Genomic DNA, 55,866 nt, shown 5'->3' on the forward strand with positions numbered 1-55,866 from the left:
ACTCTCCGGGCTTTCCTCCGGGCTTCTTCCCTTCGGTCTTGCGTTTCCGACTCTATCAGACTCTTTTCAGTGTCCGATCCCCGGCCGAAGCGGGGCCGCTTTCCAGTTCCACGCTTTCGCGTTTCCCTTTCCGGCGATTCCAACCCTACCAGATTCTTTTTCCGTCCCGTTTCCGGTTCGGAATTCAATTCCGGTCGACCGTTGGAGTGGCCTTTGCCTTTCGGCGCGTCCGCTACGTTAACCGATTTCTCGATCGACTCATAATCGAGTCGATCATCCCGAATTGCGGCATGTCGAACTCCCACCTTGAAGGTGTGAGTCGTAGGTAGTGGTTTGCCGTTTCAGGATGTTTCGTTGCGACTGGATGGACCGCGTCGACAACAGCACCTCTTCAAACGGCTCGGATCACATTAGGTCGTTCGCCCGGGTGAGTCAAGTTTCACTCGGCGGCGCGGTGCATGCGCCCGGTAGGGGCTCACCGTGGGGTCGCCGTCGATCCAGAAGCGCCAGGGGTGGGCGGCTCCGTCGCCGCCGACTCCGGTACGCGGACCGTTGCGTACCCGGTCACGGGGTGGTGGGGTGCCGTGCAGCACGGACAACGCGGCCCCGGGGTGGGAAATGACGTCGGCGCCGTTCAGTGCGCGGTCGATGTCCAGCGCTGTGGCCAGCCGGGCCGGCCCCTTGGCCAGTTCCTTGTCATGACGGGCCGCGCCCCGGCGTCCGCGGGTGAGCTCGGCCCCCACCCGGACCTCGCCCGCACGGAGCAGAACACCACTGGCCATGTCCTCCGGTCCGCACACCAGGTTGAGGCAGTGCCACACGCCGTAGGTGAAGTAGACGTACGCGTGGCCGGGAGGTCCGTACATGACCTTGTTGCGCGAGGTGCGGCCCCGGAACGCGTGCGATCCCGGATCGATCTCCCCTGCGTACGCCTCCACCTCCGTGAGCCGGACTTCGATGGGGCCGTCGGGCGTGGCGCGTACGAGGGTGCGGCCCAGGAGGTCGGGGGCCACATCCAGCACGGGGCGGTCGAAGAAGTCGCGCGTCAGCGGTGTACGTTCCAGGCCCTCGGTCATGGGGTTCGAGGGTACCGGGAACCGCTTGCTGTCCCGGCGCGTATCTAGGGGTCAGGATCAAGGAGGAGTGAACATGGGCTTCAAGCGGCTGCTCGCGAGTCTGGGTGCCGGTGGTGCTTCGGTGGAGACCGAGCTGACCGAACTCGACGTCGTACCGGGCGGGGTCGTCCAGGGCGAGGTGCGGGTCCAGGGCGGGAGCGTGGATCAGCAGATCGAGGGGCTCTCCGTGGGGCTGCAGGCCCGGGTCGAGGTCGAGGGACAGGACACGGAGACCAAGCAGGACATCGAGTTCACCAAGCTCCGTCTCGGCGGCGCGTTCGAGGTGCGGGCCGGTGCCGTGCATGTCGTGCCGTTCGGGCTCGAAATCCCCTGGGAGACGCCGATCACGGTGTTCGCCGGCCAGCATCTGCATGGCATGAACATCGGTGTGACCACGGAGTTGGAGATCGCACGGGCGGTGGACTCGGGCGATCTGGACCCGATCAACGTGCACCCGTTGCCGGCGCAGGAAGCGATTCTGAACGCCTTCGGACAGCTCGGTTTCCGGTTCCGCAGCGCGGACATGGAACGCGGTCATATCCGTGGCACGCGCCAGCGGCTTCCCTTCTACCAGGAGATCGAGTTCTACCCGCCGGAGCAGTACCGCGGACTGAACCAGGTGGAGGTGTCGTTCGTCGCGGACGATCGCGAGATGGACGTCGTCCTGGAGATGGACAAGAAGCCGGGTCTCTTCAGCGAGGGCAGCGACACGTACCGCTCCTTCGAGGTCGGGCTGAACGACTTCCACGGAACCGACTGGGCGGCGTACCTCCATCAGTGGCTCGCCGAGGTCGGCGGCCGGCGCAACTGGTTCTAGGGCCGTGACCGGCAATGTCGGCCCGCAAGGAGCGGCAGACATTGCCGGGAGCAGCACTGAGGGCTGTCCCGTCATCCGCGGTGGATCGGCGCGCGGCGTCGGATGTGGTGCATCGCAAGGCGGAGGGGCGCCCGCATACGGGACGTATACGGGCATGCCGACAACACGGCGAGGAGCCCCATCCGTCGTCGCGCGCCCGCCGGGGAGGACGGGACAGCCCTTAGGGTCGGAGCAGACCTGCTGACAGCAGGCGATCGATCAGGAGAGGTGCTGACGTGACCGAGCCGAACAGGGCGCCGCTGCCGCACGACTTCCACCCCGAGGTGCCGTCGTTCACCGTGGCGAGCGACGATCTCGCCCCCGGGGCCGTGCTGGCGGACGCGCAGGTGTTCGCGGCCGGGAACACTTCGCCGCAGTTGCGGTGGGAGGGATTCCCGGCGGGGACCAAGAGTTTTGCCGTTACCTGCTTCGATCCGGATGCCCCCACGGGCAGCGGGTTCTGGCACTGGGTGCTCTTCGACATCCCGGCGTCGGTCACGGAGCTGCCGTCCGGTGCGGGCAGTGGCACCTTCGGGGGACTGCCCGTCGGTGCCGTACACGTCCGCAACGACTACGGGTCGAAGGACTTCGGAGGCGCCGCGCCGCCGGCCGGGGAGAACCACCGCTACGTCTTCACCGTGTACGCGGTCGACACCGAGAAGCTGGGTGTCGACAGCGATGCCTCGCCCGCGGTCGTCGGATTCAATCTGCGCTTCCACACGCTGGGCCGTGCCCAGCTGATCGGTGAGTACGCGGCCCCCGCCGAGTAGCCGCCGGAACCTGACGTTCCCCTGCTGTTCGCCCTGTCCTGGTCCTGAGGAGACCGGGGCAGGGCAGTTTTTATTGCGTTGTCCCCCGCAGCCCGCACGTCCAGAGTTGATCCGGGCCTGCCAGGGGGCGGGCGGCACACGGGAGGTGGGCGAGATGCGGGACACGCTGGTGCTGAACGCGAGCTTCGAGCCGCTGTCGACGGTGACGCTGAACCGTGCGGTGGTGCTGGTACTCCAGGACAAGGCCGTCGTCGAGCAGTCGCATCCCGATCTCCGCATGCGCGGCGCCGCCGTGGACATTCCGGTGCCGAGGGTGATCAGGCTCTGCCGCTACGTACGGGTGCCGTTCCGAAGACAGGCCCCGTGGTCCAGAAGGGGGGTGCTGGTGCGGGACCAGCACCGGTGCGCGTACTGCGGGCGGCGGGCGAGCACCGTCGACCACGTGGTGCCGCGCGCCCAGGGCGGCCAGGACACCTGGCTCAACACGGTCGCCTCCTGCGCGGAGGACAACCACCGCAAGGCGGCCCGGACGCCGGAACAGGCGGAGATGCCGCTGCTGCGGCAACCGTTCGTGCCGTCCCCGGCGGAGGCGATGCTGCTGGCGATGGGGGCCGGTGAGCGGTCGGCGCTCCCCGAGTGGCTGGATCGCACCGCGGCGTAGCCCGCCCAAGCGTTTCGTCGGACCGGAGGCCCCTCTCCCCGCGGAGACGGGCCTCCGGTCGTCAGCGGAGCAACAGTTGGACGATGGCGACCGTGCCGACCGCGACGATGAGCGCACGCAGCACGGCGGGGCTGAGGCGGCGGCCGACCCTGGCGCCGATCTGGCCGCCCAGTGCCGAGCCGACCGCGATCAGCACGACGGCCGTCCAGTTGAAGTCCGCGACGAAGAGGAAGAAGAGCGCGGCGATGCTGTTGACCACCGCGGCCAGGACGTTCTTGACTGCGTTGAGCCGCTGCATGGTGTCGTCGAGCAGCATGCCCATCAGGGAGAGGTAGATGATCCCCTGAGCGGCGGTGAAGTAGCCGCCGTAGACGCTGGCGAGCATCAGCCCCACGAAGAGGAGCGGGCCGCCGTCGGCGCGGGCGGGCCGGCCGTCGCGGTCGCGCCGCCGCTGGACGGCGTGGCTGATGCGTGGCTGCAGGATGACCAGGACGAGGGCCAGGGTCACCAGGATCGGGACGATCGTCTCGAAGGCCGTGGACGGCAGGGCCAGCAGCAGGGTGGCCCCGGTGAGACCGCCGATCAGAGCGCCGACGGCGAGCTTGAGGACCCGGCGGCCCTGCCCCGCGAGTTCCGCGCGGTACCCGATGGCGCCGCTGATCGATCCGGGGATCAGACCGAGCGCGTTGGAGACGGTGGCGGTGACCGGGGGCAGGCCGGTGGCGAGCAGTACGGGGAAGGTGATCAGCGTTCCGGAGCCGACGATCGTGTTGATCGTTCCGGCGCTGATGCCCGCCGTGAAGACGGCGAGCATCTCCCAGATGGTCATGGCGACTCCCCCGTGCATGGTCGATGCGTGGTGCACTGATCATGCACGAGGGCATGTACGCATCATTCGACCGGGGGCTGCTCCCTGCGCTCCTTGCCGGTGTCGAAACCGGGGGCGCCGTTGCCGAGGTTGCCGAAGGCGCCGCTGAGGCCCTTGAGGGCGTCCCCGATCTCGCTGGGCACGATCCAGAGCTTGTTGGCATCGCCCTCGGCGATCTTCGGGAGCATCTGGAGGTACTGGTACGAGAGGAGCTTCTGGTCCGGGTCACCGGCGTGGATGGACTCGAAGACCGTACGGATGGCCTGGGCCTCGCCCTCCGCGCGCAACGCCGACGCCTTGGCCTCACCTTCGGCGCGCAGGATCGCGGACTGCTTCTCGCCCTCGGCGGTGAGGATGGCGGACTGCCTGGTTCCTTCGGCCTGGAGGATCGCGGCGCGCTTGTCCCGGTCGGCGCGCATCTGCTTCTCCATCGAGTCCTGGATGGAGGTGGGCGGTTCGATCGCCTTGAGCTCGACGCGGTTGACGCGGATGCCCCACTTGCCGGTCGCCTCGTCGAGGACTCCGCGCAGGGCGGCGTTGATCTCCTCGCGGGAGGTCAGCGTCCGCTCCAGGTCCATGCCACCGATGATGTTGCGAAGGGTGGTGACGGTGAGCTGCTCGATCGCCTGGATGTAGCTGGCGACCTCGTACGTCGCGGCCCGGGCGTCGGTCACCTGGTAGTAGATGACCGTGTCGATGTTCACCACCAGGTTGTCCTGGGTGATCACCGGCTGGGGCGGGAACGGGACGACCTGTTCACGCAGGTCGATGCGGTTCCTGATGGTGTCGATGAACGGAACCACGATGTTCAGGCCCGCGTTGAGCGTGCGGGTGTAACGGCCGAAGCGCTCCACGATGGCGGCGCTGGCCTGCGGGATGACCTGGATCGTCTTGATCAGGGCGATGAAGACGAGCACCACCAGAATGATCAGGACGATGATGATCGGTTGCATCGTGTTCCCTCATTGCCCTTCGGTTGCCTACGGATCGTGGTGATCGAGGTCGGGATCGCGGGTGTGTGAGTGGATGCGGAGCCCGATCTCATGATGATCGACTTCGAGTCTGACAGAACGTGCGCTGTGGTGTGGGCAGTTCGGTCACATGACGACCGCCGTGGCTCCGTCGATGTCGACGACGTCGACCTGTTGGCCCGGGTCGAAACTCTGGTCCCCGTCGAGTGCGCGGGCCGACCAGATCTCCCCGGCGAGCTTGATCCGGCCGCCATTGCTGTCGACCCGTTCCAGGACGACGGCCTGACGGCCCTTCAGTCCATCGATGCCGGTGGCCAGTTGGGGCCGGTCGGCACGGTGCCTGGTGGCGATCGGGCGGACCACGGCGATCAGCGCCACGGAGATCACGACGAAGACCAGCACCTGGGCCACGAGCCCGCCGCCGAGCGCCGCGACGACCGCGGCGGCGATCGCTCCGACGGCGAACATGCCGAATTCGGGCATCGCGGTCAGGACGAGCGGGATGCCCAGTCCCGCCGCACCGATCAGCCACCACACCCACGCGTCGATGTCCACGTGGTCATGGTAGGACCGTGACCGCCCTCACGGACAGTCCGCAAGCGGACAGCCGTCGTGCACACCTCGCGGCCGGGTCGGCTGGTGCGGTCGGATCGGCTGGTGCGAGGACACGGCCCGGCCCCGGTTCCGGACCGTGTCCTCGCACCGGCTCCGCCCGGCCGGAGACCGGGCCGTGCCGCGTCCGGTGCGTGCGATCGCACGGCGGAGGAGCGTCCTTCGTACCGGATGCCGGAGGAGCCTTCTCGTACCGCGTGCACGAGGACGGCTCCGACGACGCGGCGGGCCATGGGGACTCGCCTGTTCGAGCGAGGCCGGGAGCGTGGGGAGGCGGACGGCGTGGGGAAACTGCCGACGTCGGACGCCCGCCGGGGATTGCGGGACGGCCCTCAGGCGAGCGGGAGTCCGTGGGCCGTGTAGCGGTCGCCGGTGCGCTCGACGACGAGCGGCAGGCCGAAGCAGAGGGAGAGGTTGCGGGAGCTGAGCTCGGTCTCCATGGGGCCCGCGGCCAGCAGCTTGCCCTGGCGGATCATCAGGACGTGGGTGAAGCCGGGCGGGATCTCCTCGACATGGTGGGTGACCATGATCATGGAGGGGGCGTAGGGGTCGCGGGCCAGCCGGCCGAGGCGACGGACCAGATCCTCGCGGCCCCCGAGGTCGAGTCCGGCGGCGGGCTCGTCGAGGAGCAGCAGTTCGGGGTCGGTCATCATGGCGCGGGCGATCAGCGTCCGCTTGCGTTCGCCCTCCGACAGGGTGCCGAACCTGCGGTCGAGGTACTCGTTCATGCCGAGGCGGTCGAGGAAGGCACGGGCGCGCTCCTCGTCGACGGCCTCGTAGTTCTCGTGCCAGGTGGCGGTCATGCCGTAGGCGGCGGTGAGCACGGTCTGCAGAACGGTCTGACGCCTGGGCAGCTTCTCGGCCATGGCGACGCCCGCCATACCGATGCGCGGGCGGAGTTCGAAGACGTCGGTGCCGACACCGCCGAGTTGCTCGCCGAGGACTCTGACGGTGCCGGTGCTCGGGAAGAGGTAGCTGGACGCGATGTTGAGGAGGGTGGTCTTGCCCGCGCCGTTCGGGCCGAGGATGACCCAGCGCTCCCCCTCCTTGACCTGCCAGGAGATGTCGTCCACCAGGGCGCGTCCGTCGCGGACCACGGATACGTCCACCAGCTCCAGTACATCGCTCATGGCGCGTTGTCTCCCCATGCAGTGTCGAGATCGTCGCGTGCCTGTGGGCACAGCTCCCAGGAAAATCTACGCCACCACGGGTGTGTGCCCGGCGCTGGGCCCGAATGCCGACGGGCCGGCGGCCGGTTCCCTAGGCTGTCCCCATGCTTTCGGAACCACGCTCAGGGCTGCTGGCCGCTTGGGGAAACGCGCTTCTCGCGGGACTGGTGTCCCCGGACGACGCCGTACTCGCCATTGTCGGGGAGGACTCGGTGCACCGGGTGGCGGGGCTGCCGGGCGAAGCGGGGCCGGTGGGGCTCACGCTGGCGCTCGGGCGGCTGCGGGGGTTGGGCGTGACCGGATTCCGGGTCGCGTTGCCGGCTTCCGGGCATCCGCTGGGGCTGAGCGGTCCGCCGGAGTTCAACGCGCGGGCCCTGGAGGCCGAGGAGGCGGTGGTGGCCTTCGGTGCGCCGTACGGGCTGGTTCCCGAGGTGACCGAGCGGGGGCCGGCCGGGGATCTGCACGTCGAGGTGGAGTGGCACTGTCTTCCGGTACGGGAGGCTCCGCCCGCCGACGTGCCGTCGCTGGGCGAGGCCGAACGGGAACTCGCGGAGGCGATGCGGGACGCCACGGCGGTGCTCTCGCGGCTGGACGTGGCCGGTTCCGGTCCGGTGGCGGAGGCGGCGGTGGATGCGTACCGGGCACGGACGGAACGGGGCCGCGAGGTGCTGGCCCCCGGGTATCCGCCGCGGGCGGTCCGGGTGCTGGAGCTGGCGCAGCGGGTCGGGCTGCTGATCTCGGTGGCGCACGGGAACGGGCACGGCGGGGCGGTGAGCGCGTCGGAGATCGCGGCACGGGCGGAGGCGCTGCGGCCGGTGGAACGGGTGGCCCGGCGGGCGCAGGTCGCCGCGTACAACGCGTATGTGGAGGAGCGCGAGCGGGAGCGGTAGGGGTGGCACGGCCGGAACCTGCGGGGTCCGGCCGCAGCCGTGGTGGTGCTCGACGCGGGGACCCGCCAGGGCCGCACGGCGTCGGCCTCGGCCGACGGCTCCGGCGAATCCCGCGGCTCCGGCGGTTCCGGGCGCTTCCGCAGCTCCGGCGGTTCCCGCGGGGTTGCCATCGGCGATCACGGTGCCGACGGCGGCGGCTCCCTTCGGGTTCTTCGCCGCGGCGCCCTTCCGATGTGGCTGCGGCGAGCCACATCGGCACCGCCGGGGAACCGCCCCGGGGTGGGCCGGTCAGCCGGCCGCCCCGTGCCGTACGGCCCACAGGGCGGCCTGGGTCCGGTCCGAGAGGTCCAGCTTCATCAATATGTTCGACACGTGCGTCTTGACCGTCTTCTCGGAGAGGACGAGGGCCCGCGCGATCTCGCGGTTGGAGCGGCCGTCGGCGATCAGGCCCAGCACCTCCCGTTCCCGTTCGGTGAGGGTGCTTCCCCGGCCCGTGCCGCCGCTCGTGTCGTCCTGGGCGAGCAGTGCTCCCGCCACCTCCGGCTGGAGCAGCACGTGGCCCGCGTGCACCGAGCGGATGGCCCCGGCCAGGGCGTCCGGGTCGACGTCCTTGTACACGTAGCCGGAGGCGCCGGCCCGTAGCGCGGGCACCACGGTGCGCTGCTCGGTGAAGCTGGTGACGATGAGGACCCTGGCCGGGTTCTCCAGCTCGCGGAGCCTGCGCAGGGCCTCGATCCCGTCGGTGCCGGGCATCTTGATGTCCATCAGGACGACATCGGGGCGGAGCTCCTCGGTCCTGGCGACCCCCTCGGCGCCGTCGGATGCCTCACCGACCACTTCTATGTCGTCCTGGACCTCCAGGAACGTGCGCAGACCCCGGCGGACCACCTGGTGGTCGTCGACCAGCAACACCCTGATGTTCTTGTCAGCCACCGGGCACCTCCATCTCGATCGTGGTGCCCCTGCCGGGCGCCGAATCAACGGTGAGTCGTCCGCCGACCCCGCTCGCGCGGTCCCGCATCGACACCAGGCCGAGGTGGCGGCCCGCCTCCCGGGTCGCCACGGGTTCGAAGCCGCAGCCGTCGTCCGCGATGCGCAGCAGCGCGCCGCTGCCGTGCCGGGTCAGCGTCACGTCGACGTGTTCGGCACCGGAGTGGCGCAGCGCGTTGTGCAGGGACTCCTGGGAGACCCGGAGCAGCGCTTCCTCCTGGGCTGCGGGAAGCGCGCGGATGCCCTGGCTCTCGAAGGTGACCCGGGCCGTGTGGGCGCGGTCCAGGACCTGAATCTGGGTGCGCAGCGTGGCGACGAGGCCGTCCTCGTCGAGTGCGGCCGGGCGGAGTTCGACGACGGCGGCGCGCAGTTCGTCCACGGCTTCCGCGGCGAGCGCGGCGACCTGGTGGAGCTCGCCCTTGGCACGGACCGGATCGCGGTCGATCAGGGTGGTGGCGGCCTGGGCCGTCAGCCGCAGCGAGAACAGCTTCTGGCTCACCGCGTCGTGCAGCTCGTGGGCGAGCCTGGAGCGCTCCTCGGCGATGGTCAGCTCCCGGCTGCGTTCGTAGAGCCGGGCGTTGGTGAGGGCGATCGCCGCGTGCTGGGCGAGGATCGACAGCAGTTCCTCGTCCTGGGCGGTGAAGCCGCAGCTGCCCTCGGGCTTCGAGCAGCGTTTGTTGGCGAGGAAGAGCGCGCCGATGATCTCGGCGCCGTCCCGGATGGGCAGGCCGAGGAAGTCGGACATGTCGGGGTGGGCGGCGGGCCAGCCCCCGAAGCGGGGGTCCTTGCGGACATCGGCGAGACGTTCGTGCTTCGCCTCGTGCAGCATCGCGGCGAGGATGCCGTGCTGCCGGGGCAGCGGGCCGATGGCCTTCCACTGCTCGTCGCTGACGCCGTCGACGACGAACTGGGCGAAGCCGCCGTGGTCGTCGGGGACGCCCAGAGCGGCGTACTCGGCGTCCAGCAGTTCGCGCGCGGAGGCGACGATCGTCTTCAGGACGTCGCGCACTTCGAGATGCCTGCTCATGGCGAGCAGTGCGGCACTCACCGCTGCGAGGCCCGACGGGGGGCGATGGCTCATGGCCTCACCGTACAAGTGGGGCACGGTCGCCGTATCCGCCCGTGGACGGCTGTGGCCCGGGACTCCGGGACTAGGTCGCACCGCCGTCCGCCGTCCGGTTCCCGGGCGGCGGACTCTCGGGCGGGTGCGGGGCGGTCTCGGTGGGGGATCGTCGCGGGGCCGGGTCGCACATCGCCTCACACTCCGAGTTGCTTGAGCAACGATTCGTGAGTTCGTGGTCCGGTCGGTGTGAGGCCGGGCATAGGACGCACATCACTTACGAAGTCCGCTAGTGGGCACATAAGTGCCAGATCAGTGGGCATAAGCGCGGATCGCCACGGCCGGGCGGGGCCGGGTGCCACTACCCGGGGTCGTACGTCACACCTTTGCCACCCGATTTTGCCGTCGCTAAGAATTGCTCTCGTCCCCGACGGAGATGCGAACCCGCTCCCGTCTTCGTCCTCCGTGAGGACCCCCGCGATTCGAAGAGGTATGCCTGCATGTCCGTGTCCAGCATCCCCGGCCGTCGTAGTCGTCTGAACAAGAACCAGAAGCTCTCGATCGCGGGTATCGCCGCCGTCGCCGCCGCTTCCCTCTCGCTCTCGCTCGTCCCCGCCAACGCGGAGTCCAAGTCCGGGGCCGAGGCCGACGCCACCGTGTCCGCCGCCCCCGTGGCGTTCACGTCGACCGTCGGCACGCCGCAGGCCAAGGCACTGCAGGCCAGCTTCATCGAGAAGCACTCCACTGCCGAGAAGCTGGTGAAGGCCGCCGACCTGGCCCGGGCCAAGCAGGCCGCCGCGAAGACGAAGGCCGACGAGGCCAAGAAGGCCCGGAGCGAGGCCGTCGCCGAGCGGAACACCCAGACGCGGGCCGCCAGCCGCTCCGAGACCCGCGCCCCGGTCTACGCGAACAACCTGAACGGCTGGATCCGGCAGTCCCTGGACATCATGAAGTCGCGCGGCATCCCCGGCTCGTACGACGGTCTGCACCGCAACATTCTGCGGGAGTCCTCCGGCAACCCGAGCGCGGTCAACGGCTGGGACATCAACGCCAAGAACGGCACCCCGTCCCGCGGGCTGCTCCAGGTCATCCAGCCGACGTTCAACGCGTACCACGTCCCTGGCACCTCGTGGAACATCCACGACCCGGTCGCCAACATCACGGCCGCGGCCAACTACGCGGCCGACCGCTACGGCTCGATCGACAACGTCAACAGCGCCTACTGACCGGATCCGGACGTTTCCGGACCTCATGCGCGACGCCGGAGGGCGGCGCCCCGAATCGGGGCGCCGCCCTCCGGCGTCGCATACGGCGCGGTCGTTACTTGCGCATGACCTCCGGCTCGTGGCGGCGCAGCAGTCGCGCGACGGCGAAGCCGCAGATGATGCCGAGGACCAGCAGCACCGAGATGTCGATTCCCCACTGGGCCGCCGAGTGCTCCCAGAGCGGGTCCAGATCGGTCGGGTTCTTCGGGTCCCACGGCGCCATCAGGTGCGAGAGGTCGAGCGTCGTGGCCGCGCCGGCGATGGCCCAGCGGGACGGCATCAGCCAGGCGAACTGCTCCAGGCCCGGCGACCCGTACACCTGGAAGAGGATGCCGGTGAAGACGACCTGGACGATCGCGAACATGACCAGCAGCGGCATGGTCTTCTCGGAGGTCTTCACCAGCGAGGAGATGACCAGGCCGAACATCATCGAGGTGAAGCCGAGCACGATGATCGTCACGCAGATCTCGACGGCGGGCGGCATGAGGAGGCCCTCGTCCGGCAGCTTGCGGGTGGCGAAGCCGATGCCGCAGATGATGACGCCCTGGAGGGCGGTGATCGCACCGAGAACGATCACCTTGGACATCAGATAGGCCGAGCGGGACAGGCCGGTGGCCCGTTCCCGTTCGTAGATGACGCGCTCCTTGATCAATTCTCGTACGGAGTTGGCCGCGCCCGAGAAGCACATGCCGACCGCGAGGATCAGCATGATCGTTCCGGCGGCGCTGTTGAACCGGGACGGCGGCTCCGGCGGGGCGAGGCCGAACTTGGCCGGGATGACCACGCTGACGACGCCGAGCACGGCGGGCAGGATCACCATCAGGCCCATGAAGCCCTTGTCGGACGCGATCACCGAGAGGTAGCGGCGGATCAGGGTCCACAGCTGCGCCGACCAGCTCTGCGGCTTCGGCGGGCGTATCTGCTGCGGGGACGACATGTGGACCGGCTGGGCGGCGACGGCGTCGATGTCCGCGGCGTACATCTGGTAGTGCTGCGATCCGCGCCAGCGGCCGGCCCAGTCGTAGTCCCGGTAGTTCTCGAACGCGGAGAAGACGTCGGCCCAGGTGGTGTAGCCGAAGAAGTTGAGCGCCTCCTCCGGCGGCCCGAAGTAGGCGACGGCACCGCCCGGCGCCATGACCAGCAGCTTGTCGCAGAGGGCCAGCTCGGCCACGGAGTGCGTGACGACGAGGACCGTGCGGCCGTCGTCGGCGAGTCCGCGCAGCAGCTGCATGACATCGCGGTCCATGCCCGGGTCGAGGCCGGAGGTCGGCTCGTCCAGGAATATCAGCGAGGGCTTGGTGAGCAGCTCCAGCGCGACGGAGACGCGCTTGCGCTGGCCGCCGGAGAGCGAGGTGACCTTCTTGTCCTTGTGGATGTCGAGCTTGAGCTCGGCGAGGACCTCGTGGATACGGGCTTCGCGCTCGGCCTCGGTGGTGTCCGCGGGGAAGCGGAGCTTGGCCGCGTACTTGAGGGCCTTGGTGACGGTAAGTTCCTTGTGCAGGATGTCGTCCTGCGGGACCAGACCGATGCGCTGGCGCAGCTCGGCGAACTGCTTGTACAGGTTCCGGTTGTCGTAGAGGACGTCGCCCTGGTTGGCGGGCCGGTATCCGGTGAGCGCCTTGAGCAGGGTGGACTTGCCGGAGCCGGAGGGGCCGATGACCGCGACGAGCGACTTCTCCGGGACGCCGAAGGAGACGTCCTTGAGGATCTGCTTCCCGCCGTCGACCGTCACCGTGAGGTGGCGGGCGGAGAACGAGACCTCACCGGTGTCGACGAACTCCTCTAGCCGGTCGCCGACCAGCCGGAACGTCGAGTGACCGACGCCGACGATGTCGCTCGGCCCGATGAACGCGGAACCGGACTTGGCGAGCGGCTGACCGTTGACATAGGTGCCGTTGTGGGACCCGAGATCGCGGATCTCGAAGCGGCCGTCGGGCGTCGCGTGGAACTCGGCGTGGTGACGCGAGACCTGGAGGTCGGAGACGACGAGTTCGTTCTCCAGCGCACGACCGATGCGCATGACACGGCCGAGAGCGAACTGGTGGAACGTGGTCGGGCTGCGGTCGCCGTACGCCGACGGCGCCCCCGCGACACCGCCGGCCCCGCCCGCACCGGGGGTGTTCCCCATGCCCTGCTGGTGCGGGACCTGGGGCTGCTGCGGCTGCACGGGCTGCTGCGACGGCTGCCCGCCCTGCGCAGGCTGTTGCCAGCCCTGCTGCGGCTGCTGCGCGGCCGACTGCTGGTCCGGCCAGCCCTGCTGCGGTTGCTGCGCGGGGGGCTGCTGCGCACCCGCGCCCTGCGCGCCGTACGCATCGGCGCCCGCCGCGACGCCGAGGCTCAGCCGCGGTCCGTCCGTGGCGTTGCCCAGGTGCACGGCGGTGCCCGGCCCGATTTCCAGCTGCTGGATCCGTCGGCCCTGTACATAGGTGCCGTTCGTGCTGCCGTGGTCCTCGATGATCCAACCGCGGCCCCCCCAGCTGATCGTGGCGTGCCGCCACGACACCCTGGCGTCGTCGATCGTCAGGTCTCCCTGCGGATCGCGCCCCAGGGTGTACGACCTGGACGGATCGAGCGTCCAGGTTCTGCCATTCAATTCCAGTACGAGTTCCGGCACTCCGCGCCCCACATTGTCGTCCCCCGAGTGACCCCCGTCGCGGGGGGTCTAGGGATGCTGAACATCGTGGGGAACTATTCCAGGAGCAGTCCCGGATACGAAAGTCGGGCGGACCGCAGCCCTCGCCCGGTCCGGGGCGTCGCACCGCCGGACCGGAGGAACCGGGACGAAGGATCACGGAACGCATGTGTCCGCATACGGTCCGTCGCCACGCGCGCGACGGCCGTGACGGGCGGGACGCGACGTTCCGTCCGGTCCTCGGGACGGACCTCCGGCGCCGCGCGACGGACCGATACGGTGGAAGCACCATGAGCGCATCTCAGCCACCTCAGTCCTCCCTGTCTTCTGAGCCCTCTGAGTCTCATCGGGGCATCGACACACCCACCCTTCTCGTGAAGATCTTCGGGAAGGACCGGCCCGGAATCACCGCCGGGCTCTTCGACACCCTCGCCGCCTACTCGGTCGACGTCGTCGACATCGAGCAGGTCGTCACCCGCGGACGCATCGTCCTGTGCGCGCTGATCACCGCCCCCACCGCGGGCGGCACCACCGAGGGCGACCTGCGGGCCACCGTGCACAGCTGGGCGGAATCGCTGAAGCTCCAGGCCGAGATCATCTCCGGCACGGGTGACAACCGTCCGCGCGGCTGCGGCCGCTCCCACGTGACGGTGCTGGGACACCCGCTGACCGCGGAGTCGACCGCCGCCATAGCGGCCACGATCACCTCGACCGGCGGCAACATCGACCGGATCTTCCGTCTCGCGAAATACCCGGTCACGGCCGTCGAGTTCGCGGTCTCCGGTACCGGCACCGAGGAACTGCGGACGGCACTGGCGACGGAGTCCGCCGGAATCGGCGTCGATGTCGCCGTGGTGTCGGCCGGGCTGAGCCGCCGGGCGCAGCGGCTGGTCGTCATGGATGTCGACTCGACGCTGATCCAGGACGAGGTCATCGAGTTGTTCGCCGCCCACGCGGGCTGCGAGGACAGGGTCGCCGAGGTGACCGAGCGGGCGATGCGCGGCGAGCTCGACTTCGAGCAGTCGCTGCACGCGCGGGTCGCGCTGTTGGCGGGGCTCGACGCGTCGGTGGTCGACAAGGTGCGTGCCGAGGTGCGGCTGACGCCGGGGGCCCGCACGCTGATCCGCACGCTGAAACGTCTCGGCTACCAGGTGGGGGTGGTCTCGGGCGGGTTCACCCAGGTCACCGACGATCTGAAGGAACGGCTCGGGCTCGACTTCGCCTCCGCCAACACGCTGGAGGTGGTCGACGGGAAGCTCACCGGGCGGGTCGTCGGCGACATCGTCGACCGGGCCGGCAAGGCCCGTCTGCTGCGGAGCTTCGCCGCGCAGGCCGGGGTGCCGCTGGCGCAGACCGTCGCGATCGGTGACGGTGCCAACGACCTCGACATGCTGAACACCGCCGGTCTCGGGGTGGCCTTCAACGCAAAGCCGGTGGTCCGCGAGGCCGTCCACACAGCGGTGAACGTGCCGTTCCTGGACACCGTGCTGTATCTGCTCGGCATCACTCGCGAGGAGGTCGAGGCCGCCGACGGCGTCGACGGCTGAGGTGCCGCGGACGGCCTCGACTGCTCACGCGCTGCCCCCGACGGCTCGCGCCCGCCGCACGACGGCGGGTCAGTCGTTGGGGGTCCAGTACTCGACAAGCTTGCCCACGCCGTGCTCGGCGCTCTTCCAGGAGCCGGAGAACTCGACGACGGCGAAGGAGGCGGTCGGGAAGCCGCCCCGGTTCATCCGGGCGAGGGTGTCGCCCTCGGCGGATCCCGCGAGGGCGTCCGCGAGGGCGTGCATGCCCGGGTTGTGGCCGACGACGAGAAGGTCGCGCACATCGTCGGGGGTCTCGTCGATCAGTGCGATCAGTTCGCCGAGGGATGCCTCGTACAGCCTCTCCTCGTACACCGTCCGGGGGCGCTGCGGCATCTCGTGCACCGCGAGCTTCCACGTCTCGCGCGTCCTGACGGCGGTGGAACAGAGGGTGAGGTCGGGGACGATCCCGGAGTCGACGAGTTTGCGGCCCGCGACGGGGGCGTCCCTGCGGCCGCGTTCCGCGAGCGGCCGCTCGTGGTCGGAATCCTGCGACCATTCCGCCTTTGCGTGCCTGAGAAGGACGATCCTGCGAGGTGTGTCGACGCTCATGCACCTCAGCTTCGCACGAAACCCGCCGCCGGGCGCAGGGGGTTTGCGGGCTCGTGCACCGGACACGGCGGGCGTCAGCCGGTCAGCAGCTCGACGACGCGGGCGAACAACCGGCCGACCGCGGGATCGGCCGTCGCCGCATGCGCCTCACCGGGACTCACGACCAACAGCAGGAGCACGGCGAACATGATCGAGGGCAGCGCAATGGCCCACCACGGCAGTCGCACCTCGACTCCGTCCGTGGCCTGGTACGTGGACCGGGGCCGTGCAGGGGCCGGCATGTCCGCCTCCGTGAGGGGTCGGTGCGTGGGTTCTGACACCTACGAACCTACGGACGCCGGGGCGCCCGTCCCATCCGGTGATCCACCCACTTCCCCCTGACCCCGCCCCCCTAGGGGATGGTGGCGCCGGCCCCACCATCCCGCCCGGAGAGGACGGGTGGGCGGGCAACCGCTCGCGGGCGGAGCGCGGGATCCGGGCTGCCCCGGACCGGCTCAGGGCGAGGCGATCGAGGCGATCACCGCCACCACCACGCTGACGAGGAGCATTGCGCCCAGCACCAGGAGGAGCTTCTTCTGACCGTTCTGGGGATTCGGGTCGAGCACAGGAGACATGGGCTCAGTCTCGCATCTCAGCACTCGTCCTCGATCGTCCGGTCCCGCCCGGCCAGGAAACCTGCCGCCATCTGCGGCACCATGAGGCCGGCCATCAGCGCGATCGGCAGGCCCCAGCCGCCGCTGTGCTGGTAGAGGACGCCGACGAGCAGCGGACCCGGGATCGAGATGAGATAGCCGGTGGACTGCGCGAACGCGGAGAGCCGGACCACTCCGGCGCCGCTGCGCGACCGCATGCCGATCATGGTCAGGGCGAGCGGGAAGGAGCAGTTCGAGATGCCGAGGAGCAGCGCCCAGGCCCAGGCGCCCCCGGCCGGCGCGAGGTAGAGGCCCGCGTAGCCGATGAGGCCGCAGCTGCCGAGGAAGAGGACGATCGCGCCCTGGTTCCTCATCCGGGAGGCGACTCCCGGTATGACGAAGGCGAGCGGCACACCCATGGCCATGGTGACGGCGAGCAGCACCCCGGCGGTGCCGGCCGAGACTCCCGCGTCGCGGAAGATCTGCGGCATCCATCCCATGGTGATGTAGGCGGCGGTGGCCTGGAGGCCGAAGAAGCAGGCGAGGGCCCAGGCGGTACGGCTGCGGGTGATCCTGAGGCCCGGGGTGTCGCGGTGCGGGACGACGGCCTGCCCCGGGGCGCCGTTCCCGTCCCGTACGGAGGGGATCCAGGGCAGGATCGCGGCGGCGGCGAGCACGGCCCAGACGCCGAGACCCATCCGCCAGCTGCCCCCCAGTGCGTCGGTCACGGGTACGGTCACCGCGGCGGCGAGCGACGTGCCGAGGGCCAGGGCCATCGAGTAGAGCCCGGTCATGGTGCCGACGCGGTCCGGGAACCAGCGCTTGACGATCACCGGCATCAGGACGTTGCTGACCGCGATGCCCATGAGGGCGAGGGCGCTCGCGGCGAGGAACCCGGCCGTACCGCCGACCAGCGGCCGGATCACCAGGCCGCCGGTGATGGCGATCATGCCGACGCAGACGACGGCGGTCGGGCCGAAGCGGCGGGCGAGGCGGGGCGCCGTGATGCCGAAGACCGCGAAGCAGAGCGGCGGCACGGACGTGAGGACTCCTGCGACGCTGCCGCTCATGTGCAGACCGTCCCGGACCTCCTCCAGGAGGGCGCCGAGGCTGGTGATGGCGGGACGGAGGTTGAGCGCGGTGAGGACGAGTCCGACGACGACCAGCCGGAGCAGCCAGGGGGAGGGCGCGACGGCCGGGTCGGGGAGCGGGGCCGGATCGGCCGGGGACGCCGGGGACGCCGGGGGCGCGGTCGGGGCGTCCGTCGCAGCGACGGGGCTCAGGGTCCGGGTTCGGGTCCGGTTCTGCGGGCGGGTCTCGTCGTCGGGCATGAGGACATCATAGAATCATGGGATGATTGATTGTCCAATCGTCTGAGAACGGTCCGGAAACGGCCGGGGCCCGGGAATTCACCACTGTTTCCGGAACGTCTCGCGCCGTGCGTGCGCCCCGTACGCCCCCTCGCCCCGCGCGTCTCACGTGCACGGGGTGGCGGGCGGAGGAACGGCGCCCGTCGCGCACACGTTCCCAGCAGACCGCACCACCCAGCGAGAATCCCCTCCCCCGACCCGAGCAAGGAGCACCATGGCGCTGACGTCTCCGCGGCGTTCGGCACTCGCCGACCAGGTGATTGCCCAGCTGAGGAATCAGATCACTTCGGGCGAGTGGCCCGTGGGTTCGCGCATTCCCACCGAGCCCGAGCTCGTGGAACAACTGGGCGTGGCCCGCAACACGGTCCGCGAGGCCGTACGCGCGCTCGCGCACAACGGCCTGCTGGACATCCGGCAGGGCTCGGGCACCTATGTGGTCGCCACCAGCGAACTGGCCGGGGTCATGCACCGCCGGTTCGCCGCCGCCGATCCGCGGCACATCGCCGAGTTGCGTTCCACCCTGGAGTCGTCCGCCGCGCGCCTGGCGGCGGCCAGGCGCACCGAACGGGACATGAAGCAACTGGACGCGCTCGTGGCGCGCCGGGAGGAGACCTGGGCCGCGGGGGACGCCGAGGCGTTCGTGGCGGCGGACGCGACGCTGCACCTGGCCGTGGTCGCGGCCGCGCACAACGACGTACTGACCGGCCTCTACGCCGATCTGGGCGACCTGCTGCGCGACTACCTCAGGGGCGACGTGGGCCAGGAGCTCCGGCCGGAGGACCACATGGACCACGGCCGGCTGATCGAGGCGATCCGGTCGGGGGACGCCGAGACGGCGGCGGCCGAGGCCGCGAGCCACACGCTGGGCTGTCTCATGGACCGGGTGTGACGACCCGGGGAGCAGGAGGGAGCGGGGACGGCACGGCGCCGAGGGCGTGCGGTGGCACCGGGCCCATCGTCGCCGGGGCGCGCATCGGGGTACGCCTCGGGGATCGGAGACGTCTCAGACGTCGTCGAGACCCCGGTGCGTGACCCACACGGACCCGACCTCCGTCCAGCAGCGGTCGTCGATCCGGACGGTCCGTCCGGGGCCGACGTCGACGGCTGCGGCGTCCGCGTCCACGTCCACCAGCGCCGGCATTCGGTGTGCAGCTGGACGCGGTCGGTGGAGGGGTAGGGGTTGTGGCAGTGGACGACGACGCGCGAGCCCAGGACCGACGTACGGCACTCCGCCCCGGCGGGCTCCGGAGCGGGGGCGACCGGGACGGCCGCCCCGGTCCCCGCCCGCCCGGCCAGGGACACCCCGGCGGATATGCCCGCGGGGGGGGGCGACGAGTCCGGCGACGATCAGGGCGAGGGCCGTCGCGGCCCGGGGCGGATACGTGGGGAGCGCACGGCGACCTCCTTCCCGCGGCCCGGCCGGAAGCCCGGTTCCTCCACATTCTGCGGTGGATCGCCCGCCTTCTCGACCCGGGGGCGCGGACCCGTCGTCCCGCCCGGGAACCCGATGTCTCCTCGCCCGGTGACGCGCCGTCCGCCCGGTCGGGGAGGCCGGAGCCTTCCCGGACCGAGCGGCCGGTGCCGACACGCGACGGCCGCGCATCGCCTGTTCGGAGGCGATACGCGGCCGTCTCGCAGCCCGTTTCGTACGGGTCCCGTCCGGGAGTGCCGTGCGGGGCGACCCGCAGGCGGTTTCGTACGGGGGTCAGGCGCCCATCATGTGCACGCCGCCGTCGACGTGGATGATCTCGCCCGTCGTCTTCGGGAAGAAGTCGGAGAGCAGGGCGACGATGCCGCGGCCGGCCGGCTCCGGGTCCGCCATGTCCCAGGCCAGCGGGGAGCGGGTGTCCCACACCTTCGCCAGATCGGTGAAGCCCGGGATGGACTTCGCCGCCATGGAGCCGAGCGGCCCCGCCGAGACCAGGTTGCAGCGGATGTCGTCCTTGCCCAGGTCGCGGGCGAGGTAGCGGGAGGTGGCCTCCAGCGCCGCCTTGGCCGGACCCATCCAGTCGTACTGCGGCCAGGCGAACTGCGCGTCGAAGGTGAGGCCGACGATCGAGCCGCCCTCGCTCATCAGCGGCTTGCAGGCCATGGCGAGCGACTTCAGCGAGAACGCCGAGACGTGCATCGCGGTGGCGACGGACTCGAACGGGGTGTTCAGGAAGTTGCCGCCGAGCGCGTCCTGCGGCGCGAAGCCGATGGAGTGGACGACGCCGTCGAGCGAACCGAGCTCGTCGCGGACCAGACCCGCGAGCCGGTCCAGGTGCTCGGTGTTGGTCACGTCCAGCTCGATGACCTTGGCCGGCTTCGGCAGCTTCTTGGCGATGCGCTCCGTCAGCGTGGGCCGGGGGAAGGCGGTCAGGATGACTTCGGCGCCCTGCTCCTGCGCCACCTTGGCGGCGTGGAAGGCGATGGACGACTCCATCAGCACACCGGTGACGAGGATGCGCTTGCCGTCGAGAATTCCGCTCATGCTGATCAGTGACCCATGCCCAATCCGCCGTCAACGGGGATGACGGCTCCAGTGATGTACGACGCGTCGTCCGAGGCGAGGAAGCGCACCGCGGAGGCGACCTCCGCGGGCTGCGCGTAGCGGCCGAGCGGCACTTGGGCCACGATGCCCTTGCGCTGCTCGTCGGTGAGCACCTGAGTCATGTCGGTGTCGACGAATCCGGGTGCGACGACGTTGAAGGTGATGTTCCGCGAGCCGAGTTCACGGGCCAGCGACCGGGCGAAGCCGACAAGTCCCGCCTTGGACGCGGCGTAGTTCGCCTGTCCCGCCGAGCCGAGGAGCCCGACGACGGAGGAGATGAGGACGACGCGTCCCTTCTTGGCGCGCAGCATGCCGCGGTTGGCGCGCTTGACGACGCGGAAGGTGCCGGTGAGGTTGGTGTCGAGCACGGACGTGAAGTCGTCCTCCGACATCCGCATCAGCAACTGGTCCTTGGTGATACCGGCGTTGGCGACCAGTACCTCGACGGGGCCGTGCGCGTCCTCGATCTCCTTGTAGGCCTGCTCCACCTGATCGGCGTCCGTGATGTCGCAACGGACGGCGAGGCAGCCCGCCTCGGTGAGTTCCTGCGGGGGCTCGCCGGAGCGGTAGGTGATCGCGACCTTGTCGCCATTGGCGGCGAAAGCACGGGCGATGGCGAGGCCGATGCCCCGGTTTCCTCCGGTGACGAGAACCGAGCGGCTCAACGGATCACCCTTTCGATAGCGGTCTGGTACCTCGGAAACCTATCGGTACCACGCGCCCCGCGAGGAATCGGCCCCTGACAGCGCCGTACCCCGGGCACTGTGGGGTTCCTACATCACGCGTCGAACGGACACCCCAGGTGGCGGCCGGTCCGCCGAACGGCTCCGGGGCGTTCCCGGGGCATCGGCGGGCACGCCGGCGTCCGTCCGTCCCGGTGGTATTCGCGGCGCGACGCCGCTGCGGCCGTGCTTCACTTCCTCGTGCATGATCCGAAGTACGTGATCAGGACTTCCCCGCGCGCGGTCGGGAGTACGTGATCCGGGCCCGCTCCGCGCACGGTCCGGGGGCGTGCGATCCGGAACCCGGCGTGCGCGTGGTCCGAGGGCATGTGACGAAAAGAGGAGGCCGCGCGTGGCCCATGACATCGACCCATCATTTCTCGCCCTGCCGATGCGGGCCCTCGCCGACGCGGCGCTCGCCCGCGCCCGGGCGCTCGGGGCCGTGCACGCCGACTTCCGCCTCGAACGGGTGCGCAGCGCTTCCTGGCGACTGCGGGACGCCCGGCCGGCCGGCAGCTCGGACACCACCGATCTCGGGTATGCGGTGCGCGTGGTGCACGGCGGGGCGTGGGGGTTCGCGTCGGGCGTGGACCTGACGATGGACGCCGCGGCGAAGGTGGCCTCGCAGGCCGTCGCCATGGCGAAACTGTCGGCGAAGGTGATCGCCGCGGCCGGGTCCGACGAGCGGGTGGAGCTGGCGGACGAACCGGTGCACGGCGAGCGGACCTGGGTCTCGGCGTACGAGATCGACCCGTTCTCCGTTCCGGACGAGGAGAAGGCGGCACTGCTCGCCGAGTGGAGCGGGCGGCTGCTGGGCGCGGAGGGGGTCACGCATGTGGACGCCTCGCTGACGACCGTTCACGAGAACAAGTTCTACGCGGACACGGCGGGCACCGTCACCACGCAGCAGCGGGTGCGGCTGCACCCGGAGTTGACCGCGGTCGCCGTGGACGGGACCACCGGTGAGTTCGACTCGATGCGGACGCTCGCCCCGCCGGTGGGCCGCGGCTGGGAGTACCTGACCGGGACCGGCTGGGACTGGGACCGGGAGCTGGCGGAGATCCCCGGGCTGCTTGCCGAGAAGATGCGGGCACCGGGTGTCGGGGCCGGAAGGTACGACCTGGTCGTCGACCCGTCGAACCTGTGGCTGACCATCCACGAGTCGATCGGCCACGCCACCGAGCTGGACCGGGCGCTGGGGTACGAGGCCGCGTACGCGGGGACCTCGTTCGCCACCTTCGACCGGCTGGGGAAGCTGGCGTACGGCTCGCCCGTGATGAACGTGACCGGCGACCGCACCGCCGAGCACGGGCTGGCGACCGTCGGGTACGACGACGAGGGCGTCGAGGCGCAGTCCTGGGACCTGATCAAGGACGGGACTCTGGCCGGCTACCAGCTGGACCGGCGGATGGCGCGGCTGACGGGCCTGGGGCGGTCCAACGGCTGTGCGTACGCGGACTCCCCGGGGCACGTCCCCGTGCAGCGGATGGCGAACGTGTCGCTGCTGCCGGAGCCGGGCGGCCCGTCGACCGAGGACCTGATCGGCGGCGTGGAGCGCGGGATCTACGTGGTCGGCGACCGGTCGTGGTCGATCGACATGCAGCGCTACAACTTCCAGTTCACCGGTCAGCGGTTCTTCCGGATCGAGAACGGCACGTTGGCCGGGCAGCTGCGCGATGTCGCGTACCAGGCGACCACGCCGGAGTTCTGGGGCTCGATGGAGCGGGTCGGCGGTCCGCAGACCTATGTCCTGGGCGGCGCGTTCAATTGCGGCAAGGCCCAGCCGGGCCAGGTCGCGGCCGTCTCGCACGGCTGCCCCTCCGCCCTGTTCCGGGACGTGAACATCCTCAACACGACGCAGGAGGCCGGGCGATGAGCCGCGTCAGCAAGCCGCACGAGATCGTCGAGCGGGCTCTCGACCTGTCCACCGCCGATGGTTGTGTGGTCATCGCCGACGAGGAGTCGTCGGCGAACCTGCGCTGGGCCGGGAACGCGCTCACCACGAACGGGGTGACGCGCGGGCGGACCCTGACCGTGATCGCGACCGTCGACGGGGCGCAGGGCACCGCGTCCGGCGTGGTGTCGCGGTCCGCGGTCACCGCCGACGACCTGGAGCCGCTGGTGCGGGCCGCCGAGGCCGCCGCGCGCGGGGCCGGTCCGGCGGAGGACGCCCGGCCGCTGGTCGAGGGGGTGCCGGTCTCGCCCGACTTCACGGACGCGCCGGCCGAGACCGGGTCGGACGTCTTCGCCGAGTTCGCGCCGGCGCTGGGCGATGCGTTCGCCCGTGCCCGGTCGGGCGGCCGTGAGCTGTACGGCTTCGCCCACCACCAGCTGACCTCGACGTATCTGGGCACGTCGACGGGGCTGCGGCTGCGTCACGACCAGCCGAACGGCACCCTGGAGCTCAACGCCAAGTCCCCCGACCGCTCCCGTTCCACCTGGGCGGGCCTCTCCACCCGTGACTTCGGGGACGTCGACCCGATCGAGCTCGACACGGAGCTGGCACGGCGGCTGCGCTGGGCCGAGCGCCGCATCGAGCTGCCGGCCGGACGGTACGAGACGCTGCTGCCGCCGACCGCCGTCGCCGATCTGCTGGTCTACCAGCTGTGGTCGTCGGCGGGCCGGGACGCGGTGGAGGGGCGCACGGCGTTCTCCCGGCCGGGCGGCGGGACCCGGCTCGGCGAGACGCTGTCCGCGTTGCCGCTGACGCTGCGCAGCGACCCGCACGCGCCGGGGCTGGAATCGGCGCCGTTCGTGATCGCCCACTCCTCCGGGGACAGCGCCTCCGTCTTCGACAACGGCCTGCCGCTGGCATCGACCGACTGGATCCGGGAGGGCCGACTGGAACATCTGACGACCACCCGGCACACGGCGGCGCTGACCGGCCTCCCGGTCGCACCGGCGATCGACAACCTGGTGCTCGACGGCGGCGGCGAGCAGTCGCTGGAGGAGATGGTCGCGGCGACGACCGGCCGCGCGCTGCTGCTGACCTGCCTGTGGTACATCCGGGAGGTCGATCCGGCGACCCTGCTGCTGACCGGGCTGACCCGTGACGGGGTGTACCTCGTCGAGGACGGGGAGGTCGTCGGCGAGGTGAACAATTTCCGGTTCAACGAGTCGCCGGTCGACCTGCTGTCGCGGGCCGCGGAGGCGGGCCGCACCGAGAAGACGCTGCCGCGCGAGTGGAGCGACTGGTTCACCCGGGCCGCCGCGCCCGCGCTGCGGATCCCCGACTTCAACATGAGTTCGGTGAGCCCCGGCGTCTGACACGGCCCGGTCCGTGTTCTCGAACCGCCGCCGTCCGGCCGGTGCCGGTCGGCGGCGCGAGGACACGGCCCGGTGCCGCGACCGGCGGCGTCCGCCCTGTCGCGCAAGCGTTTCCGGTCACGGCACTATCACGGCACCAAGGGCTGTCCCGTAATCCGTGGTGGACCGGTGCACGGCGTCGGATGTGGTGCATCGCAAGGCGGAGGGGCGTCCGCATACTGGATGTATGCGGACGTTCCGACAACGCGGCGAGGTGCCGCAACTGTCGTCGCGCACCCGCCAGGGATTAACGGGACAGCCCTTAGACTGGCCGTCGCCATCCGATGTACACGCCGCGATCCGCGCGCGTGCCACGATCCGATGCACATTCGAGCACATCCGAGGAGAGAAAGAACCGTGACGGACATCGTCGACGAGCTGAAGTGGCGCGGGCTGTTCGCCCAGTCCACCGATGAGGACGCACTGCGCAAGGCTCTCGCGGACGGCCCCGTCACGTTCTATTGCGGCTACGACCCCACCGCGGCGAGTCTGCACGTCGGCCACCTGGTGCAGGTGCTCACCATGCGCCGACTCCAGCGGGCGGGCCTGCGACCGCTCGCCCTGGTGGGCGGGGCCACCGGTCAGATCGGTGACCCGCGGCCGACCGCCGAGCGCACGCTGAACGACCCGACGACGGTCGCCGAGTGGGTGACGCGGCTGCGGACGCAGATCGAGCCGTTCCTGTCCTTCGAGGGCGAGAACGCGGCGGTCATGGTCAACAACCTGGACTGGACCGCGGGCATGTCCGCGATCGAGTTCCTCCGCGACATCGGCAAGCACTTCCGCGTCAACAAGATGCTGACCAAGGAGTCCATCGCCCGCCGGCTGGAGTCCGACGAGGGCATCAGCTACACCGAGTTCAGCTACCAGCTGCTCCAGAGCATGGACTTCCTGGAGCTGTACCGGCGCTACGGCTGCACCCTCCAGCAGGGCGGCAGCGACCAGTGGGGCAACCTCACCGCGGGCCTGGACCTGATCCACCGTCTGGAGCCGGGTGCCGAGGTGCACGCGTTGGCGACGCCGCTGATGACGAAGGCGGACGGGACCAAGTTCGGCAAGACCGAGGGCGGGGCCGTCTGGCTCGACCCGGCGATGACGACGCCGTACGCGTTCTACCAGTTCTGGCTGAACGTGGACGACCGGGACGTCTCCCGGTACATGCGCATCCTCAGCTTCCGCAGCCCGGCGGAGCTGGAGGAGCTGGAGAAGGTCACCGAGGAGCGTCCGCAGGCCCGGACGGCACAGCGCGCGCTGGCCGAGGAGCTGACGACGCTGGTGCACGGCGCCGACCAGTGCGCCGCGGTGATCGCCGCGTCGAAGGCCCTCTTCGGTCAGGGCGAGCTGGACGAGCTGGACGAGGCGACGCTGGGCGCCGCGCTGTCCGAGGTTCCGCACGCGCGGGTCACCGAGCTCGGCCCGCTGGTGGACCTCCTGGTGGAGGTCGGCCTGGCCCCGAGCAAGTCGGGCGCCCGACGCACGGTGAAGGAGGGCGGCGCGTACGTGAACAACGTCAAGATCACCGACGGCGAGAGCGCGCCCGACCGTGACCAGCTGCTGCACGGGCGCTGGCTGGTGCTGCGCCGGGGCAAGAAGAACCTCGCCGCCGTCGAGGTCATCGGCTGATCGTCGGCATCGGCGACCGCGGCCGGACGCGCCTGAGGCGTATCCGGCCGCGGTGCGTCGCGGCCCGGGCCCGGCGTCCGCCCCGGGGGCCGTGCCGGGTGCGGGAGCAGTGCCGCAGGCAGGATCTGCGCCGGGCCCGGTGTCCGCTCCGGGTTCAGGATCTGTGCCTGTTCCTGTTGCCGCGGAACGATGCCCACAGCATGTCGCCGACACCGACGACCACCACGGCACCGATCAGCTGGAGCAGGTGACGCGTCCAGTCGATGCCCTTGGTTTCATTGACCCCCAGCCAGGTGGCGACGGCGTTGCCCAGCACGCTGCCGATCATGCCGAAAATGATCGTCAGCCAGATGGGGATGTTCTGTTTGCCCGGCAGGATCGCCTTCGCGATCAGACCGAGCACCAGTCCCACGACGATTGCCCACAACCAGCCCATGTCGCCTCCTCGTGCGACGCGATGTCGCGCATGTGGGGCCCAGTCTCTGCGTGATGGCGGGGCCCCGCACGCCGGGCGCGGCCGTACGCGCTGCTCCGTACGTGGCGCTCCGAACGCGTCCGGTCGGGCCGCTCGGTCGGCGATCGGCCGAACGCGACGTGCCCCGGCCTCGAAGGCGTCGCGGGCCGGGCGTACGGTGGATGCGGTCCGGTCCGGGCACGGCCGGTACGGGAATGAGATCTTCCCCGGGCCGTCGGGCACCTGGGGAGGAGTGATGGAGACGTGATGCGGAAGCAGAACGGTGTCGAGGTCTTCCGGATCACGGGAGCCCGGCAGGGACTCGCGGACGATGTGCGCGGCAGGCAGCGGCGGTATGTGATCTCGATGTCCGTGCGCACGGTGTCGGTGATCATGGCCGCGGCGTTGTGGAACGTCGAACGGTACGTGTCGATCGTGGCGCTGGTCCTCGGAGCTCTGCTCCCGTACGTGGCGGTGGTCATGGCCAACGCGGGCCGCGAATCCACCCCGGGGCTTCCTTCGACGTTCGTCCCCTCGCCGGTGCGGCCGGTACTCGACGCCACCGGTGTTTCCGGCGCATCGGCGTCAGGACCGGCCTCCGACGGTGCCGGGCGCGAGGGGGGCACCGCGTGAGCCGGGCGGAAGCCCGGTGCGGCACGAGGGTTCCGCACAAGCACAGTTGAGGCGAGAACGCACCCGAGTAGCGCGAAGTCCTCAGATCAATCGTGAAGTTACGGTGCACCGCACCCCGGTCTGCGTGACATACTTCGTGAGCGCTCCGCATCCCCCGTCGGAGCGACGGACCGACGCCGGGCAGCTCCCCCCGTGGCTGCTCGGCGTCGTTTTTCTGCCGTCGCGCGCCCGTCGGGGTTTCGTCGGTCGTGCCGGTCCCCGAGTCCTCTGCTCCGCACGAACCGCGCAGCCCCCGTCCGTCGTCGCTCGCTCCTCCGCCTCGGAAGCGAGGGCCCCGGGCGCCGCTCCTCCTCCCGCGGCCCGCGGTGGGCGGGGTCGTTAGGGTTGGGGCCGTGATCCTCCCCGATTCCGGTGCCGAGAGCGCCGCCGCACCCATCTGTTCCGCCAAGGGCTGCCGCGCCGCCGCGGTATGGGTCCTGGCCTGGAACAACCCGAAGCTGCACACCCCGGAGCGCCGCAAGACCTGGCTCGCCTGCGAGGAGCACCGGGAACACCTCTCCTCGTTCCTGGGCGTCCGGGGCTTCCTCAAGGACGTCGTGACGCTGGCGGAATGGGAATCCGGATCGGACGGCGCCGTCTGAGGGACGCTCCGTCCCCGGCGGGTGCGCCCGGCGTCAGCCGCCGATCGCCGACATCGGCCGGTCCGGCTGGAGGAAGGACGGGTCGTCCAGGCCGGAGCCGGCCTTCTTCCCCCGCATCGCCCGCGTCCAGATCCGGGCGATCTCCTCGTCCGGCGCGCCCGCTCGCAGGGCCCCGCGCAGGTCGGTCTCCTCGCGGGCGAAGAGGCAGGTCCGCACCTGCCCGTCGGCGGTGAGCCGGGTCCGGTCGCAGGCCCGGCAGAAGGGGCGGGTCACGGAGGCGATGACGCCGACCCGGTGGGGGCCGCCGTCGACGAGCCAGCGCTCGGCGGGGGCGGAGCCCCGTTCCTCCGCACCCTCCTCGGTGAGGGTGAAGCGGGTGCGCAGCGACTGGAGTATGTCACCGGCGGTGATCATGCCGTCGCGCTTCCAGCCGTGCTGCGCGTCGAGCGGCATCTGCTCGATGAAGCGGAGCTCGTAGTCGTGCTCGACGGCCCAGGCGAGCAGGTCGGGGGCCTCGTCGTCGTTGAGTCCGGGCATCAGCACGGTGTTGACCTTGACGGGGGTGAGACCGGCGTCGCGGGCGGCTTCGAGGCCGGTCAGCACGTCGCGGTGCCGGTCGCGGCGGGTGAGGGTCCTGAAGACGTCGGGGCGCAGGGTGTCCAGCGAGACGTTGACCCGGTCCAGACCGGCTGCGCGGAGCGCCGCGGCGGTGCGCTTCAGTCCGATGCCGTTGGTGGTGAGCGACATCCTGGGGCGCGGGTCGAGGGCGGCGCACTGCGCGACGACGGAGACGAGTCCGGGGCGCAGCAGCGGCTCGCCGCCGGTGAAGCGGACTTCGGTGATCCCGAGTCGGGTGACGGCGATGCGGACCAGCCGGACGATCTCGTCGTCGCCGAGCAGGTCGGGCCTGGCCAGCCATTGCAGGCCCTCTTCCGGCATGCAGTAGGTGCAGCGCAGATTGCAGCGGTCGGTCAGCGATACGCGCAGGTCGGTGGCGACCCGGCCGTAGGTGTCGACGAGCATGTGGGCCCCCTCCCGGTGGTTGTCCCGGTGCCGTGCCCGGGCGGCTTCGGCCGACGGATCCCGACCGGTGGTCACCGGTGGCCACCGCCGGTCGTCCGGGGCGGTCCTTCCGGCCGACTCCTCCGAGCCTACGCGAGACCTGGCGCATCGGAGGGGCCCACGTGCCACGAGGAGCGCCGCGGCCGTGCCGTAGGGGTCCTACGACACGGCCGCGGCGGTGCGGGTGGTCCGGGCGATCGCGGGGCGGGAGATCACCGGCCGGCCCGGGGCCGGGGCCGGGTCCCGGTCGTCAGTGCGCTCCGACGCCGGTGAGGGACTTGACCTCCAGTTCGGCGTACTTGCCCTTGTCCGGCTCCTCCTTCGACAGGAGGGAGCCGATCCAGCCGAGCAGGAAGCCCAGCGGGATGGAGATCAGCCCCGGGTTCTCCAGCGGGAACCAGGCGAAGTCGACGCCCTTGAACATGGACGTCTTCGGGTTGCCGGAGACGACCGGGGAGAACAGCACGAGGATCACCGAACTGGCGAGGCCGCCGTAGATCGACCAGAGTGCGCCCCGGGTGGTGAACCGCTTCCAGAAGAGGCTGTAGAGAATGGTCGGCAGGTTCGCGGAGGCGGCGACGGCGAAGGCGAGGGCGACCAGTCCGGCGACGTTCATGTCGCGGGCGAAGGCGCCGAGCAGGATCGCTACCGCGCCGATGAGGACGGTGGCCAGGCGGGCGGCGCGCATCTCCTCCCTCTCGGTGGCCTTCCCCTTGCGGATGACGTTGGCGTAGATGTCGTGCGCGAAGGAGGACGAGGAGGCGAGGGTGAGCCCCGCGACGACGGCGAGGATGGTGGCGAAGGCGACGGCCGAGATCACCGCCAGCAGCACGGCGCCCCCGGTGGAGCCGACCCCGCCGAGGTATTCGGCGAGCTGGGGCGCCGCCGCGTTGCCCGCCGGGTTCTTCGCCTTGATCTCGTCCGGGCCGATGAGGGCCGCGGCGCCGAAGCCGAGGGCGATCGTCATCAGGTAGAAGGCGCCGATGATGCCGATGGCCCAGTTGACCGACTTACGGGCGGCCTTGGCGGTCGGCACCGTGTAGAAGCGGATCAGGATGTGCGGCAGGCCGGCGGTCCCGAGGACCAGGGCGATGCCGAGGGAGAGGAAGTCCAGCTTCGAGGTGCCGGTGGCACCGTACTTGAGTCCGGGCTCCAGAAACGCGGCTCCGTGGCCGCTCTTCGTCGCGGCCGTGCCCAGCAGGTCGGAGATGTTGAAGTGGAACTTCAGCAGCACCAGGAAGGTCATCAGCAGCGCGCCCGCGATGAGCAGCACCGCCTTGACCATCTGGACCCAGGTGGTGCCCTTCATGCCGCCGATGGTGACGTACACGATCATCAGGACGCCGACCAGCGCGACGATGAGGATCTTGCCCGCGTCGCTGGTGATGCCGAGGAGGAGGGCGACCAGGACGCCCGCGCCCGCCATCTGGGCCAGCAGGTAGAAGATCGAGACGACGATGGTGGAGACGCCCGCGGCGGTGCGTACCGGGCGCTGCCGCATCCGGTAGGCGAGGACGTCGCCCATCGTGTAGCGGCCGGAGTTGCGCAGCGGTTCGGCGACCAGCAGCAGGGCGACCAGCCAGGCGACGAGGAAGCCGATGGAGTACAGGAAGCCGTCGTAGCCGAAGAGGGCGATGGCCCCGGCGATCCCGAGGAAGGAGGCCGCCGACATGTAGTCGCCGGAGACCGCGAGCCCGTTCTGGAACGCGGTGAACTGCCGTCCGCCCGCGTAGAAGTCGGCGGCGCTGCGGGTCTGCCGCCCGGCCCAGACGGTGATGCCCAGGGTCGCGGCGACGAATACCGCGAAGAGCGTGATGATCAGCGGCCGGTGCTCGGTGGTCGAGGAGGCGGCCAGGTGGAGGGCGGTGTGTGCGGGGTTCGCGGGGCTCATGCGTCGGCCTCCAGACGGGACTTGATGGCCTCGGCCCGTGGGTCGAGCTTCGCGGCCGCGTGACGTGAGTAGAACCAGGCGATGAGGAACGTGCTGACGAACTGGGCGAGGCCGAGGACGAAGGCCACGTTGATGTGGCCGTACACCGTGGTGCCCATGAAGCCGCCCGCGTAGTTGGACAGCAGTACGTACAGGAGGTACCAGAGGACGAAGGCGATGGTCAGCGGGAAGGCGAACGAGCGGTGCGTGCGGCGCAGTTCGCCGAACTCGGCGCTCTCCTGGGCCGCGAGGAACGTCTCGGTCGTCGGCTCGGCGGGGCGGGCGGGCGCAACGCTCTCGGGCGGTGGTGGTGCATCGGTGGTCACGGAATCTCCTCGCGGCGCGGGGGCGGTGGTGGGGACAGCGGTCTTCCGCCGGGGAACCTCGGTCGGCCGGGGACGCGTACGAGCTTTCCCTGCCGTGATGGTGTGTTCCCCGACTACGGCACGGACGGCGTGTCGCGACGGTTCACCTCCGGTCCGCGCTCTCCGAACACGTCTGCGCGCGCCCGTCCGGACAAAGTGGGTGCCGCGAACTCATTGATGAGCGGGCATGATCCCGATAACTTCACTGGTCATGTACGCGACCGGGCATTTCAGGTGTCCGGTCGCCCGGCACGGATGATGTGGAGACCCCATGGCTCAGCTGGGTTCCAGACGGACTCGCACCCTGACGATGTCCGTCGGACTGGCACTCACGGCCTCGCTCGGCTTCCTGCCGACGGGCGCCGCCTCCGCCGCACCGGTGGACACTCCGCCCTCGGCCGCGGTGTCGACGGACGGCCCGAAGCTCTCGTACGTGGTCAACACACGGGCCAATCACGGCACCGTCAAGCAGGTGAGGAAGGCGATAACCGCGGCCGGCGGCACCGTGGTCGCCGCCTACGAGCAGATCGGCGTGATCGTCGTCCACTCGCAGAACCCGGACTTCGCGCAGTCGATCCGCCGCGTCAAGGGGGTCGACTCGGCGGGGGCCACCCGCACCAACCCCATCGTTCCGCAGGCGACCACGGAGACCGGGGTCGAGCAGCCCCTCACCGCCGCGCAGGCCGACGCCGCGGCGGCGAGGGCGAACGCGGACCAGGACCCGATGGAACCGCTCCAGTGGGACCTGCCCGCCATCAAGGCGGACCAGGCTCACCGCACGACACTCGGCAGCAGCAAGGTCACGGTCGCGGTCATCGACACGGGCGTGGACGACACCCACCCGGACCTCGCCCCGAACTTCAACCGCGGGGCGTCGGTGAGCTGTGCCACCGGGGCGCCGGACACGACGGACGGCGCCTGGCGGCCGAAGGCGGGCGAGAGCGACCACGGGACGCACGTGGCGGGCACCATCGCCGCCGCGAAGAACGGCATCGGGGTCACGGGCGTCGCGCCGGGTGTGAAGGTCGCCGGGATCAAGGTGGCGAACCCGGACGGGTTCTTCTACACCGAGTCGGTCGTCTGCGGCTTCGTCTGGGCCGCGGAGCACGGGGTCGACGTCACCAACAACAGCTACTACACCGACCCGTGGATGTTCAACTGCAAGAACGACCTGGACCAGGGCGCCCTGGTCGAGGCCGTCGCCCGTGCCAGCCGGTACGCGGAGCGCAAGGGCGCGGTCAACGTGGCCTCGGCCGGCAACAGCGCCTTCGACCTGGCCTCGCACGCGATCGAGGACACGACGAGCCCGAACGACACCACGGCGGCCACCCGGACGATCGACCCGCGCGAGTGCCTCGACATCCCGGCGATGCTGCCGGGTGTCGTGACGGTCTCCGCCACCGGTGCCAAGGGCCTGAAGTCCTCGTACTCGAACTACGGCAAGGGCATGATCGACGTCGCGGCCCCGGGCGGCGACTCGACGGTCTACCAGACCCCCGCGCCGCCCGCCACCAGCGGCCTGATCCTGTCCACGCTGCCGGGCGGCAAGTACGGCTACAAGGCCGGTACGTCGATGGCCTCCCCGCACGTCGCGGGTGTCGCGGCGCTGATCAAGTCGAAGCACCCGTACGCCTCCGCGGCCGCGGTGAAGGCGCTGCTGCTGGCCGAGGCCGACGCCACCGCGTGCGGCGAGCCGTACGACATCGACGGTGACGGCACGGTCGACGCCGTCTGCGAGGGCGGCAAGAACAACAACGGCTTCTACGGGGCCGGTGTGGTCAACGCGCTGAACGCGGTCCGCTGGTAGCAGCGTGCCCGGGTCGGGAGGGGCCGTGCCCTTTCGACTCCCCCTTCGCACCCGGTGGGCCGGGCCTCCCCGGCCCACCGGGCTGCCTCCCGCCCGGGTGGCACTCGGTGCCATAGTGCGGGGATGAGTCATGCACACGCATCCGGCACCGAACAGGCGTGGGCGGCGCTGGGCGGAGACCCCGCGCTTCTCGCGCACCTCACGACGAACGGTCCCCAGGGGCTGCTGCCCGCCCGGCTTCCCGTGATGGACCTCGCCCGTTCCGCGGTCGCCGTCTGCTCACTGGCGGCCGCCGAACTGGCGGCCCGCCGCACCGCGCGGCCGGTGCCCCGGGTCCGGGTCGACGACGGGGCGGTGGCCACGGCGTTCACCAGCGAGCGCCATCTGCGGATCGACGGGCGCGCCCCGGCCTCCTTCGCGCCGCTGTCCCGGTTCTGGCGCACGACCGACGGCTGGGTCCGCACGCACGCCAACTATCCGCACCACCGGGCCCGGTTGCTCGGCACGCTGGGACTGCCCGCGGACACCGCGGACCCGGCCGCGGTGGAGGCCGTCGCCGCCTCGTTCGCCGGGCGCCGGGGCGACGAGATCGAGGAGACCGTGTTCGCGGCCGGGGGCCTTGCCGTCGCCGCCCGCACGCCCGGACAGTGGGCTGCGGATCCGCGCGGCGCCGCGGTCGCGGGCACCCCGCTGGTGCGCCGCGACCGACTCGACGACGCGCCGGTCCGCCGCACGGCTCCGCTCACCGGTGAACCGCTGCTGCCGCTGGCCGGGGTGCGGGTCCTGGACCTCACCCGGGTCATCGCGGGCCCCGTCGCCACCCGTACGCTCGCGCTGCTCGGCGCGGACGTGCTGCGGATCGACGCCCCGCAGCTCCCGGAGAGCCCCGACGCCCACGCCGACACCGGTTTCGGGAAGCGGTCGGTGGACCTCGACCTGTCGGCTCCCGCGGGCCTTGCCGTCCTCGACGAGTTGCTCGCCGCCGCGGACGTGGTCGTCATCGGCTACCGGCCCGGCGCGGTGGACCGGTTGGGGCCGACCTCCGCGTACCTGACCGCGCGCAGGCCGGGGCTGGTGATCGCACGGCTCTCGGCCTGGGGGCACGGCCCGTGGGCGGGTCGGCGCGGTTTCGACAGTCTGGTCCAGGTGGCGACCGGCATCGCCGCGGTGGAGGCCCCGGCCGGGGCCGGGCAGCCGCCGGGCGCGCTGCCCGCCCAGGCACTCGATCACGGCACCGGCTACCTGCTGGCCGCCGCCGTGCTGCGCGCGCTGACCGAGCAGCACGCGGAGGGGGGCTCCCGGCTGGTCACGCTCTCGCTCGCCCGTACCGCCGCCTGGCTGCTCGACGAGTTGCCCGCCCGGGAGGAGGCCGCGGCACAGGGCCACCGCGTCGGCACCGGAACCGGTCCCGGGTCCGGCTCGTCGGACGCCCACCGGCCGGAGCGGTGGCTCACGGAGACGGACGGCCCGCTGGGCCGGCTCCGCCACGCCCTGCCACCGGTCCGCTTCGACGGTTCGCCCGCCGACTGGTCGCGCCCGCCCGGCCCCCTGGGTGCGGACACCGCGGCCTGGCTCACGGACTGAACGGCCCGTCCGCCTCCGGGCCGCCGCCGCACGATGCTACGGCTGCCCGGCCGCCGGGCCCGGCCCACCGGCCCTCGTCGGCGCGGGCTCGCCCGCCACGCTCCGCCAGGGATTCGTGCGCGGTGCGAGTACCCCGACGGTGAGCAGGAACTGGGCGGCGATGTAGGTGAGCATGACCCAGAAGTCCGGGGCGGGCAGCTGCGGCCAGTCGGCGATGCCGCTGGCGATGAGCGTGTCGGAGAGCAGGAAGAGCGCCCCGCCGAGGGCCGCGTACCGGCCCCGGGTGCCCGCGCGGTACGCCATCGCCGTCAGCAGCAGGCTGTAGCCGGTCATGGGGATGCGGAGTTCGGCGGGCAGCCCGTTCCAGAGCAGCGCGACCACGACGGTGAGGACGACGGCGTAGCCGGCCGCGACGGGCAACGAGCTCCTGTCCCGGCCGAAGAGCCACAGGTAGCAGACGTGCCCGGCGGCGAAGGAGCCCATCCCGAGCAGGAAGGCGAGATCGGCGTCCGGCAGCAGCAGCGTGTCGCCGCCCCAGCCGAACAGCAGCGCCGCGACGAGCAGCCGCGGGCCGCGCCGAGCGGCGGCGTACCCGGCCAGCAGCGGCATCAGCAGGGGTTTGGCGACGAGATGGGCGACCCGGATGTCGGCGAGCACGCCGACGAGGTCGACGGCGACGGCCACGAGAAACGCGACGAGCAGCGGGCGCACGAGGCGCTCGCGGCGGTCCGCGGCGGTGGCGGCGCTCATCCGGCACGCTCCCCGGTGGTGTGGGGCAGGGCGGCGGCCGACGTCCCGGCGGAGGGCGCCGCGGATGCCGTGGCGGCGGGCTGCCAGCCCGGTCCGCGAAGGACGCGCCCGGCCCGCTCGCGCCAACTGCCCGCCGCCCGCACGTCGCGGGCGATGGCGACGTACTCGTGGGTGGCGACCCGCAGCGGGTTGAACGTGTCGATGTTCTTGGTGAGGCCGTACACCGGCCGCTCCGTCTCGGTGGTGAACGACCCGAAGAGCCGGTCCCAGACGATCAGGATGCCGCCGAAGTTCCGGTCCAGGTAGCCGCCCTGCGAGGCGTGGTGCACCCGGTGGTGGGACGGCGTGTTCAGCACGTACTCGAAGGGCCGCGGGAGTCTGCCGACCCGTTCGGTGTGCACCCAGAACTGGTAGACGAGGTTCACCGACGCGCAGAACGCGAGCGCGGCCGGGTGGACGCCGCAGGCGACGAGCGGGACGTAGAACGGCCAGACGGTCAGCGAGGTCCAGGGCTGGCGCAGCGCGGTGGTGAGGTTGAACTTCCGGCTGGAGTGGTGGACCACGTGGCAGGCCCAGAGGATCCGGACGACGTGGTGGCCGCGGTGGGACCAGTAGTAGAAGAAGTCCTGGGCGAGCAGCATCAGCGGGATCGTCCACCACAGCACCGGGACCCGGAGCGGAGTCAGTTCGTGGACCGCGGTGTAGACAGCGACGATGGGCACTTTCCACAGCAGGTCGAAGACCAGGCTGCCCAGCCCCATGGTGATGCTGGTGGCCGCGTCCTTCGCCTCGTACCCGGCGGCGTCCTCGTCGGGGTGGAAGTGGTGGAGGGCCATCTCCAGAACGGTGAGCAGGACGAAGGCCGGTATGGACCAGAGCACGGCATCGGGCAGATTCGGCGGCATGGCAGCACCGTAGAGCCGCAGGTCGGCCAGGGCCAGACGTTGTTACCAACAAGTATGCAAGACATGGTGTCAGTAGTCTTTGGTGACTTCCGCCAAAGCGGCCGTCGTACGATCCATGTGACCGGAAGCCGTCCAGGGGAGGAACTGCCGTGCACGGTCTGGAAGTTGCGGTGCTCCGGCTGGCCACGACGGTGGCGGGAACGGTGGCCAGGTCGCTGCTGACGCCGAGGCCCGGCGCGGGTCTGGTCCCGGACCCGGTGCGCCCGCTCCCCCGCCCGGCGGGGCCGGACCGGCTGGCGAAGGTGCTCGGCGGGCGGCTTACCGCGTCGTACGCACACGTCCCGGAACACGAACGGCTCGCCGCCGTGGAGGCGGTGCGGGACACCTTCGCGGCGGCGGGCGAGCTGACGGCCGACCGGCTGTTCGCCCTGGGCCTGGACCCCCAGCGGCTGCGTGCCGAGTTGCCGGGGCCCGCGGCGGGCCTCGCGGACGGTGCGGTCGATCTGTACGAGGAACTGCTCGGCCGGTGCTGCGCGCACGTCGTGGAGCGGCTGACCGCCGAACCGTCCTTCGTGGCGCGGGCCGCGGTGGAGCAGATCCGCTCCGCCGAGCGGGCCCGGGAGCTGGTGGAGGACGTCCGGGGCCGGCTGGGCCCGCGCCCGGACGCGGCGGCGACCGCCTTCGAGCAGCGGTACGCGGACTTCGTGGCCGCCGCGCACAGCCGGATGGGGCTGTTCGGGCTGACGCTGGGGCGCTCGGCGGGCGAATGGCCGCTGGAGACTGCCTACATCAGCCTGACGGTGAGCGGGAGCGGTGCCCGGCGGAACGGACTTGAGCACCCGGCCACCATGACGGTCTCCGTCGAGCAGGCACTGTCCGGCACGGACCGGCTGCTGCTGCGGGGGCCGGCCGGTTCGGGCAAGAGCACGCTGATGCAGTGGCTCGCGGTGAACGCCGCCCGCCGCACGTTCGGAACCGGCCTGACGGACTGGAACCGCTGCGTGCCGTTCGTCCTGCGACTTCGCGCATTCACCACCCACGAAAGCCTGCCCGCGCCCGAGGAGTTCCTGCGCGCGGCGGGGGTGCCGCTGCACGGTTCGGCACCGGCCGGGTGGGCGGACGGACTGCTGGCACCGGGGCGGGGCCTGGTGCTGGTGGACGGGGTCGACGAGGTCCCTGCGCGGCTGCGCCGGCGTACCGAGAAGTGGCTGAAGGACCTGATCACGGCGTACCCGGAGTCCCGGTACGTGGTAACCACCAGGCCGTCCGCCGTTCCGGAGAGCTGGCTGTCCGACTTCGGCTTCGAAACGCACTCGCTGCTGCCGATGAACCGGAAGGACATCCGGTCGTTCATCGGCCACTGGCACACGGCGGCCGGGTCCGAATGCCCCGACGCCGAGCAGCGCGAACTGCTCGACGGGTACGAGACCTCGCTGCGGCGTGCGGTGGGAACCCGCCGCGACCTGGCGCGACTCGCGACGAACCCGCTGATGTGCGCCCTGCTGTGCGCGCTGAACCGGGATCGGCGGATGCAACTGCCGCGTGCCCGCAAGGAACTGTACGACGCCGCACTGGACATGCTGCTCGTACGGCGCGACACGGAGCGCGACATCGTCGGGGTCGAGGGCGTCGACCTGACGAGGGAGGAACAGACGGCGCTGCTGCAACGGCTGGCGTACTGGCTGATCCGCAACGGGCAGGCGGAGGCGGACCGCGAGGAGGCCCTGGCCATGGTGGCCGAATGGCTGACGGCCATGCCTCAGATCCGGGGGACCGCCGAAGAAGTCTTCTCCCATCTGCTGATCAGGAGCGGCCTGCTGCGCGAACCCGCCCCGGACGCGGTGGGGTTCGTGCACCGGACCTTCCAGGACTACCTGGGCGCGAAGGCGGCGGTGGAGGCCCGCGACTTCGGCGTCCTGGTCAAGCACGCGCATGACGACCAGTGGCACGACGTGGTGCAGATGGCGGTGGGGCACGCGCGCGCCGACGAACGGGCCCGGCTGCTGCGGCGGTTGCTCAAGCGCGCGGAGCAGACCCGCAAGCACCGTCACCGGCTCGTGCTGCTGGCGGCGGCGAGCCTGGAGCACGCCCCGGAGCTGGACCCCGCCGTGCGGTCCGAGGTCCAGCGGCGGACGGCCGACCTGCTGCCCCCGCGCACCCGGGCGGAGGCGGAGGCGCTGGCCGGGGCCGGGGAACTGGTCCTCGAACTGCTGCCGGGTCCGGAGGAGGTCGAGGGCGAGTACGCGGCGGGGTACGTGGTGCTGACGGCGGCCCTGGTGGGCGGCGAGGCTGCGTACGAGGTGGTCAAGCGCTACCGGAACGACGAGCGGGACTGGGTGGCGGCCCAGCTGACCGACGCGTGGGGCTCGTTCGACACCGAGGAGTATGCCCGGGACGTGCTCGCGGCGCAGACTTGGGCCGAGGTCCACGTCTCCGTGACGAACGCCGACCAGATGGCGGCCCTGCGGCACGTGCCCGAGGCCCGGGGAGTCCGTCTGCAGGGCGATCACCCGGACTTGTCCCCGCTGCTCTCCCGGCACGGGATGGAACGGCTCTTCGTCTTCGACAACAAGGCACTTACCGATGTCTCCCCACTGGCCTCGGCGCACTCGCTCACGAAAGTGGGGCTCAGCCTGTGCCCCGAGGTCCGTGATCTGAGCCCGCTGTCGGACCTTCCGCTGACCTGGCTGACCCTGAACCAGCTTCATCCCGACGTGCCGACGGAGCAACTGGAGCTGTTCACGGGCGTCCGTGACCTGGTCCTGGGCCACCGCTTCGCCGTCGACAGCATCGGAGACCTGGCGCTGAGCAGTCGGCTCAGGTCGCTCTTCCTGATCGCGGACGCCACCGAACTGAGCCTGGAAGGGATCGAGCGGTGGACTGAGCTGGAAGACCTCTACCTCGAAAGCTCGTCACACCTGCACCATGTATGTCGCAACCCGTTCTTCCGTCGCCTCCGTCGCCTCACCCTCCGCTGGTTGGACGTCGTGGACCTGACCGAACTCGCCGGCCTGACCGCCCTGCACACGCTCACTCTCACCCTGTGCCGTCCGCTGCGCGGGTTGGAGACGCTGCGGGAGCTGCCCGCACTGGCCCGACTCGTTCTGTACGCCCGGCCCGAGGACGGCCCCTACGACCTGTCCCCCCTCGCTGGTCTCGACGGCCTCACGATCGCCCTCGGCGGCGAGGCGGTGGCCACCGGCACCGAACTCTTCCCACCGGGCCGGATCGTACGCCTCGACTGAGAGACGTCCCGCGCGCCGGCCGGAATCCCGCGCCCGCCGTGATCCTCCGGCCCGCGGCTCAGACACCCACCGTCCCCAGCAACTCCCCCGCCGCGTAGGTGACCGCCATCGCCATCGCTCCCCCGCCCATGTTCCGCAGCACCGCCGGCCAGGGCGCCGCCTCGCCCAGGCGGGCGCTCCACCAGCCCGTCAGCGCCAGTGCCGCCAGTACCGACAGCACGGTCACGAGCAGCCGCAGCGACGCCGGGGGCAGCACGATCGCCAGCAGCGGCAGCAACGCGCCCACGGTGAACGCCAGGAAACTCGCACCGGCCGCGTGCCACGGGTTCGTCAGTTCCTCCGGGTCGATGCCCAGTTCGACCTCGGCGTGGGCGCGCAGCGCGTCGCGTTCGGTGAGCTGGAGCGCGGCCTCCCGGGCGACCTCCGGGCTCAGCCCCTTCCCCTCCAACAGGCCGCAGAGCTCGGCGAATTCCTCCTCCGGCTCCTCCGACAGCTCCCGTTTCTCCACCGCCAGTGCGGCCCGCTCCGAATCGCGCTGGGTGGAGACCGATACGTATTCGCCCACCGCCATCGACATGGATCCGGCCAGCAGTCCGGCCAGTCCGGCCGTGAGCAGGGTGCCGCGGTCGCCGGTGGCACCGGCCACACCGACGACGAGTCCCGCGGTGGAGACCACACCGTCGTTGGCACCGAGGACCGCGGCGCGCAGCCAGTTGAGCCGCGCGCCGAGCCCGTTGCCGTGCGCTTCGTCGTGCGCCTGGGTATCCGTCACCGGGGGATGGTCTCACCCCGTCCCGCCCTCGCACGCGCACCGCCCCGGGCAGGGACGAAAGGGCTGTGCGAAGGAGGGAGGACCGCGGAATAGGAGACTGTCGGTCGCGGCCCGTATTCTCTGTGACCATGCTCGACGACCGCCAGACCACCGCACCGTGGCCGACCGCGTATCCCCAGGGGTACGCGGTCGTCGACGTGGAGACCACCGGACTCGCCCGGGACGACCGGATAGTGTCCGCCGCCGTCTACCGTCTGGACGCGTGGGGCGATGTCGAGGACCACTGGTACACCCTGGTCAATCCGCAGCGCGATCCCGGCCCCGTCTGGATCCACGGACTGACCAGCGAGGTGTTGGAGGGCGCCCCGCTCTTCCCGGAGATCGCCGCCGAGCTGTCCGCACGACTCGCGGGACGGGTGCTCGTCGCGCACAACGCCGCCTTCGACTGGTCGATGCTGGCCCGGGAGTATGCGCGAGCCTCGGTCCGGGCCCCCGTCGAGCAGCGGCTGTGCACCATCGCGCTCTCCAAGGAGCTGCGGCTGCCGCTTCCCAACCACAAGCTGGAGTCGCTGGCCGCGCACTTCGGGGTCGTGCAGCAGCACGCCCACCACGCGCTGGACGACGCCCGGGTGCTGGCCGAGGCATTCCGGCCGAGTCTGCACGCGGCGGCGCGGAACGGGGTGCGGCTGCCGCTGCTGGAGTGCCGGCCGCTGACCGAGTGGTCGGATTCCCCGGTCACCCCGCGCGTCGGCCATCAGCCCTCCTACGGTCAGAACAGCTGGCGTCCCTCGCGCCGACGTCCGGCGTGCCCGTACCCGAACCCGGGGCGCTACGAGAAGGACAAACCCCTCAAGCAGGGCATGCGGGTCGCGTTCTCCGGGGACACCTCGATCGACCGCGAACTGCTGGAGGACCGGGCCGTGGAGGCCGGGCTGCACGTGGCGACCAGCGTGTCCCGCCTGACCAGCCTGCTCGTCACCAACGACCCGGACGCGGGGACGTCGAAGACGGTGAAGGCGAAGTCGTTCGGCACCCCGATCCTCGACGAGAGCGCGTTCACCCACCTGCTGCGCGATGTGGCCCCGGCGACGCCCCGGGCAGCCGCGCCGTCATCGGAGTGAACCGTCCACGACTCGCCCGTCCACGACTCGCCTGCCGCGCCCCCGGCGTCCGACCCTGTGGCGCATGGCACGTTGTGAGGTTTGCGGAAACGACTACGGCATGTCCTTCGAGGTGCACGCGCAGGGCGCGATGCACGTCTTCGACTGTTTCGCCTGCGCCATCCATCGCATGGCACCCATTTGTGAACACTGCAGGGTCCAGATCATCGGTCAGGGCGTCGAGGTCGACGGTCACTGGTACTGCGGCGGTCACTGCGCCCGCGCCGAGGGAAGGGTGGGCATCATCGACAAGGTCTGACCACCGGACGGATCGTCGGTCCGTCCCGGCCGACGGGCGACGGTGCCCGGGGCGCGGGCGCCCCGCCCGTTTCCACCTGCCCCGCCCGTTTCCCCGACCCCTCCGCGATGCACCCCATGACGCGGTTGTACCGTCGTGGGGTGTACCGCTTCCTGTTGACCCGGCAGTGGCTGCTCCTCGCCCTCCTGGCCCTCGTCCTCATTCCCACCATGATCGAGCTGGGCTTCTGGCAGCTGCACCGGCATGAGCACAAGGTCGCGCTGAACTCCCTGGTCTCCCGCAATCTGAAGGCGGATCCCGTTCCGGTCGCCTCGCTCACCTCGCCCGGTCATACGGTCCCGCGCTCCGACTACTGGCGCACGGTGACGGCGACGGGCACGTACGACACCGCGCACCAGGTGGTGGTGCGTCGCAGGACCGCCGCCGACGACCGGATCGGCGTCCACGTGCTCACCCCATTCGATCTGAAGGGCGGCGGGACGGTCCTGATCAACCGCGGCTGGGTGCCGGCCGCGGCCAGCCAGCGCGCGTTCCCGGACATTCCGCCGGCGCCCCGGGGCGAGGTGACCGTCACCGGACGCCTCAAGGCCGACGAGACGACGGGCAGCAGCGGCATCAAGGACATCTCCGATCTCCCGGACCGCCAGGTGATGCTGATCAACAGCGCCCAGGAGGCCAAGAGGCTGTCCCGGCCGGTGTTCGGCGGCTACATCGAGCAGAGCGCGCCCGAGCCGCCCGGCAACTCCCCGGAACTGATCGAGGCGCCCGACGACGGCTCGATCGGCCCGCACATGGCGTACGCCGTGCAGTGGTGGCTGTTCGCCGCCGGTGTCCCGGTGGGGTACGTGGTCCTCGCCCGCAGGGAGAAGCGCGACCGGGTGGCGGCCGCGGCCGAGTCGGCCGAGCAGCCCTCCGCCACCGAGCCGGAGCAGGCGGAACCCGCCGCGACCTGACACCGCCCCGGTATTCGAGCACCCGGCTCCGCCCCTCGGACGGGGCCGTGCCGTTGCCGGGCGGGACGGGGCCACTCCGTTCCGCGCGCGAAACCGGGGTTGCTTAGCGAGGCCGATGTTCGGGAACACGCCAGAACGTGACCCCACGCATCGAGGACTATGCCCTGATCGGCGATCTGCAGACGGCCGCCCTGGTCGGCAGAAACGGTTCCGTCGACTGGCTCTGTCTGCCCCGTTTCGACTCGGGCGCGTGTTTCGCGGCCCTGCTCGGCGACGAGGAGAACGGCCACTGGCGGATCGCGCCGCAAGGCGCCGATGCCTGCACCCGGCGCGGCTATGCGGGTGACTCCCTCGTCCTGGAGACGTTCTGGGAGACCCGTACCGGAACGGTCAAGGTCGTCGACTTCATGCCGCAGCGCGACCAGGAGCCCGAGGTCATGCGGATCGTCGAGGGCGTCAGCGGCACCGTCGAGATGAGTTCGGTGATCCGGCTGCGGTTCGACTTCGGCTCGGTCGTGCCGTGGATGCGCCGCGCCCAGGGGCACCGGGTGGCGGTCGCCGGTCCGGACTCGGTCTGGCTGCGCAGCGAACCGCCGGTCAGGACCTGGGGGCAGCAGTTCTCCACCTGCTCGTCGTTCACCGTCGCCGAGGGCGAGCAGGTGGCGTTCGTCCTGACCTGGCACCCCTCGCACTCGCCCCGCCCCGATCTCGTCGACCCGTTCGAGGCGCTGAAGAGCACGCTGGCCGACTGGGCCGAGTGGTCCGCGCGGTGCAAGTACCGGGGCCCGTACCGGGAGGCGGTGATCCGTTCGCTGATCACGCTGAAGGCGCTCACCTTCGGCCCGACCGGCGGCATCGTGGCGGCGCCCACCACCTCGCTGCCCGAGGACATCGGCGGCGTGCGGAACTGGGACTACCGCTACTGCTGGCTGCGGGACTCCACGCTGACCCTCGACGCGCTCATCTCGGCGGGGTACCTGGAGGAGGCAGCCGCCTGGCGGGACTGGCTGCTGCGGGCCGTCGCCGGGGACCCGGCCGACCTCCAGATCATGTACGGCCTGGCGGGCGAGCGACGGCTGCCCGAGTCGGAGCTGCCGTGGCTGCGCGGCTACGAGAACTCCGCCCCGGTCCGCATCGGCAACGCCGCCGTGCGCCAGCGCCAGCTGGACGTGTACGGGGAGGTCATCGACTCGCTGCGGCTCGCCCGGGAGGCCGGCCTGGACGACAAGCCGCACGCCTGGAACCTCCAGCTGAGCCTGCTCGGCTTCCTGGAGTCCACCTGGCGCGAGCCGGACGAGGGGCTGTGGGAGATCCGCGGCCAGCGCCGCCACTTCGTGCACTCCAAGGTGATGGCCTGGGTCGCCGCCGACCGTGCCGTGCGCACCCTGGAGAAGAACCCGTCCCTGGCCGGCGACCCGGAACGGTGGCGGGTGATGCGGGACGCCGTGCACCGGGAGGTGTGCGAGAAGGGCTTCGACCCGGTGCGGAACACCTTCACGCAGTCCTACGGCTCCCGGAACCTGGACGCCGCGACGCTGCTGATCCCCCGGACGGGTTTCCTGCCGCCGGACGATCCCCGGATCATCGGCACGATCGACGCGGTCCGCGCGGAGCTGGGCAGTGACTGTCTGGTCCGCCGCTACAGCACGGACGGCGCCTCGATCGACGGGCTGCCCGGCAGCGAGGGCGCGTTCCTCGCCTGTTCGTTCTGGCTGGCGGACGCGCTGGTGGTGACCGGGCGCACGGACGAGGCCCGGGATCTCTTCGAGCAGCTGCTGGAACTCTGCAACGACGTGGGGCTGCTCGCCGAGGAGTTCGACGCCGTCACCCGACGGCAGGTCGGCAACTTCCCGCAGGCGTTCAGCCACATCGGACTGGTGAGCACTGCCATGGCCCTGGCCGGTGAGGACACGCAGGAGGCCGAGGCGGCAGGATAGGGCCCATGGATCTTGGACTGAAGAACCGTGTGTACATCGTCACCGGGGCGAGCCGGGGGCTGGGCAACGCCACCGCGCGTGCGCTGGCCGAGGACGGTGCCCGGGTGGTCATCACCGGACGGGACACGAAGCGGGTCGAGGCGGCCGCCGCCGAACTGGGACCCGACGTCGTCGGTCTCGCCGCGGACAACGCCGACCCCACCGCCGCGCAGCGCCTGGTGGACGACGCCCGCGAGCGGTTCGGTCGGCTCGACGGCATTCTCATCAGCGTCGGCGGACCCGCGCCGGGCCTTCTCGCGGACAACACCGACGAGCAGTGGCAGGCGGCCTTCGATTCGGTGTTCCTGGGGGCGGTCCGGCTCGCCAGGGCCGCGGCGGCCGCGCTCGGCGAGGGCGGTGTCATCGGTTTCGTGCTGTCCGGCTCCGTGTACGAGCCGATCCCCGGGCTGACCATCTCCAACGGTCTGCGCCCCGGACTCGCCGGATTCGCCAAGTCCCTCGCCGACGAGCTCGGCCCCCGGGGCATCCGCGTGGTGGGGGTGCTGCCGGGCAGGATCGACACCGACCGGGTGCGCGAACTCGACGCGCTGTCGGGTGACGCGGAGGCCGCCCGCGTGGCCGCCGGGGCAGCCATTCCGCTGCGCCGTTACGGGACTCCGGAGGAGTTCGGCAGGGCGGCGGCGTTCCTGCTCTCGCCCGCGGCGTCGTACCTGACCGGCATCATGCTGCCGGTCGACGGCGGCTTCCGGCACGGCTTCTGAACGGGGCAGGCCCTGCCCGGAACCGAGGAACGGGACCGGGGAACGGGACCGGAGGACGGGACCCGGACACCCGGTGCCCGGTGGGCGGATGCCTCCCGCTTACGGCCCCTCCCCGGCCCGGATCAGCTCACCCGCTCCGCACGGTGTCCGACCGCGCCGAGCCGCACCTCGGCCGGCAGTTCGGCCTGCCCCGCGGAGTCCCGCGCGTGGGCGAGCACCTCGTCGGTGAGCCGGCCGAGCGCCTCGGCAGGGGTCGCGTGCGGTTCCATCAGGAGCCGCACCGCGACCCGGGGGGCGTCCCGGCGCCCGGTCAGCGCGACCCGGGCGCGGGCCACCCCGTCCAGGGCCGACGCCTCGTCCGCCACGGCCGCCTCCAGGGCACGGCCCCGCAGCACCGCCGCCTCGCCGTCGCCGCTGTCCACCAGCACCGCGGCGAGACGGGCCCGGCGCGCCTGGGCCAGCAGCCACCACAGGGCGAGGACGACCACGAGGGCGAGCGTCGCGAAGACCGTCGGCCACCACCAGCCCTCGTCGTGCCAGCGGGCCCGGTCGGCCCCGCTCAGCAGCACGTCGTTCCGGCCGTGCCAGGGCCACCGGGCCGGCACGGGCAGGCCCAGCCCGGCGGCGAGCACCGCGCCGCCGCAGCCGATGAGCACGAGTCCGGCGAGGCCGAGCAGTACCCGGTTGACGATCCCGCGCAACGGGCTCACCCCTTCCTCGCCGCGCGGCGGACCCGGACGGCCGTGCGCGGCCGTCCGGCCAGCCCCAGTTCCGCGACGCCGGTGCCGAGAACGGTGTCCAGGTCGGCGCGCACGTCGTCGATTTCCCGGAAGTGCGAGACCGCGCGCACGGCGATCCTGTTCCGTCCCACCCGGACCCGCACCGTCTGCACCCCGGACACCTCGACCGCCCGGTCCCGCAGGACCAGCGCCGCCGCCGACCTGTCGAGCCCCGCCCGTACGCCCGGACGGTCGCGGCGCATCGGCAGCAGGCCGCGGAGCCCCGGAGTGAGCGCGAGCAGCAGCAGCCACAGGCCGACCACCACGGCCACCGCCGCACCGGTCAGCACCCACACGTCGTCCAGGTGGCGGTCCGCGAGTTCCCGGGCCAGTACGCGGCGCCACCGCATCGCCGGCCGCTCGGCCCGTACCGCCGCGACGTCGTAGAGCAGCAGCCCCGAGCCGCCGAGAACCAGCAGGGCGAGGAGCGCCGCAGGGACGCGGCGCACGGACCAGAAGCGGCGCGCCCGGCCGTCGCGCCGCCCCCGTGCGGGCGGTGGAGCGTACGTGGCGGACGAGGCGGGCCCGCCGGGTTCGCGCACGTCACCCTGTTCGACGGGCCGGGCACCGGACGGCAGCCCGGTGTCGTGCCGCGGGTCGTGGGGGCCGGTCACCGAAGCCTCCCCCGGGCCGTGCCGTCCGCCACCGGGTGCAGACGCTCGACCTGCACGGCGACCTCGGGCACGTCCATTCCCGTCAATGCCCCCACCCGTTCGACGACGTGCCGGCGCACCCCACCGCACTGGCGGCCGATGTCGGACGGGTATCCGAGCTCCAGGGTGACCCGTACCCGGGCGGTGTCCCGGTGCACCGTGACCGTGGCGCGCGGCGCCGTGCCCCCCGCGGGAGGTGCGTCGATCGCCTCCTTCGCCGCCTGCGCGGCGATCTTCGCGACCACCCGATCGGCGATCCGGGTCGCTCCGCGCTCACCGGCGGCCACCCTGCTCCCCGTTCCCGAAACCCCCGGCATGCCCGTCACCGCCGTCGGTCGCCGCGCTCGCGACTCCGGAAGAAGTCACCGGGTTCCAGGTCGCCCTCCAGGAACCTCCCGGCCACGAAGCCGACCGCTCCCAGGGCCGCCACCAGCAGGAAGGCCCCGAACCCACCGAAGTACCCGGCGAATCCGAGCGCCATGCCGGCCACCATGCCGACCACCGCCATGCTCATCGTGCGCTCCTCAACTGCCTCGGTCACCGGGACCCGCCGGGCCCTCCTACTGGAGGCGTGGTTCGGTCCGGCTCTCTTCGTCTTCCTCGTCGGGCAGCTTGACGTCGCTCACCGCGATGTTGACCTCGACGACCTCCAGACCGGTCATCCGCTCGACCGCCGCGATGACGTTCTCGCGCACGTCACGGGCGACGTCCCCGATCGACACGCCGTAATCGACGACGATCTCCAGGTCGAGCGCGGTCTGCGACTCGCCGACCTCCGCCTTCACTCCTCGTGTGACGACTCTGCCCCCGCCGGGCACCCGATCGCGCACCGCTCCGAGCGTGCGCGAGAACCCGCTGCCCATCGCGTGGACACCGACCACGTCCCGCGCCGCCATGCCCGCGATCTTCTCGACCACGCCGTCCGCGATGGTCGTGCGGCCTCGGGTGGCAGGATCTCCCCCGCCACGCCTGATGGGGGTACTCGGTTCCTTGTCGGGGTTCTCGGGACGGACCCGCGGTGTGCTGTCGGTCATCGCCACTCATCCCTTCAGGGGCAGATTGCACCTTTTTGCCCACATTAGGGGCGCCTGGACCGTCCCGCGCCGTGGATACGGCAGGCCGGGACGATGACGACGGCCGACACCCCGCGCGGGGGCGACGGATGGACGGCGACGGTTCGACAGCGGACCGGGCTCGGCCGACTGCTCCCTCCGGGCGACCCGGCGGACGGGGCATGGGGCTCGGAGCGCGCCGCGGTGGGCGGGCCGGGATCCGGACCGGTGCTCGGGAGGCTCAGGATCGGAGCGTCCGGTCCGGCCGCGACCTCGGACCCGCGAGTGGCGCCGCCGGGCGCGCTGCCGCCGGGGCCGCTGCGGATGGAGGCGGACCTGTCGGCGGTCTCGGGCAGGCCGGTGCCCGCCGAGACCGCGGCCTTGCGCCCGCTGCCGCTGTCGCTGTCGGCGGCCGACCAGGATGTGGGCCCGATGGTGTCCCAGGTGGACGTGCACGTGACGGAGGCGCTGGAGGCACCTCCCGAACCACGCGATCCGGCACCGGTCGAGGTGCGCCCGGCGGGGCTCGCCGCCGCGAAGGTGCCCGGTGTGGCGACGCCGACCACGATGCCGGGCGGCGCCGCGCACCCGGGCCCCGGTCACGTCCGGGTCGAACCGGCGACGGAACCGGGCCACCGGGTGCTGGACGTGGCACGTGCGGTGCGGGCCGCGGTGGCGGACACCTCGGTGGACCGGCCGTCGGTGGTCGTACTGGTCACGGCGGTGGTGGCGCGGGACGGCCCGCGGCGTCCTTCCGGCGCGTTCAGTCGGTGATGCGTTCAGTCGGTGATGCGTTCAGTCGGTGATGCCCGCCAGGTCGCGCAGACGGCGCCCCTGCGCGGCACGTTCGGCGGCGCGCTGCTCCTCGTACCCGCGGGAGACGGCACCGCTCAGCAGCGCCTTGGTCTCCACCACCGCGTCGCGCGGGGCGGCCAGCAGCGCGGCGGCCAGGTCACGGGTCGCCGCGTCCAGTTCGTCGGCGGGGACCACCAGGTTGGCCAGGCCGGTGCGCTCGGCCTCCTCGGCCTGCACGAAGCGGCCCGTGGCGCAGATTTCGAGCGCCCTGGCGTACCCCACCAGGTGCACCAGGGGGTGTGTGCCGGTGAGGTCGGGGACCAGCCCCAGGCCGGTCTCCCGCATGGCGAACTGCACGTCCTCGGCGACGATCCGCAGATCGCAGGCGAGGGCGAGTTGGAAGCCCGCACCGATCGCATGCCCCTGGACGGCCGCGACGGACACGATGTCGTTGCGGCGCCACCAGGTGAACGCCTCCTGGTACGCGGCGATGGTCGCGTCGAGATCGGCCTCCGGGCCGCGCGCCATGTCGAGGAAGGACGGCTCCCCGTCGAATCCCTCGGGCGTGAACGCCTGCCGGTCGAGGCCCGCGGAGAAGGACTTGCCCTCGCCGCGCAGCACGACGACCCGCACCGTACCGGGCAGCGCCCTTCCGGCCTCGGTCAACGCCCGCCAGAGAGCGGGAGACTGGGCGTTGCGCTTGGCCGGGTTGGTGAGGGTCACCGTGGCGACCGCATCGTCGACGGCGAGCCGTACGCCGTCCTTGTCGAGCACGGAATCGAGCGAGGTCATGCGAGCCTCCGGGGCGGTCGGTCAGCATGCCGAACAGCATGTCCAGCTAAGTGACTGAACAGTAACCACCCGACCGACATCACGATCGACCGGGTGGCCACCGCCGGAACCGGTGAGCTCCGGGGCGGGTACGGACGGCCTGCCCCGACTCCGCCGAAGCCCTCGGAGTCTGTCGGACGGCCTCCGATCGGGCGGATCGAGGGCCACCCGACAGACTCCTCAGGCCGTGGCGGCCTTCTTGCCTCGTGTCGCCCCGCCGCGTCCGCGCAGCGTGACTCCGGACTCACTGAGCATCCGGTGGACGAATCCGTAGGAGCGGCCGGTCTCTTCGGCCAACGCCCGGATGCTCGCACCGGAGTCGTACTTCTTCTTCAGGTCTGCCGCGAGCTTGTCGCGCGCGGCGCCGGTAACCCGGCTGCCCTTCTTCAGAGTCTCGGCCACCCGTGCCTCCTCATGGGAAGTGCGCTCTGGACTCTCATGATCACCCCTCATGGGCTTCCTGGCCACCCATTCGACAAGGTCCGCACAACCGGATTCCCGTCGGAAATGGGGCCCGACACCGCTGGAATCCCGCGTTCCACAGGGCTGTGGCGGGGGGCCGGGGCGGCTCGGGAACGGAACCGCCAGGTCAGGGCCACACGGGGACGGTACCCGCCATATGGGTGCGCCCGGCAGGTATCTGCCGGGCGCCATGGCGCGGTACGAGACGTACTCACGCAGATGATGGATCACGCATGGGCCGAATGATCCATACGGAGTGGATCAGCGGCGGTCCCGTGTTGACAGGAGCGCGGCCGGCCCCGGACCGGAGCCCGTCGGGTGGCCTACGGCCGGACGGCCGAGGTCATCCGGCAGGCTCTCAGGCCAGTGCGACCAGGTCCTGGTAGTCCGCGCCCCACAGGTCCTCGACCCCGTCCGGGAGCAGGATGATGCGCTCCGGCTGGAGGGCCTCGACCGCGCCCTCGTCGTGGGTGACGAGGACCACGGCGCCCTTGTACGTGCGCAGCGCGCCGAGGATCTCCTCGCGGCTGGCCGGGTCGAGGTTGTTGGTCGGTTCGTCCAGGAGCAGAACGTTGGCGGAGGAGACCACCAGGGTCGCCAGCGCGAGGCGGGTCTTCTCGCCGCCGGAGAGCACTCCGGCGGGCTTGTCGACGTCGTCGCCGGAGAAGAGGAACGAGCCCAGCGTCTTGCGGACGTCGACGAGATCGAGGTCGGGCGCCGCCGAGCGCATGTTCTCCAGGACCGTGCGGTCCGGGTCGAGGGTCTCGTGCTCCTGGGCGTAGTAGCCGAGCTTGAGTCCGTGGCCCTCGACGATCCGGCCGGTGTCGGGCTTCTCGGCACCGCCGAGGAGCCGCAGCAGGGTCGTCTTGCCTGCGCCGTTGAGCCCGAGGATGACGACCCGGGAGCCCTTGTCGATGGCGAGGTCGACGTCGGTGAAGATTTCGAGCGAGCCGTACGACTTGGACAGGCCCTCCGCCATCAGGGGGGTCCTGCCGCACGGCGCGGGCTCGGGGAAGCGCAGCTTGGCGACCTTGTCGGCGACCCGGACGGCCTCCAGGCCGGAGAGGAGCCGCTCGGCCCGCTTGGCCATGTTCTGCGCGGCGACGGTCTTGGTGGCCTTGGCGCGCATCTTGTCGGCCTGGGAGTTGAGGGCGGCCGCCTTCTTCTCGGCGTTCTGCCGCTCGCGCTTGCGGCGCTTCTCGTCGGCCTCGCGCTGCTGCTGGTAGAGCTTCCAGCTCATGTTGTAGATGTCGATCTGCGAACGGTTGGCGTCGAGGTAGAAGACCTTGTTGACGACCGTGTCGACGAGCTCCGCGTCGTGGGAGATCACGATGAAGCCGCCGCGGTAGTTCTTGAGGTAGTCGCGCAGCCAGATGATCGAGTCGGCGTCGAGGTGGTTGGTCGGCTCGTCGAGCAGCAGGATGTCGGCGTCCGAGAACAGGATGCGGGCCAGCTCCACGCGACGGCGCTGACCGCCGGAGAGCGTGTGCAGCGGCTGTCCGAGCACCCGGTCGGGCAGGCTGAGCGCGGCGGCGATGGTGGCGGCCTCGGCTTCGGCGGCGTACCCGCCCTTGGTGAGGAACTCCGTCTCCAGGCGCTCGTACTTCTTCATCGCCTTCTCGCGGGTGGCGCCCTTGCCGTTGGCCATCCGGTCCTCGTTCTCGCGCATCTTGCGCAGGATCTCGTCGAGGCCGCGGGCGGAGAGGATGCGGTCGCGGGCGAGCACGTCGAGGTCGCCGGTGCGCGGGTCCTGCGGGAGGTAGCCGACCTCACCGGCGCGGGTGATGGTGCCGCCCGCGGGGCTGCCCTCTCCCGCGAGGCACTTGGTGAGGGTGGTCTTGCCCGCTCCGTTGCGGCCGACGAGGCCGATGCGATCGCCCTTGGCGATGCGGAAGGAGGCGGATTCGATGAGGACGCGGGCACCGGCGCGCAGCTCGATACCGGAAGCGGTGATCACGGTAAAACTCCAGGGCGGGGATGGACGGCGGACGGGGCGAGGGCGGAGTCGTCTCGACGCCGTCTAATGCACAAGGAGAATTGCCATACGGCTCATTCTACTGGCGGTGTGCAACTGGATTTTCCGCGCGTGCCGGGGTACGTGCGGAGCCGCCCCGCCGCACGCCGCTCTCCCGCCCCGCCGAGCGGTGCCACCGGGCTCTCGGGGATGATCTGGCCAATACTCGGCGCAGGTGGCCGTCCCCGACGGCCGGAACGGAGAGAGTGGCAGCCATGCAGTTCGACGACGACGCCGGTCTGGACACGTCCGAGGTCCAGGACGTCCGCGGCAGCCGCATCCCGGGCGGCAGGGCCACGGTGGGCGGCGGCATCGTGGGCATCGTCGCGCTGCTGCTGGGGCTGCTCCTCGGCGTCGGCCCCGACGAGCTCGGGCTGTCGTCCGGCGACACGGGCACGACGGCGACCGCCTCCTCGGCGGCGCAGGTGCAGGAGTCCTGCCGGACCGGGCGGGACGCGAACACGCGGGACGACTGCCGGACGGTCGCCGTGGTCAACAGCGTGCAGGACTTCTGGGGCGGGGAGTTCCGGCGGCACGGCGAGGCGTACACGAAGGCGCCGACGGTCCTGTTCACCGAACGGGTCGGCACCGCATGTGGCTCCGCGACCTCGGCGGTCGGGCCGTTCTACTGCCCCGGCGACCGGAAGGTCTATCTGGACCTGGGGTTCTTCGAGGAGCTGCGGACGAAGTTCGGCGCCTCCGGCGGCCCGTTCGCCCAGGCGTACGTCATCGCCCACGAGTACGGACACCACGTGCAGGGCCTCCAGGGGACGCTGGGCCGGACCCAGGACGGGCGTACCGGTGCGAACAGCAACGCGGTCCGGGTGGAGCTCCAGGCGGACTGCTACGCCGGGATCTGGGCGCACCACGCGACGAGCACGCCCGACGGGTCGACCGGACGGCCGCTGATCACGTCGCTGACGCAGGCCGACATCCGGGACGGGCTCGACGCGGCGGCGGCGGTCGGCGACGACCGCATCCAGGAGAAGTTCCAGGGGCGGGTGGCACCGGAGGCATGGACGCACGGATCGGCCGCGCAGCGGCAGCAGTGGTTCACCACGGGCTACCGCAGCGGCGACATGGCCGCCTGCAACACCTTCCGCTGAGCGGCCGGACGGCCGGACGCCCCGGGGCGGGTGCGGCGGCGTCAGACGCCGCCGGTGTGCACCTGGAACGCGGCCCGGCGCACCGCTTTGGCGAGGGCGGGGTCCGGGTGGGCGGCGGCAAGGGCCACCAGCACCTGCACGGTGCGTGGATGGCCGACGGCCCGCACCTCGTCGAGGAGCGCCGGCACCGTGCCCTGGACGGCGGAGTCGAGGTGGCGGACCAGCAGCCCGGTCTCGCCGTGGTCGGCGACGGCCGCCGCGGTGTCGACCCAGAGCCAGGTGGCCTCCTCCCGGCTGAGGACGTCCTGGGCGTCCTCGGGGTCGGTTCCGTCGTACTCGGCGAGCCACAGCAGCGCGTAGGGGCGGAGCGAGGTGTCGTCGAGGACGGCACGCACCTCGGGCTCGGCGGGCGCGCCGACGACACGGAGCGCCTCGAAGGCGAGTCCGCGCAGCAGCGCGTCCTCGCCGCGGGCGACGGCGAGGAGTTCGGCGACGGCACTGCCCACGGTGCGGGCGGCGAGCCAGGCGCGGTATTCGTCGCGGGCCGGGCCCGGGGTGAGCCGGGCGCAGCCGATCAGCATGTCGGCGGCGGACTGCTCGATGTTCCCCGCCGGGCTCTGGGCGGCGACGCAGATCTGTTCCAGCTTGACCCAGACCGCCCAGTTGCCGAGCGGGGTGAGGGTGGCGTGGCCGGTGTCTAGGGTGAGCGCGCCGACGGCGGCGAGTCCCTCCAGGGCCCAGTCGAGCAGCAGGGCGATCAGCTCGGCCGGGTGCTCGGGAGCGGGCTCGGCCGATTCGGGCCGCGGGCCGGACGGCACCTCGCAGCGTTCCTCGTGGAGTTCCGCGACGCGCTGTTCCAGGAGGTCCAGGAGGCCGGGCACGGCGACCGGGCCCGCCGAGAGCTGGAGGAGGGAGAGCACCTGGGGCACGGCCTCGACGGCCTCGGCGACCGCGGCGGGCTCGACGCCGTCGGGGGCCGGGTGGACGAGCGACCAGGCGTCGAACAGCGCCACCCAGCCGCGCAGCACGGCGGAGTCGTCGCGGTCCCAGGCGCGCAGCCGCCAGCCGGGGCGCGCGGTGTCGCCGTGCAGTTCGACGAGACCGGCGAGACGGGCCCGGTCCCAGCCCGAGCGCACCTGGGCGGGGGACAGTTCCAGGGCCGTGGCGGCCCGTTCGAGTGCCTGGGCGGCGGGCGGGGGCGCGCCCGGGAACGCGCCGTCGGCCGCCCAGCGGGCGATCCGTACGGCATCGGCGAGGGCTGCCCTGGCCTGGCGAGCCAGTTCCGCCCGGGGAGGGGTGCCCTCCGGGGGGCGGGGGGCCGGCCTGGTGCGCCGGGTGGTCACTGCCTTGCGAGCGGTGGCCAGGGGTCGCGGGCGGACAAGTCGGAGCCTGGAGTCGCGCGGGGTACGGGACGTCACGGAGAGCAGTCTTGCCCCTGACGGCCCGAAAGCCCAAACGGAACCCCGATTCACGCTGCCGGGGCCGGTGGGGGCCGGTCCGGCACCAATCGACCGATCCCTTGCATCGGATCACATCAGGGGCGTGAGGAAGCGGCGCAGGGCCTCCTCGTAATGCGCCGGGTCGGCGTTCCACATTGCCGCATGCGGAGCCTGCGGGACGGTGTGCAGGGAGACCAGTTCCGGGCGGCGCGCGGCGAGTTCGCGGGAGGGCTGCCAGGGGGCCAGGGTGTCGTCCGGGCCGTGGAAGATCAGGGCAGGGGCGCGCAGCGCCGGTGCGAGCGAGCCGTCCAGGAGGCGCGCGCCGTGCAGTCCGGTCTGCCCCTGGGCGGCGCGGACGGCGAGCGGGAGCAGCGCGGCCGGGACGCCCCGGGCGACGGCCAGGGCCCGCAGCGTGGCGGCCCAGTCCAGCACCGGGGAGTCGAGGACGAGGCCGCAGACACGGTCGCGGAGCGCGGAGTCGACGGCCGCGTGCAGGGCCATCGAGGCGCCGGTGGACCAGCCGTGCAGGACGACCTTCTCGGCCCCGTACCGCACGGCGAAGCGGATCGCCGCGTCCAGGTCGCGCCATTCGGATTCGCCGAGGTGCGCGAGACCGTCCGGGGGGCGCGGCGCCCCGGCGTCCCCGCGGTAGGCGAGGTCGAGGACGGGCAGGCGCAGGTCGTGCAGGAACTCCATGATGTTCAGCGGGTGTTCCCTGGTGGTCCCGAGGCCGTGCACGGTGATGACCCAGGTGTCGCGGGCACCCGGCAGGAACCAGGCGGGCAGGGCGCCGAGTTCGCCGGGGATCTCGACCTCCTCGTGTTCGAGGCCGAGTGCCGTGGAGGGGTCTCCCTCGTACAGCTGGGGCGTGATCCGGACCCTGGCGCCCGGCTCCGGGCTGCCCCGGTCGACGCGTTCCAGGCTGCGGACGACGGTGTCGGGGGCGTGGTGGGCGCCTTCGAGCACCGGGCCGACGACGGCGTGCATGTCGTCGGACACGAGTCCGTACGTGCCGGGCCGCAAGGACGTGAAGGAGCGGGTCAGCGTGACGCGTCCGGGCACCGCGGCGTGCACGGTGAGTCCGCGGTCGGTGGGGAGCGGCCGCCCGGGCGGCGCCCCGAGGGCGGCGCCGCCGGCGAACCGGCCGGCCGCGACGGCTGCCGCGCCGAGGCCGAGGATCGTGGTGACGGCTGCTGCCGTGACTGTTGCCGGGCGCATCGCTTCAGTGTCGTCGGGCGGACCGCGTCCCGCCACCGGACAGCGGCCGCCCGGTGGCGGGACGCGGACGTGTCGGGGGCGCCGGAAGGGTGTGGGGTGCGGACGGCGGCGGCGCGGTG

General features: G+C 71.5%; 53 protein-coding genes and 1 pseudogene. 22 read left to right on the top strand and 32 right to left on the bottom strand.

The genetic code is table 11. The features are described from left to right. Positions 1-410: 410 nt before the first annotated feature. The gene (locus tag ACFC79_RS31230) at positions 411-1,076 is read right to left on the bottom strand and encodes a DNA-3-methyladenine glycosylase (RefSeq protein ID WP_376247094.1); all 666 of its coding nucleotides are present in this window, start codon (positions 1,074-1,076) and stop codon (positions 411-413) included. 73 nt (positions 1,077-1,149) lie between these two features. On the opposite strand from ACFC79_RS31230, the gene ACFC79_RS31235 reads away from it, so the two are divergent. The 3 genes from ACFC79_RS31235 to ACFC79_RS31245 all read left to right on the top strand — a co-directional run bounded on the left by ACFC79_RS31235 (position 1,150) and on the right by ACFC79_RS31245 (position 3,402). Next, on the top strand, positions 1,150-1,932 hold the full coding sequence (locus tag ACFC79_RS31235; RefSeq protein WP_376247097.1) for a sporulation protein: 783 nt from the start codon (positions 1,150-1,152) through the stop codon (positions 1,930-1,932). A gap of 275 nt (positions 1,933-2,207) precedes the next feature. Continuing rightward, positions 2,208-2,741, top strand: coding sequence for a YbhB/YbcL family Raf kinase inhibitor-like protein (locus tag ACFC79_RS31240; RefSeq protein ID WP_376247100.1), 534 nt, complete (start codon positions 2,208-2,210; stop codon positions 2,739-2,741). Between the two features lie 154 nt (positions 2,742-2,895). Continuing rightward, positions 2,896-3,402, top strand: coding sequence for an HNH endonuclease (locus ACFC79_RS31245; RefSeq protein WP_376247103.1), 507 nt, complete (start codon positions 2,896-2,898; stop codon positions 3,400-3,402). A gap of 61 nt (positions 3,403-3,463) precedes the next feature. Here ACFC79_RS31245 and ACFC79_RS31250 read toward each other — a convergent pair whose 3' ends face one another. The 4 genes from ACFC79_RS31250 to ACFC79_RS31265 form a co-directional block, all read right to left on the bottom strand. Further along, positions 3,464-4,231, bottom strand: coding sequence for a sulfite exporter TauE/SafE family protein (locus ACFC79_RS31250; protein ID WP_376247105.1), 768 nt, complete (start codon positions 4,229-4,231; stop codon positions 3,464-3,466). Between the two features lie 62 nt (positions 4,232-4,293). Beyond that, the gene (locus tag ACFC79_RS31255) at positions 4,294-5,223 is read right to left on the bottom strand and encodes an SPFH domain-containing protein (protein ID WP_376247108.1); all 930 of its coding nucleotides are present in this window, start codon (positions 5,221-5,223) and stop codon (positions 4,294-4,296) included. A gap of 144 nt (positions 5,224-5,367) precedes the next feature. Next, entirely contained in the window at positions 5,368-5,796 is a 429-nt protein-coding gene (locus ACFC79_RS31260; RefSeq protein WP_376247111.1) for an NfeD family protein, read from the bottom strand. Between the two features lie 389 nt (positions 5,797-6,185). Next, positions 6,186-6,983 carry an ABC transporter ATP-binding protein gene (locus ACFC79_RS31265; RefSeq protein ID WP_376247114.1) on the bottom strand — a complete coding sequence of 266 codons (798 nt, stop codon included), beginning with the start codon at positions 6,981-6,983 and terminating at the stop codon, positions 6,186-6,188. Positions 6,984-7,126: 143 nt separating this feature from the next. On the opposite strand from ACFC79_RS31265, the gene ACFC79_RS31270 reads away from it, so the two are divergent. Next, positions 7,127-7,912: a hypothetical protein gene (locus ACFC79_RS31270; RefSeq protein ID WP_376247117.1), complete on the top strand. Its 786-nt coding sequence runs from the start codon at positions 7,127-7,129 to the stop codon at positions 7,910-7,912. Positions 7,913-8,200: 288 nt separating this feature from the next. On the opposite strand, the gene ACFC79_RS31275 is transcribed toward ACFC79_RS31270, so the two are convergent. Both ACFC79_RS31275 and ACFC79_RS31280 read right to left on the bottom strand, forming a co-directional pair. After that, positions 8,201-8,845: a response regulator gene (locus tag ACFC79_RS31275; RefSeq protein ID WP_376247120.1), complete on the bottom strand. Its 645-nt coding sequence runs from the start codon at positions 8,843-8,845 to the stop codon at positions 8,201-8,203. Beyond that, positions 8,838-9,983, bottom strand: coding sequence for a GAF domain-containing sensor histidine kinase (locus ACFC79_RS31280; protein ID WP_376247122.1), 1,146 nt, complete (start codon positions 9,981-9,983; stop codon positions 8,838-8,840). The genes ACFC79_RS31275 and ACFC79_RS31280 overlap by 8 nt, the downstream gene beginning before the upstream one ends. Before the next feature lie 479 nt (positions 9,984-10,462). On the opposite strand from ACFC79_RS31280, the gene ACFC79_RS31285 reads away from it, so the two are divergent. After that, entirely contained in the window at positions 10,463-11,188 is a 726-nt protein-coding gene (locus ACFC79_RS31285; RefSeq protein WP_376247125.1) for a transglycosylase SLT domain-containing protein, read from the top strand. Between the two features lie 94 nt (positions 11,189-11,282). Here ACFC79_RS31285 and ACFC79_RS31290 read toward each other — a convergent pair whose 3' ends face one another. Then, positions 11,283-13,853, bottom strand: a complete 2,571-nt coding sequence (locus ACFC79_RS31290; RefSeq protein ID WP_376247128.1) for an FHA domain-containing protein — start codon at positions 13,851-13,853, stop codon at positions 11,283-11,285. A 296-nt stretch (positions 13,854-14,149) separates the two neighbouring features. Here ACFC79_RS31290 and serB point away from each other — a divergent pair, with 296 nt between their 5' ends. Beyond that, on the top strand, positions 14,150-15,406 hold the full coding sequence (serB, locus tag ACFC79_RS31295; RefSeq protein WP_376247131.1) for a phosphoserine phosphatase SerB: 1,257 nt from the start codon (positions 14,150-14,152) through the stop codon (positions 15,404-15,406). Between the two features lie 69 nt (positions 15,407-15,475). Here the strand turns inward: serB and ACFC79_RS31300 are convergent, their stop codons facing one another. From ACFC79_RS31300 to ACFC79_RS31315, 4 genes are all read right to left on the bottom strand, one after another. Beyond that, a complete protein-coding gene (locus ACFC79_RS31300; protein ID WP_376247134.1) occupies positions 15,476-15,994 on the bottom strand; it encodes a histidine phosphatase family protein in 519 nt (172 codons plus the stop codon). A 74-nt stretch (positions 15,995-16,068) separates the two neighbouring features. Continuing rightward, positions 16,069-16,275, bottom strand: coding sequence for a hypothetical protein (locus tag ACFC79_RS31305; RefSeq protein WP_376247136.1), 207 nt, complete (start codon positions 16,273-16,275; stop codon positions 16,069-16,071). Positions 16,276-16,488: 213 nt separating this feature from the next. Further along, positions 16,489-16,599: an SGM_5486 family transporter-associated protein gene (locus ACFC79_RS31310; protein ID WP_376247267.1), complete on the bottom strand. Its 111-nt coding sequence runs from the start codon at positions 16,597-16,599 to the stop codon at positions 16,489-16,491. 26 nt (positions 16,600-16,625) lie between these two features. After that, complete coding sequence (locus ACFC79_RS31315; RefSeq protein WP_376247139.1) at positions 16,626-17,957, bottom strand: CynX/NimT family MFS transporter; 1,332 nt, start codon at positions 17,955-17,957, stop codon at positions 16,626-16,628. Between the two features lie 253 nt (positions 17,958-18,210). On the opposite strand from ACFC79_RS31315, the gene ACFC79_RS31320 reads away from it, so the two are divergent. Next, positions 18,211-18,885 carry a FadR/GntR family transcriptional regulator gene (locus ACFC79_RS31320; RefSeq protein ID WP_376247142.1) on the top strand — a complete coding sequence of 225 codons (675 nt, stop codon included), beginning with the start codon at positions 18,211-18,213 and terminating at the stop codon, positions 18,883-18,885. 114 nt (positions 18,886-18,999) lie between these two features. Here the strand turns inward: ACFC79_RS31320 and ACFC79_RS31325 are convergent. The 3 genes and pseudogenes from ACFC79_RS31325 to fabG form a co-directional block, all read right to left on the bottom strand. Further along, positions 19,000-19,310, bottom strand: a pseudogene (locus ACFC79_RS31325) (hypothetical protein). 391 nt (positions 19,311-19,701) lie between these two features. Continuing rightward, positions 19,702-20,469: an enoyl-ACP reductase FabI gene (gene fabI / locus ACFC79_RS31330; protein WP_376247145.1), complete on the bottom strand. Its 768-nt coding sequence runs from the start codon at positions 20,467-20,469 to the stop codon at positions 19,702-19,704. 5 nt (positions 20,470-20,474) lie between these two features. Further along, positions 20,475-21,194: a 3-oxoacyl-[acyl-carrier-protein] reductase gene (gene fabG / locus ACFC79_RS31335; protein WP_376247146.1), complete on the bottom strand. Its 720-nt coding sequence runs from the start codon at positions 21,192-21,194 to the stop codon at positions 20,475-20,477. A gap of 448 nt (positions 21,195-21,642) precedes the next feature. Here fabG and ACFC79_RS31340 point away from each other — a divergent pair, with 448 nt between their 5' ends. The 3 genes from ACFC79_RS31340 (at position 21,643) to tyrS (ending at position 26,180) form a co-directional block, all read left to right on the top strand. Further along, complete coding sequence (locus ACFC79_RS31340) at positions 21,643-23,127, top strand: TldD/PmbA family protein (RefSeq protein WP_376247268.1); 1,485 nt, start codon at positions 21,643-21,645, stop codon at positions 23,125-23,127. Then, the gene (locus ACFC79_RS31345) at positions 23,124-24,518 is read left to right on the top strand and encodes a metallopeptidase TldD-related protein (protein ID WP_376247149.1); all 1,395 of its coding nucleotides are present in this window, start codon (positions 23,124-23,126) and stop codon (positions 24,516-24,518) included. Before ACFC79_RS31340 ends, ACFC79_RS31345 begins: the two co-directional genes overlap by 4 nt. 396 nt (positions 24,519-24,914) lie before the next feature. Continuing rightward, the gene (gene tyrS, locus ACFC79_RS31350; RefSeq protein WP_376247151.1) at positions 24,915-26,180 is read left to right on the top strand and encodes a tyrosine--tRNA ligase; all 1,266 of its coding nucleotides are present in this window, start codon (positions 24,915-24,917) and stop codon (positions 26,178-26,180) included. Between the two features lie 154 nt (positions 26,181-26,334). Here the strand turns inward: tyrS and ACFC79_RS31355 are convergent, their stop codons facing one another. Next, positions 26,335-26,616, bottom strand: coding sequence for a GlsB/YeaQ/YmgE family stress response membrane protein (locus tag ACFC79_RS31355; RefSeq protein ID WP_376247154.1), 282 nt, complete (start codon positions 26,614-26,616; stop codon positions 26,335-26,337). A 285-nt stretch (positions 26,617-26,901) separates the two neighbouring features. Between ACFC79_RS31355 and ACFC79_RS31360 the strand changes: the two genes are divergently transcribed. Further along, complete coding sequence (locus ACFC79_RS31360) at positions 26,902-27,267, top strand: DUF3099 domain-containing protein (protein ID WP_376247157.1); 366 nt, start codon at positions 26,902-26,904, stop codon at positions 27,265-27,267. A gap of 392 nt (positions 27,268-27,659) precedes the next feature. Beyond that, complete coding sequence (locus ACFC79_RS31365) at positions 27,660-27,908, top strand: hypothetical protein (RefSeq protein WP_376247159.1); 249 nt, start codon at positions 27,660-27,662, stop codon at positions 27,906-27,908. Positions 27,909-27,941: 33 nt separating this feature from the next. On the opposite strand, the gene moaA is transcribed toward ACFC79_RS31365, so the two are convergent. From moaA to ACFC79_RS31380, 3 genes are all read right to left on the bottom strand, one after another. Next, entirely contained in the window at positions 27,942-28,931 is a 990-nt protein-coding gene (moaA, locus tag ACFC79_RS31370) for a GTP 3',8-cyclase MoaA (protein WP_376247271.1), read from the bottom strand. A 289-nt stretch (positions 28,932-29,220) separates the two neighbouring features. Continuing rightward, positions 29,221-30,861 carry a cation acetate symporter gene (locus tag ACFC79_RS31375; RefSeq protein ID WP_376247161.1) on the bottom strand — a complete coding sequence of 547 codons (1,641 nt, stop codon included), beginning with the start codon at positions 30,859-30,861 and terminating at the stop codon, positions 29,221-29,223. Further along, on the bottom strand, positions 30,858-31,226 hold the full coding sequence (locus tag ACFC79_RS31380; protein ID WP_376247164.1) for a DUF485 domain-containing protein: 369 nt from the start codon (positions 31,224-31,226) through the stop codon (positions 30,858-30,860). The genes ACFC79_RS31375 and ACFC79_RS31380 overlap by 4 nt, the downstream gene beginning before the upstream one ends. Positions 31,227-31,536: 310 nt before the next feature. On the opposite strand from ACFC79_RS31380, the gene ACFC79_RS31385 reads away from it, so the two are divergent. Both ACFC79_RS31385 and ACFC79_RS31390 read left to right on the top strand, forming a co-directional pair. Then, positions 31,537-33,072: a S8 family serine peptidase gene (locus tag ACFC79_RS31385; protein ID WP_376247167.1), complete on the top strand. Its 1,536-nt coding sequence runs from the start codon at positions 31,537-31,539 to the stop codon at positions 33,070-33,072. Positions 33,073-33,195: 123 nt separating this feature from the next. After that, on the top strand, positions 33,196-34,656 hold the full coding sequence (locus tag ACFC79_RS31390) for a CoA transferase (protein WP_376247169.1): 1,461 nt from the start codon (positions 33,196-33,198) through the stop codon (positions 34,654-34,656). Between the two features lie 36 nt (positions 34,657-34,692). On the opposite strand, the gene ACFC79_RS31395 is transcribed toward ACFC79_RS31390, so the two are convergent. Both ACFC79_RS31395 and ACFC79_RS31400 read right to left on the bottom strand, forming a co-directional pair. Continuing rightward, positions 34,693-35,406 carry a lysoplasmalogenase gene (locus ACFC79_RS31395; RefSeq protein ID WP_376247172.1) on the bottom strand — a complete coding sequence of 238 codons (714 nt, stop codon included), beginning with the start codon at positions 35,404-35,406 and terminating at the stop codon, positions 34,693-34,695. Continuing rightward, positions 35,403-36,311 carry a sterol desaturase family protein gene (locus ACFC79_RS31400; protein ID WP_376247174.1) on the bottom strand — a complete coding sequence of 303 codons (909 nt, stop codon included), beginning with the start codon at positions 36,309-36,311 and terminating at the stop codon, positions 35,403-35,405. Before ACFC79_RS31400 ends, ACFC79_RS31395 begins: the two co-directional genes overlap by 4 nt. Positions 36,312-36,460: 149 nt before the next feature. Between ACFC79_RS31400 and ACFC79_RS31405 the strand changes: the two genes are divergently transcribed. Beyond that, complete coding sequence (locus ACFC79_RS31405) at positions 36,461-39,556, top strand: NACHT domain-containing protein (protein ID WP_376247176.1); 3,096 nt, start codon at positions 36,461-36,463, stop codon at positions 39,554-39,556. 58 nt (positions 39,557-39,614) lie between these two features. Here ACFC79_RS31405 and ACFC79_RS31410 read toward each other — a convergent pair whose 3' ends face one another. Further along, positions 39,615-40,328 carry a VIT family protein gene (locus ACFC79_RS31410; protein WP_376247178.1) on the bottom strand — a complete coding sequence of 238 codons (714 nt, stop codon included), beginning with the start codon at positions 40,326-40,328 and terminating at the stop codon, positions 39,615-39,617. Between the two features lie 122 nt (positions 40,329-40,450). Between ACFC79_RS31410 and ACFC79_RS31415 the strand changes: the two genes are divergently transcribed. From ACFC79_RS31415 to ACFC79_RS31435, 5 genes are all read left to right on the top strand, one after another. Continuing rightward, positions 40,451-41,449 carry a DEDDh family exonuclease gene (locus tag ACFC79_RS31415; RefSeq protein ID WP_376247181.1) on the top strand — a complete coding sequence of 333 codons (999 nt, stop codon included), beginning with the start codon at positions 40,451-40,453 and terminating at the stop codon, positions 41,447-41,449. A gap of 64 nt (positions 41,450-41,513) precedes the next feature. Continuing rightward, positions 41,514-41,747, top strand: a complete 234-nt coding sequence (locus ACFC79_RS31420) for a hypothetical protein (RefSeq protein ID WP_376247184.1) — start codon at positions 41,514-41,516, stop codon at positions 41,745-41,747. Positions 41,748-41,887: 140 nt separating this feature from the next. Continuing rightward, positions 41,888-42,700: an SURF1 family protein gene (locus tag ACFC79_RS31425; protein WP_376247274.1), complete on the top strand. Its 813-nt coding sequence runs from the start codon at positions 41,888-41,890 to the stop codon at positions 42,698-42,700. Between the two features lie 137 nt (positions 42,701-42,837). Further along, the gene (locus ACFC79_RS31430; RefSeq protein ID WP_376247187.1) at positions 42,838-44,637 is read left to right on the top strand and encodes a glycoside hydrolase family 15 protein; all 1,800 of its coding nucleotides are present in this window, start codon (positions 42,838-42,840) and stop codon (positions 44,635-44,637) included. Positions 44,638-44,642: 5 nt separating this feature from the next. Then, complete coding sequence (locus tag ACFC79_RS31435) at positions 44,643-45,398, top strand: SDR family oxidoreductase (protein ID WP_376247190.1); 756 nt, start codon at positions 44,643-44,645, stop codon at positions 45,396-45,398. 122 nt (positions 45,399-45,520) lie between these two features. Here ACFC79_RS31435 and amaP read toward each other — a convergent pair whose 3' ends face one another. Genes amaP through ACFC79_RS31460 form a run of 5 tightly spaced genes read right to left on the bottom strand, consistent with a single transcriptional unit; the run spans position 45,521 to position 47,864 of the window. Continuing rightward, positions 45,521-46,099 (bottom strand): alkaline shock response membrane anchor protein AmaP, encoded by a 579-nt coding sequence (amaP, locus tag ACFC79_RS31440; protein WP_376247277.1) that lies wholly within the window; start codon positions 46,097-46,099, stop codon positions 45,521-45,523. A gap of 5 nt (positions 46,100-46,104) precedes the next feature. Next, the gene (locus ACFC79_RS31445; protein ID WP_376247192.1) at positions 46,105-46,791 is read right to left on the bottom strand and encodes a DUF6286 domain-containing protein; all 687 of its coding nucleotides are present in this window, start codon (positions 46,789-46,791) and stop codon (positions 46,105-46,107) included. Next, positions 46,788-47,147 carry a hypothetical protein gene (locus tag ACFC79_RS31450; protein WP_376247195.1) on the bottom strand — a complete coding sequence of 120 codons (360 nt, stop codon included), beginning with the start codon at positions 47,145-47,147 and terminating at the stop codon, positions 46,788-46,790. Before ACFC79_RS31450 ends, ACFC79_RS31445 begins: the two co-directional genes overlap by 4 nt. A gap of 5 nt (positions 47,148-47,152) precedes the next feature. Further along, the gene (locus tag ACFC79_RS31455) at positions 47,153-47,344 is read right to left on the bottom strand and encodes a hypothetical protein (RefSeq protein ID WP_376247197.1); all 192 of its coding nucleotides are present in this window, start codon (positions 47,342-47,344) and stop codon (positions 47,153-47,155) included. Positions 47,345-47,390: 46 nt separating this feature from the next. Then, positions 47,391-47,864: an Asp23/Gls24 family envelope stress response protein gene (locus tag ACFC79_RS31460; protein WP_376247200.1), complete on the bottom strand. Its 474-nt coding sequence runs from the start codon at positions 47,862-47,864 to the stop codon at positions 47,391-47,393. A 93-nt stretch (positions 47,865-47,957) separates the two neighbouring features. Between ACFC79_RS31460 and ACFC79_RS31465 the strand changes: the two genes are divergently transcribed. Further along, on the top strand, positions 47,958-48,656 hold the full coding sequence (locus tag ACFC79_RS31465) for a hypothetical protein (RefSeq protein WP_376247203.1): 699 nt from the start codon (positions 47,958-47,960) through the stop codon (positions 48,654-48,656). A gap of 21 nt (positions 48,657-48,677) precedes the next feature. Here the strand turns inward: ACFC79_RS31465 and ACFC79_RS31470 are convergent, their stop codons facing one another. The 3 genes from ACFC79_RS31470 to ACFC79_RS31480 form a co-directional block, all read right to left on the bottom strand. Next, on the bottom strand, positions 48,678-49,469 hold the full coding sequence (locus ACFC79_RS31470; RefSeq protein ID WP_376247205.1) for an enoyl-CoA hydratase/isomerase family protein: 792 nt from the start codon (positions 49,467-49,469) through the stop codon (positions 48,678-48,680). 219 nt (positions 49,470-49,688) lie between these two features. After that, the gene (locus ACFC79_RS31475) at positions 49,689-49,910 is read right to left on the bottom strand and encodes a helix-turn-helix domain-containing protein (protein WP_018518904.1); all 222 of its coding nucleotides are present in this window, start codon (positions 49,908-49,910) and stop codon (positions 49,689-49,691) included. 418 nt (positions 49,911-50,328) lie between these two features. Beyond that, positions 50,329-51,927 carry an ABC-F family ATP-binding cassette domain-containing protein gene (locus tag ACFC79_RS31480; protein ID WP_376247208.1) on the bottom strand — a complete coding sequence of 533 codons (1,599 nt, stop codon included), beginning with the start codon at positions 51,925-51,927 and terminating at the stop codon, positions 50,329-50,331. 272 nt (positions 51,928-52,199) lie between these two features. On the opposite strand from ACFC79_RS31480, the gene ACFC79_RS31485 reads away from it, so the two are divergent. Beyond that, positions 52,200-53,090: a neutral zinc metallopeptidase gene (locus tag ACFC79_RS31485; RefSeq protein WP_376247211.1), complete on the top strand. Its 891-nt coding sequence runs from the start codon at positions 52,200-52,202 to the stop codon at positions 53,088-53,090. A 41-nt stretch (positions 53,091-53,131) separates the two neighbouring features. Here the strand turns inward: ACFC79_RS31485 and ACFC79_RS31490 are convergent, their stop codons facing one another. Beyond that, positions 53,132-54,433, bottom strand: a complete 1,302-nt coding sequence (locus ACFC79_RS31490; RefSeq protein WP_376247280.1) for a hypothetical protein — start codon at positions 54,431-54,433, stop codon at positions 53,132-53,134. A 186-nt stretch (positions 54,434-54,619) separates the two neighbouring features. Continuing rightward, complete coding sequence (locus ACFC79_RS31495) at positions 54,620-55,747, bottom strand: alpha/beta hydrolase (RefSeq protein ID WP_376247214.1); 1,128 nt, start codon at positions 55,745-55,747, stop codon at positions 54,620-54,622. Positions 55,748-55,866 lie beyond the last annotated feature (119 nt).

The sequence above is a fragment of the Streptomyces sp. NPDC056061 genome (assembly GCF_042266885.1).
Taxonomy (GTDB): domain Bacteria; phylum Actinomycetota; class Actinomycetes; order Streptomycetales; family Streptomycetaceae; genus Streptomyces.

Bases quoted from the DNA above. Each gene is read 5' to 3' on its own strand.
- ACFC79_RS31230 (WP_376247094.1), bottom strand. From the start codon at position 1,076: ATGACCGAGGGCCTGGAACGTACACCGCTGACGCGCGACTTCTTCGAC.
- ACFC79_RS31235 (WP_376247097.1), top strand. From the start codon at position 1,150: ATGGGCTTCAAGCGGCTGCTCGCGAGTCTGGGTGCCGGTGGTGCTTCG.
- ACFC79_RS31245 (WP_376247103.1), top strand. From the start codon at position 2,896: ATGCGGGACACGCTGGTGCTGAACGCGAGCTTCGAGCCGCTGTCGACG.
- ACFC79_RS31250 (WP_376247105.1), bottom strand. From the start codon at position 4,231: ATGACCATCTGGGAGATGCTCGCCGTCTTCACGGCGGGCATCAGCGCC.
- ACFC79_RS31255 (WP_376247108.1), bottom strand. From the start codon at position 5,223: ATGCAACCGATCATCATCGTCCTGATCATTCTGGTGGTGCTCGTCTTC.
- ACFC79_RS31265 (WP_376247114.1), bottom strand. From the start codon at position 6,983: ATGAGCGATGTACTGGAGCTGGTGGACGTATCCGTGGTCCGCGACGGA.
- ACFC79_RS31270 (WP_376247117.1), top strand. From the start codon at position 7,127: ATGCTTTCGGAACCACGCTCAGGGCTGCTGGCCGCTTGGGGAAACGCG.
- ACFC79_RS31280 (WP_376247122.1), bottom strand. From the start codon at position 9,983: ATGAGCCATCGCCCCCCGTCGGGCCTCGCAGCGGTGAGTGCCGCACTG.
- ACFC79_RS31285 (WP_376247125.1), top strand. From the start codon at position 10,463: ATGTCCGTGTCCAGCATCCCCGGCCGTCGTAGTCGTCTGAACAAGAAC.
- serB (WP_376247131.1), top strand. From the start codon at position 14,150: ATGAGCGCATCTCAGCCACCTCAGTCCTCCCTGTCTTCTGAGCCCTCT.
- ACFC79_RS31300 (WP_376247134.1), bottom strand. From the start codon at position 15,994: ATGAGCGTCGACACACCTCGCAGGATCGTCCTTCTCAGGCACGCAAAG.
- ACFC79_RS31305 (WP_376247136.1), bottom strand. From the start codon at position 16,275: ATGCCGGCCCCTGCACGGCCCCGGTCCACGTACCAGGCCACGGACGGA.
- ACFC79_RS31315 (WP_376247139.1), bottom strand. From the start codon at position 17,957: ATGCCCGACGACGAGACCCGCCCGCAGAACCGGACCCGAACCCGGACC.
- ACFC79_RS31320 (WP_376247142.1), top strand. From the start codon at position 18,211: ATGGCGCTGACGTCTCCGCGGCGTTCGGCACTCGCCGACCAGGTGATT.
- fabI (WP_376247145.1), bottom strand. From the start codon at position 20,469: ATGAGCGGAATTCTCGACGGCAAGCGCATCCTCGTCACCGGTGTGCTG.
- ACFC79_RS31340 (WP_376247268.1), top strand. From the start codon at position 21,643: ATGCGGGCCCTCGCCGACGCGGCGCTCGCCCGCGCCCGGGCGCTCGGG.
- ACFC79_RS31345 (WP_376247149.1), top strand. From the start codon at position 23,124: ATGAGCCGCGTCAGCAAGCCGCACGAGATCGTCGAGCGGGCTCTCGAC.
- ACFC79_RS31355 (WP_376247154.1), bottom strand. From the start codon at position 26,616: ATGGGCTGGTTGTGGGCAATCGTCGTGGGACTGGTGCTCGGTCTGATC.
- ACFC79_RS31360 (WP_376247157.1), top strand. From the start codon at position 26,902: ATGCGGAAGCAGAACGGTGTCGAGGTCTTCCGGATCACGGGAGCCCGG.
- moaA (WP_376247271.1), bottom strand. From the start codon at position 28,931: ATGCTCGTCGACACCTACGGCCGGGTCGCCACCGACCTGCGCGTATCG.
- ACFC79_RS31375 (WP_376247161.1), bottom strand. From the start codon at position 30,861: ATGAGCCCCGCGAACCCCGCACACACCGCCCTCCACCTGGCCGCCTCC.
- ACFC79_RS31385 (WP_376247167.1), top strand. From the start codon at position 31,537: ATGGCTCAGCTGGGTTCCAGACGGACTCGCACCCTGACGATGTCCGTC.
- ACFC79_RS31390 (WP_376247169.1), top strand. From the start codon at position 33,196: ATGAGTCATGCACACGCATCCGGCACCGAACAGGCGTGGGCGGCGCTG.
- ACFC79_RS31395 (WP_376247172.1), bottom strand. From the start codon at position 35,406: ATGAGCGCCGCCACCGCCGCGGACCGCCGCGAGCGCCTCGTGCGCCCG.
- ACFC79_RS31400 (WP_376247174.1), bottom strand. From the start codon at position 36,311: ATGCCGCCGAATCTGCCCGATGCCGTGCTCTGGTCCATACCGGCCTTC.
- ACFC79_RS31420 (WP_376247184.1), top strand. From the start codon at position 41,514: ATGGCACGTTGTGAGGTTTGCGGAAACGACTACGGCATGTCCTTCGAG.
- ACFC79_RS31435 (WP_376247190.1), top strand. From the start codon at position 44,643: ATGGATCTTGGACTGAAGAACCGTGTGTACATCGTCACCGGGGCGAGC.
- ACFC79_RS31450 (WP_376247195.1), bottom strand. From the start codon at position 47,147: ATGCCGGGGGTTTCGGGAACGGGGAGCAGGGTGGCCGCCGGTGAGCGC.
- ACFC79_RS31455 (WP_376247197.1), bottom strand. From the start codon at position 47,344: ATGAGCATGGCGGTGGTCGGCATGGTGGCCGGCATGGCGCTCGGATTC.
- ACFC79_RS31460 (WP_376247200.1), bottom strand. From the start codon at position 47,864: ATGACCGACAGCACACCGCGGGTCCGTCCCGAGAACCCCGACAAGGAA.
- ACFC79_RS31465 (WP_376247203.1), top strand. From the start codon at position 47,958: ATGACGACGGCCGACACCCCGCGCGGGGGCGACGGATGGACGGCGACG.
- ACFC79_RS31470 (WP_376247205.1), bottom strand. From the start codon at position 49,469: ATGACCTCGCTCGATTCCGTGCTCGACAAGGACGGCGTACGGCTCGCC.
- ACFC79_RS31485 (WP_376247211.1), top strand. From the start codon at position 52,200: ATGCAGTTCGACGACGACGCCGGTCTGGACACGTCCGAGGTCCAGGAC.
- ACFC79_RS31495 (WP_376247214.1), bottom strand. From the start codon at position 55,747: ATGCGCCCGGCAACAGTCACGGCAGCAGCCGTCACCACGATCCTCGGC.